Origin of the sequence: Marisediminicola senii (assembly GCF_011057645.1) — a bacterium.
GTDB classification, from domain to species: domain Bacteria; phylum Actinomycetota; class Actinomycetes; order Actinomycetales; family Microbacteriaceae; genus Marisediminicola; species Marisediminicola senii.
Genome location: NZ_JAALGE010000018.1, coordinates 1 through 52,005 on the forward strand (window position 1 = coordinate 1; position 52,005 = coordinate 52,005).

Annotated in this window: 52 protein-coding genes; 47 read left to right on the top strand and 5 right to left on the bottom strand. The window is 68.7% G+C overall.

Annotated features, from left to right (window positions below; all coding sequences use genetic code 11):
* Nucleotides 1–160 precede the first annotated feature (160 nt).
* Together G5S38_RS07805 and G5S38_RS07810 are read left to right on the top strand one after the other, a co-directional pair.
* The gene (locus G5S38_RS07805) at nucleotides 161–1,507 is read left to right on the top strand and encodes a M16 family metallopeptidase (protein WP_165066880.1); all 1,347 of its coding nucleotides are present in this window, start codon (nucleotides 161–163) and stop codon (nucleotides 1,505–1,507) included.
* Nucleotides 1,508–1,511: 4 nt separating this feature from the next.
* Nucleotides 1,512–2,114, top strand: a complete 603-nt coding sequence (locus G5S38_RS07810; RefSeq protein ID WP_165066883.1) for a histidine phosphatase family protein — start codon at nucleotides 1,512–1,514, stop codon at nucleotides 2,112–2,114.
* A gap of 83 nt (nucleotides 2,115–2,197) precedes the next feature.
* Here the strand turns inward: G5S38_RS07810 and G5S38_RS07815 are convergent, their stop codons facing one another.
* Nucleotides 2,198–2,737 carry a GNAT family N-acetyltransferase gene (locus G5S38_RS07815; RefSeq protein ID WP_165066886.1) on the bottom strand — a complete coding sequence of 180 codons (540 nt, stop codon included), beginning with the start codon at nucleotides 2,735–2,737 and terminating at the stop codon, nucleotides 2,198–2,200.
* Between the two features lie 87 nt (nucleotides 2,738–2,824).
* Here G5S38_RS07815 and dapB point away from each other — a divergent pair, with 87 nt between their 5' ends.
* Both dapB and G5S38_RS07825 read left to right on the top strand, forming a co-directional pair.
* Complete coding sequence (gene dapB / locus G5S38_RS07820) at nucleotides 2,825–3,562, top strand: 4-hydroxy-tetrahydrodipicolinate reductase (RefSeq protein WP_165066888.1); 738 nt, start codon at nucleotides 2,825–2,827, stop codon at nucleotides 3,560–3,562.
* Nucleotides 3,559–4,005, top strand: a complete 447-nt coding sequence (locus tag G5S38_RS07825) for a tetratricopeptide repeat protein (protein ID WP_165066891.1) — start codon at nucleotides 3,559–3,561, stop codon at nucleotides 4,003–4,005. Before dapB ends, G5S38_RS07825 begins: the two co-directional genes overlap by 4 nt.
* Nucleotides 4,006–4,022: 17 nt before the next feature.
* On the opposite strand, the gene G5S38_RS07830 is transcribed toward G5S38_RS07825, so the two are convergent.
* Nucleotides 4,023–4,970 carry a TIGR01777 family oxidoreductase gene (locus G5S38_RS07830; protein ID WP_165066894.1) on the bottom strand — a complete coding sequence of 316 codons (948 nt, stop codon included), beginning with the start codon at nucleotides 4,968–4,970 and terminating at the stop codon, nucleotides 4,023–4,025.
* Between the two features lie 210 nt (nucleotides 4,971–5,180).
* Here G5S38_RS07830 and thyX point away from each other — a divergent pair, with 210 nt between their 5' ends.
* The 15 genes from thyX to dapF all read left to right on the top strand — a co-directional run bounded on the left by thyX (nucleotide 5,181) and on the right by dapF (nucleotide 20,780).
* On the top strand, nucleotides 5,181–5,939 hold the full coding sequence (gene thyX, locus G5S38_RS07835) for an FAD-dependent thymidylate synthase (protein ID WP_235928960.1): 759 nt from the start codon (nucleotides 5,181–5,183) through the stop codon (nucleotides 5,937–5,939).
* A gap of 25 nt (nucleotides 5,940–5,964) precedes the next feature.
* Nucleotides 5,965–6,942, top strand: coding sequence for a 4-hydroxy-tetrahydrodipicolinate synthase (dapA, locus tag G5S38_RS07840; RefSeq protein ID WP_165066900.1), 978 nt, complete (start codon nucleotides 5,965–5,967; stop codon nucleotides 6,940–6,942).
* A gap of 115 nt (nucleotides 6,943–7,057) precedes the next feature.
* On the top strand, nucleotides 7,058–8,074 hold the full coding sequence (locus tag G5S38_RS07845; protein WP_201276620.1) for an efflux RND transporter periplasmic adaptor subunit: 1,017 nt from the start codon (nucleotides 7,058–7,060) through the stop codon (nucleotides 8,072–8,074).
* Between the two features lie 3 nt (nucleotides 8,075–8,077).
* On the top strand, nucleotides 8,078–8,800 hold the full coding sequence (locus G5S38_RS07850) for an ABC transporter ATP-binding protein (protein WP_165066904.1): 723 nt from the start codon (nucleotides 8,078–8,080) through the stop codon (nucleotides 8,798–8,800).
* Nucleotides 8,797–10,014 carry an ABC transporter permease gene (locus G5S38_RS07855; RefSeq protein ID WP_235928961.1) on the top strand — a complete coding sequence of 406 codons (1,218 nt, stop codon included), beginning with the start codon at nucleotides 8,797–8,799 and terminating at the stop codon, nucleotides 10,012–10,014. Before G5S38_RS07850 ends, G5S38_RS07855 begins: the two co-directional genes overlap by 4 nt.
* Nucleotides 10,015–10,130: 116 nt before the next feature.
* Entirely contained in the window at nucleotides 10,131–12,947 is a 2,817-nt protein-coding gene (locus G5S38_RS07860) for an FtsK/SpoIIIE family DNA translocase (RefSeq protein WP_165066907.1), read from the top strand.
* 64 nt (nucleotides 12,948–13,011) lie between these two features.
* Nucleotides 13,012–13,632, top strand: coding sequence for a CDP-diacylglycerol--glycerol-3-phosphate 3-phosphatidyltransferase (pgsA, locus tag G5S38_RS07865; RefSeq protein WP_165067005.1), 621 nt, complete (start codon nucleotides 13,012–13,014; stop codon nucleotides 13,630–13,632).
* Entirely contained in the window at nucleotides 13,629–14,129 is a 501-nt protein-coding gene (locus G5S38_RS07870) for a CinA family protein (protein ID WP_165066910.1), read from the top strand. The genes pgsA and G5S38_RS07870 overlap by 4 nt, the downstream gene beginning before the upstream one ends.
* Before the next feature lie 187 nt (nucleotides 14,130–14,316).
* Nucleotides 14,317–14,625 carry a helix-turn-helix domain-containing protein gene (locus G5S38_RS07875; RefSeq protein WP_165066914.1) on the top strand — a complete coding sequence of 103 codons (309 nt, stop codon included), beginning with the start codon at nucleotides 14,317–14,319 and terminating at the stop codon, nucleotides 14,623–14,625.
* Nucleotides 14,626–14,754: 129 nt separating this feature from the next.
* Nucleotides 14,755–14,976 (top strand): DUF3046 domain-containing protein, encoded by a 222-nt coding sequence (locus G5S38_RS07880; RefSeq protein WP_165066916.1) that lies wholly within the window; start codon nucleotides 14,755–14,757, stop codon nucleotides 14,974–14,976.
* A gap of 310 nt (nucleotides 14,977–15,286) precedes the next feature.
* Entirely contained in the window at nucleotides 15,287–16,378 is a 1,092-nt protein-coding gene (recA, locus tag G5S38_RS07885) for a recombinase RecA (RefSeq protein ID WP_165067008.1), read from the top strand.
* A 3-nt stretch (nucleotides 16,379–16,381) separates the two neighbouring features.
* Nucleotides 16,382–17,251 (top strand): regulatory protein RecX, encoded by an 870-nt coding sequence (locus G5S38_RS07890; RefSeq protein ID WP_235928962.1) that lies wholly within the window; start codon nucleotides 16,382–16,384, stop codon nucleotides 17,249–17,251.
* 26 nt (nucleotides 17,252–17,277) lie between these two features.
* Nucleotides 17,278–18,861, top strand: coding sequence for a tRNA (N6-isopentenyl adenosine(37)-C2)-methylthiotransferase MiaB (gene miaB / locus G5S38_RS07895; RefSeq protein WP_165066919.1), 1,584 nt, complete (start codon nucleotides 17,278–17,280; stop codon nucleotides 18,859–18,861).
* Nucleotides 18,862–18,863: 2 nt separating this feature from the next.
* A complete protein-coding gene (gene miaA / locus G5S38_RS07900; protein WP_165066921.1) occupies nucleotides 18,864–19,889 on the top strand; it encodes a tRNA (adenosine(37)-N6)-dimethylallyltransferase MiaA in 1,026 nt (341 codons plus the stop codon).
* Between the two features lie 9 nt (nucleotides 19,890–19,898).
* Nucleotides 19,899–20,780, top strand: a complete 882-nt coding sequence (gene dapF, locus G5S38_RS07905) for a diaminopimelate epimerase (RefSeq protein WP_165066924.1) — start codon at nucleotides 19,899–19,901, stop codon at nucleotides 20,778–20,780.
* Here the strand turns inward: dapF and G5S38_RS07910 are convergent.
* The gene (locus G5S38_RS07910; RefSeq protein WP_165066926.1) at nucleotides 20,753–21,394 is read right to left on the bottom strand and encodes a class I SAM-dependent methyltransferase; all 642 of its coding nucleotides are present in this window, start codon (nucleotides 21,392–21,394) and stop codon (nucleotides 20,753–20,755) included. The two genes, dapF and G5S38_RS07910, sit on opposite strands and share 28 nt — an antisense overlap.
* A gap of 41 nt (nucleotides 21,395–21,435) precedes the next feature.
* Here G5S38_RS07910 and hflX point away from each other — a divergent pair, with 41 nt between their 5' ends.
* From hflX to metE, 3 genes are all read left to right on the top strand, one after another.
* Nucleotides 21,436–22,980, top strand: coding sequence for a GTPase HflX (hflX, locus tag G5S38_RS07915; RefSeq protein WP_165066928.1), 1,545 nt, complete (start codon nucleotides 21,436–21,438; stop codon nucleotides 22,978–22,980).
* An 88-nt stretch (nucleotides 22,981–23,068) separates the two neighbouring features.
* Nucleotides 23,069–24,049: a methylenetetrahydrofolate reductase gene (locus G5S38_RS07920; protein ID WP_165066931.1), complete on the top strand. Its 981-nt coding sequence runs from the start codon at nucleotides 23,069–23,071 to the stop codon at nucleotides 24,047–24,049.
* On the top strand, nucleotides 24,042–26,354 hold the full coding sequence (metE, locus tag G5S38_RS07925; RefSeq protein ID WP_165066933.1) for a 5-methyltetrahydropteroyltriglutamate--homocysteine S-methyltransferase: 2,313 nt from the start codon (nucleotides 24,042–24,044) through the stop codon (nucleotides 26,352–26,354). Before G5S38_RS07920 ends, metE begins: the two co-directional genes overlap by 8 nt.
* Nucleotides 26,355–26,453: 99 nt before the next feature.
* On the opposite strand, the gene lexA is transcribed toward metE, so the two are convergent.
* Nucleotides 26,454–27,179 (bottom strand): transcriptional repressor LexA, encoded by a 726-nt coding sequence (gene lexA / locus G5S38_RS07930; protein ID WP_165066935.1) that lies wholly within the window; start codon nucleotides 27,177–27,179, stop codon nucleotides 26,454–26,456.
* Nucleotides 27,180–27,671: 492 nt separating this feature from the next.
* Between lexA and G5S38_RS07935 the strand changes: the two genes are divergently transcribed.
* The 6 genes from G5S38_RS07935 to G5S38_RS07960 all read left to right on the top strand — a co-directional run bounded on the left by G5S38_RS07935 (nucleotide 27,672) and on the right by G5S38_RS07960 (nucleotide 32,116).
* Nucleotides 27,672–28,091, top strand: a complete 420-nt coding sequence (locus tag G5S38_RS07935) for a LysM peptidoglycan-binding domain-containing protein (protein WP_165066938.1) — start codon at nucleotides 27,672–27,674, stop codon at nucleotides 28,089–28,091.
* Nucleotides 28,092–28,218: 127 nt separating this feature from the next.
* Nucleotides 28,219–29,298 carry a histidinol-phosphate transaminase gene (locus tag G5S38_RS07940; RefSeq protein ID WP_165066940.1) on the top strand — a complete coding sequence of 360 codons (1,080 nt, stop codon included), beginning with the start codon at nucleotides 28,219–28,221 and terminating at the stop codon, nucleotides 29,296–29,298.
* A gap of 9 nt (nucleotides 29,299–29,307) precedes the next feature.
* Nucleotides 29,308–29,913, top strand: a complete 606-nt coding sequence (gene hisB, locus G5S38_RS07945) for an imidazoleglycerol-phosphate dehydratase HisB (RefSeq protein WP_165066942.1) — start codon at nucleotides 29,308–29,310, stop codon at nucleotides 29,911–29,913.
* Between the two features lies 1 nt (nucleotide 29,914).
* Nucleotides 29,915–30,556, top strand: a complete 642-nt coding sequence (gene hisH / locus G5S38_RS07950) for an imidazole glycerol phosphate synthase subunit HisH (protein ID WP_165066945.1) — start codon at nucleotides 29,915–29,917, stop codon at nucleotides 30,554–30,556.
* 55 nt (nucleotides 30,557–30,611) lie between these two features.
* A complete protein-coding gene (gene priA, locus G5S38_RS07955) occupies nucleotides 30,612–31,355 on the top strand; it encodes a bifunctional 1-(5-phosphoribosyl)-5-((5-phosphoribosylamino)methylideneamino)imidazole-4-carboxamide isomerase/phosphoribosylanthranilate isomerase PriA (RefSeq protein WP_165066947.1) in 744 nt (247 codons plus the stop codon).
* Nucleotides 31,352–32,116, top strand: coding sequence for an SseB family protein (locus tag G5S38_RS07960; protein WP_165066951.1), 765 nt, complete (start codon nucleotides 31,352–31,354; stop codon nucleotides 32,114–32,116). Before priA ends, G5S38_RS07960 begins: the two co-directional genes overlap by 4 nt.
* Before the next feature lie 106 nt (nucleotides 32,117–32,222).
* Here G5S38_RS07960 and G5S38_RS07965 read toward each other — a convergent pair whose 3' ends face one another.
* Nucleotides 32,223–32,597 (bottom strand): DUF1844 domain-containing protein, encoded by a 375-nt coding sequence (locus G5S38_RS07965; RefSeq protein WP_235928964.1) that lies wholly within the window; start codon nucleotides 32,595–32,597, stop codon nucleotides 32,223–32,225.
* 232 nt (nucleotides 32,598–32,829) lie between these two features.
* Between G5S38_RS07965 and infC the strand changes: the two genes are divergently transcribed.
* The 19 genes from infC (at nucleotide 32,830) to G5S38_RS08060 (ending at nucleotide 51,467) form a co-directional block, all read left to right on the top strand.
* Nucleotides 32,830–33,954, top strand: coding sequence for a translation initiation factor IF-3 (gene infC / locus G5S38_RS07970; RefSeq protein WP_407943832.1), 1,125 nt, complete (start codon nucleotides 32,830–32,832; stop codon nucleotides 33,952–33,954).
* 22 nt (nucleotides 33,955–33,976) lie between these two features.
* A complete protein-coding gene (gene rpmI / locus G5S38_RS07975) occupies nucleotides 33,977–34,171 on the top strand; it encodes a 50S ribosomal protein L35 (protein ID WP_165066956.1) in 195 nt (64 codons plus the stop codon).
* A gap of 31 nt (nucleotides 34,172–34,202) precedes the next feature.
* Entirely contained in the window at nucleotides 34,203–34,589 is a 387-nt protein-coding gene (rplT, locus tag G5S38_RS07980; protein WP_165066958.1) for a 50S ribosomal protein L20, read from the top strand.
* Nucleotides 34,590–34,611: 22 nt separating this feature from the next.
* Nucleotides 34,612–35,433, top strand: a complete 822-nt coding sequence (locus G5S38_RS07985; RefSeq protein ID WP_165066961.1) for a TrmH family RNA methyltransferase — start codon at nucleotides 34,612–34,614, stop codon at nucleotides 35,431–35,433.
* Between the two features lie 87 nt (nucleotides 35,434–35,520).
* Nucleotides 35,521–36,276 (top strand): amino acid ABC transporter ATP-binding protein, encoded by a 756-nt coding sequence (locus G5S38_RS07990; protein WP_165066963.1) that lies wholly within the window; start codon nucleotides 35,521–35,523, stop codon nucleotides 36,274–36,276.
* A gap of 41 nt (nucleotides 36,277–36,317) precedes the next feature.
* Nucleotides 36,318–37,193 (top strand): glutamate ABC transporter substrate-binding protein, encoded by an 876-nt coding sequence (locus G5S38_RS07995; protein WP_165066966.1) that lies wholly within the window; start codon nucleotides 36,318–36,320, stop codon nucleotides 37,191–37,193.
* A gap of 114 nt (nucleotides 37,194–37,307) precedes the next feature.
* Nucleotides 37,308–37,955 (top strand): amino acid ABC transporter permease, encoded by a 648-nt coding sequence (locus G5S38_RS08000; RefSeq protein ID WP_165066969.1) that lies wholly within the window; start codon nucleotides 37,308–37,310, stop codon nucleotides 37,953–37,955.
* The gene (locus tag G5S38_RS08005; protein WP_165066972.1) at nucleotides 37,952–38,869 is read left to right on the top strand and encodes an amino acid ABC transporter permease; all 918 of its coding nucleotides are present in this window, start codon (nucleotides 37,952–37,954) and stop codon (nucleotides 38,867–38,869) included. Before G5S38_RS08000 ends, G5S38_RS08005 begins: the two co-directional genes overlap by 4 nt.
* Before the next feature lie 11 nt (nucleotides 38,870–38,880).
* Nucleotides 38,881–39,921 carry a phenylalanine--tRNA ligase subunit alpha gene (gene pheS / locus G5S38_RS08010; protein WP_407943833.1) on the top strand — a complete coding sequence of 347 codons (1,041 nt, stop codon included), beginning with the start codon at nucleotides 38,881–38,883 and terminating at the stop codon, nucleotides 39,919–39,921.
* Entirely contained in the window at nucleotides 39,921–42,425 is a 2,505-nt protein-coding gene (gene pheT / locus G5S38_RS08015; RefSeq protein ID WP_165066978.1) for a phenylalanine--tRNA ligase subunit beta, read from the top strand. Before pheS ends, pheT begins: the two co-directional genes overlap by 1 nt.
* Before the next feature lie 270 nt (nucleotides 42,426–42,695).
* Nucleotides 42,696–43,742: an N-acetyl-gamma-glutamyl-phosphate reductase gene (gene argC, locus G5S38_RS08020; protein WP_165066981.1), complete on the top strand. Its 1,047-nt coding sequence runs from the start codon at nucleotides 42,696–42,698 to the stop codon at nucleotides 43,740–43,742.
* Entirely contained in the window at nucleotides 43,739–44,884 is a 1,146-nt protein-coding gene (gene argJ / locus G5S38_RS08025) for a bifunctional glutamate N-acetyltransferase/amino-acid acetyltransferase ArgJ (RefSeq protein ID WP_165066984.1), read from the top strand. Before argC ends, argJ begins: the two co-directional genes overlap by 4 nt.
* Nucleotides 44,884–45,804, top strand: coding sequence for an acetylglutamate kinase (argB, locus tag G5S38_RS08030; protein ID WP_165066987.1), 921 nt, complete (start codon nucleotides 44,884–44,886; stop codon nucleotides 45,802–45,804). The genes argJ and argB overlap by 1 nt, the downstream gene beginning before the upstream one ends.
* Nucleotides 45,801–47,036 (top strand): acetylornithine transaminase, encoded by a 1,236-nt coding sequence (locus tag G5S38_RS08035; RefSeq protein WP_268921055.1) that lies wholly within the window; start codon nucleotides 45,801–45,803, stop codon nucleotides 47,034–47,036. Before argB ends, G5S38_RS08035 begins: the two co-directional genes overlap by 4 nt.
* On the top strand, nucleotides 47,033–47,953 hold the full coding sequence (argF, locus tag G5S38_RS08040; protein WP_165066990.1) for an ornithine carbamoyltransferase: 921 nt from the start codon (nucleotides 47,033–47,035) through the stop codon (nucleotides 47,951–47,953). Before G5S38_RS08035 ends, argF begins: the two co-directional genes overlap by 4 nt.
* 103 nt (nucleotides 47,954–48,056) lie before the next feature.
* A complete protein-coding gene (locus G5S38_RS08045; protein ID WP_165066993.1) occupies nucleotides 48,057–49,256 on the top strand; it encodes an argininosuccinate synthase in 1,200 nt (399 codons plus the stop codon).
* Between the two features lie 8 nt (nucleotides 49,257–49,264).
* Complete coding sequence (gene argH, locus G5S38_RS08050) at nucleotides 49,265–50,725, top strand: argininosuccinate lyase (RefSeq protein WP_165066996.1); 1,461 nt, start codon at nucleotides 49,265–49,267, stop codon at nucleotides 50,723–50,725.
* Nucleotides 50,722–50,862, top strand: coding sequence for a hypothetical protein (locus G5S38_RS08055; protein WP_165066999.1), 141 nt, complete (start codon nucleotides 50,722–50,724; stop codon nucleotides 50,860–50,862). Before argH ends, G5S38_RS08055 begins: the two co-directional genes overlap by 4 nt.
* Nucleotides 50,863–50,870: 8 nt before the next feature.
* Nucleotides 50,871–51,467, top strand: coding sequence for a DNA-3-methyladenine glycosylase (locus G5S38_RS08060; RefSeq protein WP_235928963.1), 597 nt, complete (start codon nucleotides 50,871–50,873; stop codon nucleotides 51,465–51,467).
* Nucleotides 51,468–52,005: the final 538 nt, after the last annotated feature.

Sequence of the window (52,005 nt, forward strand, 5' to 3'; positions counted from 1 at the left end):
CGCCAGATCCCGCCTCACCCTCGTCCCCGACACCGGAACCGAGGTGACCACCGAACCCGCCCTCGGACTCAGCGCCTAACCCCCAAACCGAAGGACACCGCTACACCACCACCGGGGACTTGACCGGCACATGTCCCACCCCTGACGTAGGCTCGGCACAATGAATGGCGCAGTGCAACTACCCCTCGACCTCGCCGAACTCACGTTCGCGGCATCCGGCGATTCCCTGGTGCGTCGCACCGTTCTGCCGAGCGGGGTGAGAATCCTGTCCGAGCGCGTGCCCGGTGCGCGCAGCGCCACGATCGGCTACTGGGTCGCCGTGGGTTCGCGCGACGAGTCGGCCGGAACCTTCGGGTCCACCCACTTTCTCGAGCACCTGCTGTTCAAGGGCACCACCACGCGAACCGCCCTCGACATCGCGATCAGCTTCGACGCGGTCGGCGGCGAGCACAACGCGGCGACGGCCAAGGAGTACACCTGCTACTACGCCAAGGTGCAGGACCGCGACCTCCCGATGGCCGTCGAGGTGCTCGCCGACATGTTCACGTCGTCTCTGCTCGACGCCGAGGAGTTCGAGAACGAACGCGAGGTGATCCTCGAAGAACTGGCCATGGCCGAAGACGACCCGGGCGACGTCGCCAGCGAGCGCCTGTTCGAAGCGGTCTTCGGCGATCACCCGCTGGCCAGGCCGATCGGTGGCAGCCCGCAGACCATCGCCGACGCCACCCGGGAATCGGTGTGGAACCACTACGGGGCCAATTACCGGGCCCAAGACCTCGTGATCACCGTCGCGGGAGCCGTCGACCACGACGAGCTCGTCAACGGCGTCGTGCGGTCACTCGAGGCAGCGGGATGGAACCTGGGCGCCGAGGCGGCACCGGTCGCGCGTCGCGACGGGTCGGGAGTCGTCATCGACCGCGGATCCCCCCTGGTCGTCGTGCAGCGCCCCGTCGAGCAGGCGAACGTGCTCTTCGGCATGGCGGGGCTGCCGGCATCCGATCCCCGCCGCTCCACCCTCGCGGTGCTCAACTCGATCTTCGGCGGCGGCATGTCGTCACGGCTGTTCCAAGAGGTCCGGGAGAAGCGCGGACTCGCTTACTCGGTCTACTCGTTCTCGCCCAGCTACTCCGATGCCGGCCTGTTCGGCATCTACGCCGGGTGCTCGCCGGCGAAACTCGAGCAGGTGTCGGAACTCGTGCTCGGCGAGTTCAGCCGGCTCGCTCGCGACGGGGTATCGGTCGAAGAACTCGACAGGGCAGTGGGGCAGTTGAGCGGGGCATCCGCCCTCGCCCTCGAAGACTCCGACACCCGCATGTCGCGGCTCGGCCGGGCAGAACTGACGCTGGGCGAATTCGCCGACCTCGACGAAGCGCTCCGACGCCTCGCCCTGGTCACCCCGGACGGCGTGCAGCAGCTGGCCGCCGACCTGTTGGCCCAGCCGCTCTCGGTCGCCGCCGTCGGCACCATCGACGAGGCGACCCTCACCGGGCTCACGGCGGCGGTGTAGCGCGATGTCGCACTTTCTCTACCTGGTCAGGCACGGCGAGCAGCAGGACGCCGAGCACGGCCTGCCGGACGGCCCGCTCTCCGAACGCGGAAAGCGCCAGGCCAAGGCCATCGCCGACCGGCTCAGCGGAGTGCCGTTCGACGGGGCGTGGCACTCACCGCTGCAGCGCGCGGAAGAGACCGCGCAGATCATGACGGCGAGCATGCCGAGCCTCAAGCCCGTGCCGTCGGCGCTGCTGTTCGACTGCATCCCGTCCGGCCCGACCCCCGACATGCCGCAGGCGTTCCTGCCGTTCTTCGGATCGGTCACCGAGGCCGAGATCGACGCGGGGCGCGCCCAGATGACCGATGCCGGCGCGGAATGGCTCACCCCGTCGCGACAGGACCGCCACGACCTGCTGATCACCCATAACTTCGTCATCGCGTGGTTCGTGCGGGAGGTTTTCGACGCCCCGGCCTGGCGCTGGATGGGCACCAACCAGGCGAACTGCGGGCTCACCATCATCCGGGTCCGCTCGGTCAAGTCGCCGGAGCTGATCGCGCACAACGACCTCGCGCACCTCCCGGTCGAGTTGCGCACCGGCCTGCCGGTCGCCCAGCCGCTGTAGCACCGCTCGCCGCGTGCCGAGCGCGGCTCGGCGAACGAGGCGGGTGCGCCTGTGTGGGGCGGGCAGCCGCCCGCTGACCTTCGCTACTCGAGTTCGGTCGTCAGGTTCTTCGCGAACCAGTGCGTCGCGTTGGGGTTGTCGTTGTAGGCGGCGATCTCGACGTACCCGGCGTTGCGGTAGAGGCCGGCCGCAGCCTCCTGCGCGACATTGGTGTCGAGCACGACCTCGCTCGCGCCGAATGCTCGTGCGCGTGACTCGAGCTCCTCGAGCAGCAGTCGCCCGAACCCGCGTCCCCTGAGGTGTGGCTGCAGCCAGAGGTGCTTGACCTCGAAGCGCGTCACCCCGGCCGAGTGGTCGAGCAGTCGGATGCCGCCGCACCCGACATCGGCCGGAGCGCTCGCGGCGGCATCCACACCGTTCTCATCGCCGGCTCCGGGGCGGGGCGTGTCGTCCTGCACGATCAGGAAAACGCCGCGGGGCGGCACGAACTGGGTGGGGGAGGGGAACGCGGTGCGGTATTCGCCCATGCCGGCGGGAAAGGATTGCGCCCGACTGGCGAAGTACTCGGTGAGGAGGGTGACGGAGGAATCCTCCGTCACCGCCGCGGTGCGAAACGTGACCATTCGCCCAGCCTAGGACGCGGGGGACGGTGCCCGGCGCTGGGTGCTCCCGCACGTCTGGTGCCCGGCGTGCCCGGGTAGATTGGACGCATGATCACCAAGGTCGCCGTCGTCGGCGCAACCGGCCGGCTGGGCTCCCTCGTCTGCGACATCGTCGAGCAGTCCAGCGACTACGACCTCGTCGCCCGGCTCGACTCGAAGGGCCCGCTCGAGGACATGCTCGGGGCGCAGATCGCCGTCGACGTGACCCTGCCCGGCGTGAGCCAGCGCGTCGTCGACTTCGCCGTGTCGCACGGCATCTCGGTCGTGGTCGGCACCAGCGGCTGGTCGGCCGACCGCATCACGTCGCTCGAGAACCACCTCGCCGGATCCGAGGTCGGCGTGCTCGTCATCCCGAACTTCTCCCTCGGGTCGGCCCTCGCCACGAGCTTCGCGACCATCGCCGCGCGCTACTTCGAATCCATCGAGATCGTCGAGACCCACGCCGCCACGAAGGTGGACTCCCCATCGGGTACCGCCGTGCGCACGGCCGAGCTGATGGGTGTCGCCAGGGCGACGCTCGGGCCGGTCATCGCCCCGCACACCGACCAGCGTGCCCGCGGGCAGCAGGTGGCCAGCATCCCGATCCACAGCCTCCGCCTCGACGGCGTGCTCGCGCGGCAGGACGTCGTGTTCAGCGGGAACGGCGAGACGGTGACCGTCAGCCACCAGACGCTGTCGAACGAGTCGTATCGCGCCGGCATCCACCTCGCCCTCGACGCCGCCCGCACCGCGACCGGCGTCACCGTCGGGCTCGACAAGCTGATCGACCTCGGCGGCGCCGGATGACCACGCGCATCCTCGTCATCGTGATGACGGCGCTGCTCGCCCTGTACCTCGCGGTCGTCGGCGTTCTGGCCGTTCGGCTGCTCACCGTCGACGACACCGTCGTGCGCATCATGGGCGTGGCCCTGATCGTGCTGCCCTTGATCGGGCTGTGGGCCCTCGTCGCCGAGCTCCTGTTCGGGTTGCGCACGCAGAAGCTCGGTGCCATCGTGCAGGCGGACGGCGACCTGCCGGCCGACACCCTGCCGCTCCGGCCGAGCGGCCGACCGGTGCGCAGTGCGGCAGACGCGGACTTTCCGCGCTACCGATCGGCCGTCGAGAGCGACCCAGGCAACTGGAAGGCGTGGTTCCGCCTCGGGCTCGCCTACGACGCGTGCGGAGACCGCCGTCGGGCGCGCTCGTCGGTGCGCAGGGCCATCGCGCTGCACCGCGACGCGGTCGCCTGAGGCACGGCGCGGCCCCGCTACTTCTTCGCGGCGCCGTCGCCCTCGAACACGGCGTCGATCGCCTGCTCGACGGTCTCGTGGCGGAAGGTGAACCCGTCGGCGAGCAGCGTTGTCGGCACCATCTTCTGGCTCGACAGCAGAAGCTCGCGCCCGGCCTCACCCATCACGAGCGACACGATCCGCTCGGGGAACACGAAGTTGTACGGGCGGTGCAGCTTCTTCGCGAGGTAGGCGGTTGCCCGGTCGGATGTCGCGGGATCGGGTCCGGCGAGGTTCACGGGGCCCTCGACCCGGGAGGCCACGAGGTGGCGGATCGCGGCGGCCTCGTCGTGGAGGCTGATCCACGGCCAGTACTGCCCGCCCGTGCCCACCCGCACCGCGAGGCCGAGCTTGGTCGGCAGTATGAGCTGCTTCAGCGCCCCGCCGTTCGCGATCACCAATCCGGTGCGGAGGGTGACCAGGCGGGTCGCGGCCGGACGCTCGGCCGCGGCCGCCTCCCACTGCCGCACGACGTCGGCAAGAAAACCGGTGCCCTCCGGTGCGCCGTCCGCGAGGCGTGCCGACGGCTGGTCGCCGTAGATGCCCACCGCCGAGCCACTGAGGAACGCGGTGGGGGGCGTCGCGGCGCGGTTCATGGCACCGACCAGGGCACTGGTCACCTGCAGGCGCGAATCGAGGATGGTCTGCTTGTACTTCTTCGTCCAGGGGATGCGCGCGATGGACGCCCCGGAGAGGTTGATGACCGCGTCGACCCCATCCATCACCGACGGGTCGAGGGTGCCGCTCGCTGGATCCCACTGGCGCTCGTCTGCACCGCGCGGGGTTCGGCGCACGAGGCGGGTCACGGCGAAGCCGTTCGCGGTGAGCTGCTTCACCAGCTCGCCGCCGATGAGGCCGGACGCCCCGGCAATGAGAACCGAGGTCGGTGCCGCCCCGTTGGCTGATGAATCGCTGGTCACAGGCATGATGGCCCCTCCGTTCCGCACAGCATATGGCACCTCGCCCGGCGCGCGCCTGAGCGCTCACACTGCCGCCGCCGTGACCCGCGACACCGCGCGCCATGACCCGCCACTGCCGCCGCCGTGACCCGCAACACCGCGCGCCGCCATCCGCCACGCCGCGCGCCACGGGCCGGCACGCCGGGCGCCCAGCGCTTCCGGGCTATCGTGATGACCGTGCCAGAACAGACCGAGAACGACGTTCCCCGTCACGCCGACGCCCAGTTCCGCTCCGATATCGCCGTCGAGCTCGTGCGCCACAGCGCCAGCGACTCCGACGTGCTGTTCGCCGCCCGGGTGTCGACCCAGGGGGAGCAGACCCTCGAGTCCGCGCAGAACGACGATGTCGACGCATCCCGCAGCAAGGGGCTCATCAACTACCTGATGCGCGACCGCCACGGGTCGCCGTTCGAGCACAACTCGATGACGTTCTACGTGCAGGCGCCGATCTTCGTGTTCCGCGAGTTCATGCGGCACCGCATTGCCTCGTACAACGAGGAGTCTGGCCGCTATCGCGAGCTCAACCCGGTCTTCTACGTGCCAGGGCCCGACCGCAACCTCGTGCAGGTGGGCAAGCCTGGCGCATACGACTTTCTGCCAGGCACGCCAGAGCAGACCGACCTCGTGGCCGACGAGACGCGCCGCATCTCGACCGAGGCATTCGCCTCGTATCAACGGATGCTGGATGCCGGCGTCGCCCGCGAGGTGGCCCGCATCGTGCTGCCGCTCAACATCTACTCCTCGATGTACGTCACGATGAACGCGCGGTCGCTGATGAACTTCCTCTCGCTGCGCACCAAGCGGGAGGGCACGCACTTTCCGTCGTTCCCGCAGCGCGAGATCGAGATGGCCGCCGAGAAGATGGAGGGCTTCTTCGAGGAGCTCATGCCGATCACCTACGAGACGTTCAACCAGAACGGGCGCGTCGCTCCATAGCCCGACCGACGTTAAGCTGGGGTACGTGTCTACGACGTCGAACCCATTTGGCCAGGTGCTTGTCGCACTCGTCACCCCCTTCACCGCCGACGGCGAGGTCGACTGGGCGGGTGTCGAGAAGCACATCGACGACGTCATCACCGACGGGGCAGACGGCATCGTCGTCACCGGCACCACGGGCGAGACCAGCACCCTGACTGACCCGGAGAAGCTACGCCTCGTCGAGGTCGGCAAGTCCGTCGCGAACGGCCGCGCCAAGATCATCACCGGGGGCGGATCCAACGAGACCGCGCACGCCATCGAGCTCTACAAGGCCAGCGAGAAGGCCGGCGCCGACGGCGTCATGATCGTCACCCCGTACTACAACAAGCCCACCCAGGCCGGCATCCTCACGCACTTCCGCATGATCGCCGACGCCACCGACCTGCCGGTCATCCTCTATGACATCCCCGGCCGCACCGGCGTCCCGATCCGCTACGAGACCATCCTCCGGGCCGCGAAGCACCCCAACATCCTCGCGATCAAGGATGCAAAGGGCGACTTCAGCGAGGTCAGCCGCGTGCTGAACCAGACCGACCTGCTCTACTTCTCCGGTGACGACGCCAACGCGCTCCCACACCTCGCGATCGGCGCCTCCGGACTCATCGGCGTGACCGCCAACATCGCCGCCGCGCCCTACCGCGTGATCGTCGACGCGGTCAACGCCGGCGACCTCACCGCTGCCACCGCCGCCCACATGGCCCTCGAGCCCCTCGTGCGCGCCGTGATGACCCACGTGCCTGGCACCGTCGCGGCGAAGTACATCCTGCACGGCCTCGGCCGCATCGCGAGCCCCCGGGTTCGCCTGCCGCTCGTCGGCCCCGAGGACTTCGAAGCCGCCATGATCGAAGACGAGATTGCCCTGGTCGGCGAGATCCCCGGACTCGACCTGACGAACTTCCGTCCCGACCGCAACGCGGCCGCCGGTGGCGCCCTGCCCAAGGTGGCCGGCACCACCCGCTAGTACTCCTGAGGTTTTATAAAATTCATCCTGCGGGATGACCCCACGGCGCCCAACCGTCGGTAGGTTGAGCGAAGCGCAGCCTCCGGAGGGCAGTGCACCGTCTCCTGGAGTCATCGTGGGCATCGTTCGCACCTGGATCTTTCCGATCATCCGCCTCCTGATCTTCGCGGCCATCGCCGCGGCGCTCGTCAAGCTCGCCTTCTTCGGCGAGACCACCCAGGCGGCGTCGCCCGAGTTCCCGACCGCCGAGATCGTCGAGCCGGAGGTTCCGGTGGTCATCGGTACCATCCAGAACGACGTGACCGTCACCGGTTCGGTGGCGCAGGATGCCGCGGTGCCCGTCAAGGCGACCATGGCGGGTGACGTCGTCAGGGTGATCGCCGCCGTCGGCGCCACCGTCGCCGCGGACACCCCCGTCGCCACCATCCGGTCGACGACCCCCGGCGCCATCGCGGCCGACGGCACCGTCGCTCCCGACGTGGTCAAGACCGTGACCGTGGTCGCCGGCTCGCCCGGCATCCTGTCGTCGGTGTCCGTCATCGCCGCACAGACGGTCACGGTCGGCGAGGCCATCGCGCAGGTCGCCCCGACCACGTTCAGCGTCAGCGGCGCCCTCGCGCCCGAGCAGCAGTACCGCCTGATCACCCGCCCGTCCGAGGCCACCGTGAGCATCACGGGCGGCCCGGCGCCGTTCACCTGCACGGGACTCACCATCAGCAGCGCGCTGCCGGGGGCGACCTCGGTATCGGGCGCCGGCGACGGCGCAGAACCGGCGCCCGCGACCGGGGCCACCGTGCGGTGCGCCGTGCCAGCCGAGGTCACCGTCTTCGCCGGGCTCGCGGCCGAACTCACGATGGCCGGGGGAGTCGCCGAGAACGTGCTCACCGTTCCGGTGACCGCCGTCGAGGGATCCGCCGGCACCGGCAACGTCTACGTGCTGGCCGACGACGGCTCGAGCGAACCCAAGCCGGTCACCCTCGGGCTCACCGACGGCACCTCGGTGGAGATCACCGGCGGGCTGGCTGAGAACGAGATGGTCATGCAGTACGTGCCGGGGGCGCCGCAACAGGGCGTCGACATGGGAGACGGCTGCATGTCGTTCCCCGACGGCAGCATCACCTGCGAGGGCTGATCCGTGGCACTGCTCGAGTTGCAGGGCGTCACCCGCTCCGTGCGGCTGCCCGATTCGTCGGTCCTCGACATCCTCCGCGGCGTCGACCTCGAGGTCGACGTGGGCGACCATGTCTCCGTGGTCGGCCGGTCCGGGTCGGGCAAGACCACGCTGCTCAACCTCCTCGGGCTGCTCGACGCCCCGTCATCCGGAACCATCCACTTCGACGGCAGGCTCGTCTCCCGCCTCAGGTCCGGGCAGCGCGACCGCGCCAGGGGAGCCGACATCGGCTTCATATTCCAGCAGTTCAACCTCCTGCCGGGGCGCACCGCGCTCGAGAACGTGCAGACCCCTCTGCTCTACGCCACGGGTCGCCAGTTCTGGCAGCGGCGCCGGCTGGCCGCCGAGATGCTCGACCGCGTCGGGCTCTCCGGGCGCATGCAGTCCATGCCCGAGAAGCTCTCCGGCGGCGAACAGCAGCGCGTCGCCATCGCGAGGGCCCTGGTGCGCGGGCCGCGCCTGATCCTGGCCGACGAACCGACCGGCGCACTGGACATCGAGACGGGCACTACCGTGATGGCCCTGCTCGACGACGTCGCCGAAGCCTCGGGGGCCGCCCTCATCACCATCACCCATGACACCAACGTCGCCGCCCTCGCGCGACGGCACTACCGGCTCGACACCGGCGTGCTCACCCCGCTCGACATCACCCGCGCGCTCGCCGCAGCGCTGGACGTGCCACGGTGAGGCGCCTGGCCGCCAGTGTGGTCGGCGCGATGGTCGAGGCGGCAGCCGAGTTGCGCATCCACCGCACCCGCGTGCTGCTCAGCCTCATCGGTGTCGCCGTCGCCGTCGCCGCCCTGACCACGGTGGTCGGGCTCGGAACCGTCGCGCAGCAGTCGTCACTCGAGTCGTACGAGCGCAGCGGCGGTCGCGCCGCGACGATCGGCGCGTACTTCTACAGCCAGTCGGGTGAGCCGATGGATGCCGCGTCCCTCGCGTCATCGGTCGACACCGTGGTCGACAAGTACCGGATCTCGCACCACACGTCGAACGGATACGCCAACCAGCGCGTGCAGCTGCCCGAGGGCGTCGCTGACATCCCGTTCCAGCTGGTCGACGTCGACTACGCCGTGATCCACCGCCTGACCGTGCTGCACGGGGACTGGTTCACCGACCGCGACGCCGGCCGCTTCGCACCGGCGATCATCATCAACGAGGGCTTCTGGAACCGCATCGGGTCGCCCGACCCGCGAACCCACCCGACGGTCGAGCTGACCGGTGCCGATGCCGCGACAGCCGTGGTCATCGGCGTCGTGGAGTCCTTCCCCGGCGACACCACGAGCTCTGGCATGATGCTCACCGACGCGTTCGCCGCGATCGTCGACCCCGCCGTACTCGCGCAGCAGCCGCCGAGCTACGAGTTCTGGGTGCCGGAAGAGACCTCGGACCAGCTGACCACCCTGCTGTCGCGCGACCTCGAGGCGATGGCCGGCGAGGGCGTGCAGGTCGACGTCAACCGGCAGGACTTCGGGGCGAGCGGAGAGGACCCCTTCGCCCCCATCCGCATGGTCGTGACCGGGGTCGCGGTGCTGATCCTCTTCCTCGGCGCCCTCAGCCTGGTGAACATCTCCCTCGTCACCGTGCGCCAGCGCATCCGCGAGATCGGCATCCGCCGCAGCTTCGGGGCGACCGCCCCGCGCATCTTCTTCGCGGTCATGATGGAGAGCGTCGTCGGCACCGTGGTGGCCGGGGTCATCGGGGTCGGGGTCGCCATCGCGATCGTGCAGAGCCCCATCGTGCAGGGCTACATCGCCCCCGGCGTCATCGACATCCCGCCGTTCCCCGTCGACGCGGCCCTGATCGGACTCGCCGCGTCGGTCGCGGTCGGTGCGCTCGCCGGGCTGCTCCCCGCGCTGGTCGCCGTGCGGGTCAGGGTCATCGACGCCATCCGCTACTGATGCCTCCCGATTCGTCGGGAGTGACGGGCAGTCCCGTGCCGTCGAGGCGATGCATGGATGCCGCGTGGCGGGTGTCGCACCTGCCGCCCGGGCGCCCCCGCCGGTAGTTTGGAACCATGGCTACGACCACCCGCCCGTCACCGCGCGCCAAATCCACCTCCGGGCAGACCCGCGCAAAGAACGGCACGACCGCAGCCAAGGGCTCGACGCGCAAGCTCCCCGTCACCCCCGTGCCCGACGAGGGCCCCGGACTGCTCGCCCGCGGCTGGATCGGCATGTCACACCTGGTCGGCGGTGCGGCCCGCGTGCTCGGCAAGGAGACGCTGGCCAAGGACGAGCGCCGCGACGGAGTACCGTTCTTCCTCTTCGTGCTCGCCGTGCTCGGCGCCGCGGTGGAGTGGTTCAACCCGTCCGACCCCGTCGCGATCGCCCTCGACGCGTACACCTTCGGTGGCCTGTTCGGTCGGGTCGCGTTCGCGCTGCCGGTGATCATGCTGCTCTTCGCGATCTGGCTGTTCCGGCATCCATCCTCGGTCCACGACAACGGACGCATCGGCATCGGCCTCGCCATCGGTTTGACGAGCATCAGCGCGCTGTGCCACATCTTCCTCGGGCAACCGCTCCCCGCCGAGGGCATGCCCGGCCTCGCCGTCGCGGGCGGCGTCCTCGGGTGGGTGCTCGCCGCACCCCTCATCGCCATCATCACCGACGCCGGCGCGACGGCGGTCGTCGTCGTGCTGCTCATCCTCTCGATCTTCATCATCACCAAGACCCCGCCGAACAAGACCGTCCGGCGCCTCCACGAGCTCTACGCCTACCTGTTCGGGGCGACCATCCCCGACGAGGAGGCCGTGGCGGAGGCCAAGGCGGCCAAGCGCAACGCGGCCACCCTCGAGCGCGTCGACGCCGCCAGCGACGACGACGAGGTCGACCCGTCACAGCTGCCGTGGTGGCGTCGCAACAAGACCCAGCGCGAAGAGGACCCCGCGTTCGACAGCCCTGTACTCAGCCCGGCGCTCGCAACAAGCGAGACCGAGGTCATCGATCGCACGCTCCCCGCCGAGACCGCGTACTCCGACGACCTCATCGACGAGCTCGACAATGCCGAGCGGGCCGTCGTGCGGTTCACCGGCGAGGTCGACCAGCACCCGACGGGCATCCGCGACGACTCGGGTCCGATCGGCCCCGTCGAGCTGCTCCCCGGCTTCTCCGACCGGGCATCGGTCAAGGGCCAGGCGGGCGAGTTCGACGACCCGGCGCAGGGTGCCCCCAGCACGCCGTACCGCCTGCCCGCCGTCTCGGCGCTGAGCCTCGGCACCCCGGCGAAGTCCCGCTCCGAGGCGAACGACGAGATCGTGCGCGCCATCACCGAGGTGCTCGACCAGTTCTCCGTCGACGCGAAGGTCACCGGCTTCAGCCGCGGGCCGACCGTGACCCGATACGAGATCGAACTCGGCCCGAGCGTCAAGGTCGAGAGGGTCACCGCCCTCAGCAAGAACCTCAGCTACGCGGTCAAGAGCAACGAGGTGCGCATCCTCTCGCCGATCCCCGGCAAGAGCGCTATCGGCGTCGAGATCCCCAACACCGACCGTGAGATCGTCTCGCTCGGCGACGTGCTGCGCTCCAAGGCGGCCACGAGCAACACGCACCCGCTCACCATGGGCCTCGGCAAGGACGTCGAGGGGGGATTCGTCGTCGCGAACCTCTCGAAGATGCCCCACCTCCTCGTCGCCGGCGCCACCGGCTCCGGCAAGTCGAGCTTCGTGAACTCGATGATCACCTCGATCCTCATGCGGGCGACGCCGGCCGAGGTCCGCATGGTGCTGATCGACCCGAAGCGCGTCGAGCTCACGCCGTATGCCGGCATCCCGCACCTCATCACCCCGGTGATCACGAGCCCCAAGAAGGCCGCCGAGGCGCTGAGCTGGGTCGTCAAAGAGATGGACATGCGCTACGACGACCTCGAGAGCTTCGGGTTCCGTCACATCGACGACTTCAACCGGGCGGTGCTCGCGAACGAGATCGTGCTGCCGGTGGGCAGCGAACGCCGTCTTAAGCCATACCCGTACCTGCTCATCGTCGTCGACGAGCTCGCCGACCTGATGATGGTCGCGCCGCGCGACGTCGAGGACTCGATCGTGCGGATCACCCAGCTGGCCCGCGCATCCGGCATCCACCTCGTGCTCGCCACGCAGCGCCCGAGCGTCGACGTCGTGACCGGACTCATCAAGGCCAACGTGCCGTCGCGCCTCGCGTTCGCCGTGAGCAGCATGACCGACAGCCGCGTCATCCTCGACCAGCCGGGCGCCGACAAGCTGATCGGCCAGGGCGATGCGCTGTTCCTGCCGATGGGCACGTCGAAGTCGATCCGCGTGCAGGGCGCGTGGGTCAGTGAGAGCGAAGTCAACGCCGTCGTGCAGCACGTCACCCGGCAGGCGCAGCCCGAGTACCGCAACGACGTCGCCGTCACCGCCGAGAAGAAGGCCATCGACGGAGACATCGGAGACGACCTCGAGGTGCTGCTCGCCGCGGCCGAGCTGGTCGTCAGCACCCAGTTCGGGTCGACGTCGATGCTGCAGCGCAAGCTGCGCGTCGGCTTCGCGAAGGCCGGCCGCCTGATGGACCTCCTCGAGTCCCGCGAGATCGTCGGGGCATCCGAGGGATCCAAGGCCCGCGACGTGCTCGTGGCGCCGGAGCAGCTGGCCGGGGTGCTCGCACGCCTGCGCGGCGACGACGCTCCGGACGAGCCGGCGGCACGGTCGTCGGTACCCGGTGCGACGGCCGCTGGGGCCGGTCCTGCCGGAGTCGGTGCTGCGGGGGTTGGGGCGACGGACCAGTACGGGGTCGACCCCGTGGGCGACATGACGCGAGGCTACGATGAGGTCGATGACACCTCGGACGAGGATGCCTGGGGACTGACGGGCAGGGAGTAGCGACGTGGCCGCCGAGAGTGCAACGACACCGGGGCCCGGCGACCCGGGTCGCCGACCCAACCCCATGCGCGGCAGGGTCGCGAGTTTCGGGGACAGCCAGGCGAGCTCGGCGAACATCGCCAACATCATCACGGTGGTGCGCATCCTCATGGCGCCGGTGTTCGTGTGGCTGCTGCTCGCCGACGCGGGAGAGCTCGGCGCGTTGCGCTGGGTCGCCGCCATCGTGTTCATCGTCGCGATCGTCACCGACAGCGTCGACGGGTTCCTGGCCAGGAGGCTGAACCTGGTCACCGACCTCGGCAAGATCCTCGACCCGATCGCCGACAAGGTGCTCATCGGCGGGGCCCTGGTCTCGCTCTCGATCCTGGGCGAGCTGTGGTGGTGGGTCACAATCGTCGTGCTGGTGCGCGAGCTCGGCATCACGGTGTACCGGTTCGTCGCACTGCGCACACGCGTGATCCCGGCATCCAGCGGGGGGAAAATCAAGACCGTGCTGCAGTCGGTGGCGATCTCGCTGTACCTCGCTCCGATCCAGCTCATCGTCGGCGACTGGGTGCTCTGGGTATCCGCCGTGGTGATGGCGCTGGCCCTCATCGCGACCGTGGTCACCGGAATCGACTACCTCGTCAAGGACTACAAGCTCAACCGCCCGAACGGTGCGGGCCGGCAGGGCACGGCAGCGTGACCGGCACCGCGGGCCCCGATGCCCGCGCCGTCATCGAGCAGCTCGCCGAGGCGGGTTTCACCATCGCGGTTGCGGAGTCGCTCACCGGCGGGCTCGTGGCTGCCGCCCTGACGGCGGTGCCCGGCGCATCCGCCGTCGTCAGCGGGGGTGTCGTCTCCTACTCCACGGCGATCAAGCATTCAGTGCTCGGCGTATCCAGGGAGCTCCTCGACATCAGGGGACCGGTGGATCCGGATGTCGCGGCCCAGATGGCATCGGGAGTGCGGCGGGTGCTCGCGATCGACGGGACCCCCGCCGATGTGGGCGTCGCCACCACCGGCGTCGCGGGCCCCGGCGCGCACGACGGGCATCCGGCGGGCACCGCATTCGTCGCCGTCGACGTCAGGGGCGAGCTGAAAGTCATCCATCTCTCGCTCACCGGCGACCGGGATGCAATCCGCGCGGGCGTCGTCTCCGAATCACTGGCAGCCATCGTGAATGCGGTGGCTGCGGGCTGACAGTACCGGCGAGGCCCCCGGGAATGTTTCCCGTTTCGATCTCGTTACATGTCTGTGATTCACAACCGTCATACAGTGGCCTCTGGCTAGAGTTCGACGAAACGGATGTGATCATAGACACCCGCTTCAGCATCCCGCACAGAAGCCGATTCACGTCGAGGGTACGTCACTAAGGAGGAGGGTCCACATGGTTCTGGTACGCCAAGAAATCGGAGATGTTCTCCGGGACTTCCGCCTGCAGAAGGGTCGCACCCTTCGTCAGGTAGCGAGCAAGGCGAGCGTTGCTCTCGGTTACCTGAGCGAGGTTGAGCGAGGCCAGAAAGAGGCCAGCTCAGAGATTCTCGCTTCGGTCGCGGATGCTCTCGAAACACCCATTTCCGTCATCATGCGCGAGGTCGGTGACCGCATGGCAGTGATCGAGGGATTGAACCCGATCCCCGACACCGTTCCCGACGACCTCGTCGCCAACTTCGACGCGGACCTCGCCGTCCGCTGACTCCCCAGAACGCCCCGGTGCTCGAGCACCGGGGCGTTCTGCATGCCCGGGCACCCGTGTGACGGTACGCCGTGCGTCACGATGTCGACGCGTCACGGCGACCACGCACAGGTTGCTACCGTGGGAAGCGTGAGAGAGAGCGAGTTCTGGGTGGCCGTCGCCGCGGAGTTCGGCGACACCTACGGCAATACCGTCACTCGCGACCTGGTGCTCATCGAGTTCGGCGACCTGACCGCCGTGCAGGCAATGGCCGCGGGCCACGGGCCCCGCGCGGTCTGGCTCGCCCTGTGCGCTGCGACCGACGTCCCGCCCAGCCGCCGGCACGGCGTCGGGCAATTGCCCAAGAACTAGCCCTCAACACGCCGCCCGCCTCTCGAACATCCGTTCGGGTGTGGCTAGGCTCCTTCACAGGCGCAATCGAAGCGATTTGTGCACTGTAGGCCGTTTCCATCGAGCAATGTCGGTGCCCACGCGTACAGTCGCAATCGTCGACACGGCGTCTCGTGACACCGAATCGACAGGCAACACCTGCACCACCAGCACTACCCGCACCACCTGCAACAACTGCCTTGTCGCGGACTACCGGGCCCTGCAACATCGGCTCGGTACCTCAGCGGCAGCCTATAGGCGCACCATCGACTACGAAGAAAGAGCCCTCACCATGGCATCAGCAGCAGATCGCGAAAAGTCACTCGAAACCGCACTCGCCCAGATCGACCGCCAGTTCGGCAAGGGCTCCGTCATGCGCCTGGGCAGCGACGAACGCGCCCCCGTCGCCATTATCCCCACCGGGTCCATCGCGCTCGACGTCGCGCTGGGTATCGGGGGGCTCCCGCGCGGCCGCATCGTAGAGATCTACGGCCCCGAGTCGTCGGGTAAGACCACGCTCACCCTGCACGCGATCGCGAACGCGCAGCGCGCAGGCGGCATCGCCGCATTCATCGACGCCGAGCACGCGCTCGACCCCGAATACGCCAAGAAGCTCGGCGTCGACATCGACGCACTGCTCGTCTCCCAGCCCGACACCGGTGAGCAGGCCCTCGAGATCGCCGACATGCTGGTGCGCTCCGGCTCCATCGACCTCATCGTCATCGACTCGGTCGCGGCCCTGGTGCCGCGTGCAGAGATCGAGGGCGAGATGGGCGATACCCACGTCGGCCTCCAGGCGCGACTCATGTCACAGGCGCTCCGCAAGCTGACCGGTGGCCTGAGCCAGACCAACACCACCATGATCTTCATCAACCAGCTGCGCGAGAAGATCGGGGTGTTCTTCGGCAGCCCCGAGACCACCGCGGGAGGAAAGGCACTCAAGTTCTACGCCTCCGTGCGCCTCGACATCCGCCGCATCGAGACCCTGAAAGACGGCACCGATGCCGTCGGAAACCGCACTCGTGTCAAGGTCGTCAAGAACAAGATGGCACCGCCGTTCAAGCAGGCGGAGTTCGACATCCTCTACGGCGTCGGTATCTCGCGTGAGGGCAGCCTGATCGACTTCGGTGTCGAGCACGAGATCGTGCGCAAGTCCGGCGCCTGGTACACCTACGACGGTGACCAGCTCGGGCAGGGCAAGGAGAACTCGCGCAACCACCTGCTGAAGAACCCGGAGATCGCGAACGAGATCGAGCACAAGATCAAGGTCAAGCTCGGCATCATCCCCGACCCCGACGCTGTCGCAGGGGCGCCCGTAGTTGAGGCGCCGCCCGTCGAGTCCATCCAGAAGAAGCTGGCCTCCCGCAAGGCTGTCGGCGCCTGATCCATGGTGTTCCGACAGGGCCGGCCGCCGGGCAGCGACGACAGCTCATCCTCCGACGGGAATGACGGCCCGCTCGCGAGGGTGACCTACCTGCCCGGCGCCGAGCCCCCGACGAAGCCCGAACCAGCCGCAGCACCGGCGGCACCCGCGGCAACTGGGCAGGCGGAGCAGTACACCACCGCCACCGCGTGGGCGCCGTCTCCGATGGGCGCTGACCGTTCCGCAACGGCAACGGCAACGGCAGCGGCCGCCGCCGCATGGGAGACCGGTCCCACCGAGGCGGAGCTCCTCGAGGCGGAACGCGTCGACGCCGAGCTCGCCGAGCAGGAGGCTGTGAATGCCCGTACCCGCAAAGAGGTGTTCACTGCGGCCCGTGACGCGGCCGAAGCCAAGAAGGCGCGGCGGGCGGAGAACGTGAGCATGCATGCCCTCACCCGTCGCGGCATGTCCCGCTGGGAGCTGCACAAGACCCTCACCGCCCGCGAGTTCGACCCAGACGACATCGAGGCCGAGCTCGACCGCCTCGAAGGCGTCGGGCTCATCGACGACGCCGCCCTGGCCGAGACCATCGTGCGTACGCAGCACGATCGCAAGGGCCTCGGGCGCAGCGCGCTGACCGCCGAGCTGCGTCGTCGCCATATCGACCAGCAGCACATCGAGAAAGCGCTCGAGCAGATCGCCGACGACGACGAGATCGCCCGCGCGAGCGAGCTCGCCGAGCGACGGGCGCCCCAGCTGCGCTCGTACGACCGCGAGACTGCGGCCAGGCGCCTGTCGGGATTCCTGATGCGCAAGGGCTATTCGGGGTCGGTCACGCGTGCCGCCGTCGACGCTGCACTCGAGCAGACCCACGGCGGCGTGCGGTTCCGCTGACACGCGTCGTTAGGCTGGAACCCATCATGACCCTCACTGCCCCCGCCCCGTCCAGCTCCGCACCCGACAGCGCCGGGTCGGCGGTGCGCACCTACGAGGTGCGCACTTTCGGCTGCCAGATGAACGTCCACGACTCCGAGCGGCTCAGCGGATCCCTGGAGGCGGCGGGCTACCGGCCGTCGGTGTCGGGCGAGCGGGCCGATGTCGTCGTCATCAACACCTGCGCCGTGCGTGAGAACGCCGACAACAAGCTCTATGGCAACCTCGGCATGCTCGCTGCGGTCAAGCGAGAGCATGACGGAATGCAGATCGCCGTCGGCGGATGCCTGGCCCAGAAAGACAAGAACGTCATCCTCGAGAAGGCGCCCTGGGTCGACGTCGTCTTCGGAACCCACAACATGGGATCGCTCCCGACGTTGCTCGAGCGCGCACGGCACAACGACGAGGCACAGATCGAGATACTCGAGGCGCTCGAGGTCTTCCCGTCGACCCTGCCCACGAAGCGCGAATCGACGCACAGCGGGTGGGTCTCCATCTCGGTCGGCTGCAACAACACCTGCACGTTCTGCATCGTCCCGTCGCTGCGCGGCAAGGAGAAAGACCGGGCCCCGGCCGACATCCTCGCCGAGGTGCAGGCCCTGGTCGACGACGGCGCGATCGAGGTGACCCTGCTCGGGCAGAACGTCAACTCCTACGGCGTCGAGTTCGGCGACCGGCTCGCCTTCGGCAAGCTGCTGCGCGCGGCGGGCCAGATCGAAGGGCTCGAGCGCATCAGGTTCACCAGCCCGCACCCCGCGGCATTCACCGACGACGTGATCGACGCGATGGCCGAGACGCCCGCCGTCATGCCCCAGCTGCACATGCCGCTCCAGTCCGGCTCCGACAAGGTGCTTAAGGACATGCGGCGCAGCTACCGCTCGAAGAAGTTCCTCGGTATTCTCGACCGGGTTCGCGCCAAGATCCCGAACGCGTCCATCACCACCGACATCATCGTGGGCTTCCCCGGCGAGACCGAGGAGGACTTCCAGGAGACCCTCCGCGTCGTCGAGCTGGCCCGGTTCTCGTCGGCGTTCACCTTCCAGTACTCCATCCGCGCCGGCACCCCGGCGGCCACCATGCCCGACCAGGTGCCCAAGGCGGTCGTGCAGGAGCGATACGAACGCCTCACCGCCCTGCAGGATCGCATCTCGTGGGAGGAGAACCAGGCGCAGGTCGGGACCTGGGTCGCCGTCGTCGTGGGGGCGGAAGGCAAGAAGGATGCCGCGACCCATCGACTCTCGGGGCGGGCAGAAGACGGCCGCCTCGTGCACTTCGAGATCCCCCCGCACAGCGACGTACCGCGCCCCGGAGACGTCGTATCGGTGCGCATCACCGACGCCAAGCCATTCCACTTGATCGCCGACTCGGTCGACTCGAGCCCGCTCATCATCCGACGCACGTCGGCCGGGGACGCCTGGGACCGCTCGGAGGCGGAGTCGTGCGGAGTACCCGCGCCTGCGGCATCCACCGAGAACGGACGCATCTCGCTCGGGTTGCCCACGCTGCGCCTCAGTGCCCGCACGCCAGGCCCCGCCGTGGCCGCATCCGAAACCCCGTCGCCGCGCGGCTAGCGGTGACCAGGCTCATCGCCATCGTCGGGGCGACCGGAACGGGCAAGTCGTCCCTGGCCCTCGACCTGGCGGAGACCATTACGGCCTCCGGCGGCCATGCGGAGATCGTCAACGCCGACGCCATGCAGCAGTACCGCGGCATGGACATCGGCACCGCCAAGGTGCCCCAGGCCGAACGGCGGGGCATTCCGCATCACCTGTTCGATGAACTCGACGTCACGGAAGAGGCCAGCGTCGCGCGTTACCAGGCGGCGGCGCGAGCGGCCATCAGCGACATCTCCCGGCGGGGAGCGACGCCGATCCTCGTCGGCGGGTCCGGCCTGTATGTCTCGTCGGTCGTCTACGACTACGCATTCCCGGGAACCGACCCGGTCATCCGGCAGCGCCTTGAAGGTGAACTGACGGCGGAGGGCCCCGGCATGATGCACCGCAGGCTCGATGCCGTCGACCCCGGCGCCGCCGCAGCAATCGGTCCGCACAACGGACGCCGACTGGTACGCGCCCTCGAGGTCGTCGAGATGACGGGGGAGTCGTTCGGATCGGGCCTGCCCGACGAGTCCGACTACTGGATGCCCACCGTGACCGTCGGCCTCACCGCCGAACGGCCGACCCTCGTGGAGCGGCTCGACGAGCGGGTAGTCGGCATGTGGCGCGACGGACTGCTCGACGAGGTGGGGCAGCTGCTCGAGCGCGGGCTCGCCAGCGGGGTCACCGCGAGCCGGGCCATCGGCTACGCGCAGGCCGCGGCCGAACTGCGCGGCGAGCTGCGCCGCGACGAGGCCATCGCCGCCACCCAGGCGCTCACGCGCCGCTACGCGCGTCGCCAGGTCGGCTGGTTCCGGCGATACCCCGCCACGCGCTGGCTCGACCACGACCGCCCCGACCTCGCCGACACGGTCATGGCCATGCTGCGCCCTGACGATCACTCGCACGGGAGCCCAGACAAGCGTGCGGGTGGGCCCACGGGCACGCGCACGGGGGAGCCCACGGCTGGAGGATCTGCGGATGCCGCGGCCGACGGCCCGTAGCATTGACGGGTGACCACCACTCTGAACTTCACCAAGGGCCACGGCACCGGAAACGACTTCGTGCTGTACTCCGACCCCGACGGTGACCTCGACCTCAGCGCATCGCAGATCGCCTTCATCGCCGACCGGCACTTCGGCGTCGGTGCCGACGGGGTCATCAGGGCCGTTCGGTCACGCAACCTCCCCGCGGGAGAAGCCGCATTGGCCGAGGATCCGGCCGCCGAGTGGTTCATGGACTACCACAACGCCGACGGTTCCCCGTCGGAGATGTGCGGCAACGGCATCCGCGTCTACGTGAAGTACCTGGTCGAGAACGGTCTCCTGCCGCTCGGCAGCGGCGAGACCGCCGTGATCGGCACGCGCGCCGGAGTGCGTGACGTGCTCTCGAGTGCGCGGGGCTACCAGGTCGACCTCGGTCGCTGGGCGCTCGACGGAGGCGAGCCGCTGGTCAGCACGAGCAACGTCAAGGTGCCACGCCCCGGGCTCGGTATCAACGTCGGCAACCCGCACGTGGTCGTCGCACTGTCGAGCGACGACGAGCTCGACGGAGCAGACCTCGCCGTCGCGCCGGAGCTCGTCCCCCCGGCATCGGCCGGCGCCAACGTGGAATTCGTCGTCCCAGGCGACCCGCTGGTGATCGACGCCGTCGGCCACATCCGCATGCGCGTGCACGAGCGGGGGAGCGGCGAGACCCTGTCGTGCGGAACCGGCGCAGCGGCAGCGGCACTCGCGGTGCGGCACTGGGCGGGAGCCGGGGCGCCGAGCCAGTGGCGCGTGCAGGTGCCGGGAGGAATCCTGGGCGTACGCATGTTCCCCGCGGAAGACGGCGAGCACGTCGCCCTGAGCGGCCCCGCCGAACTCGTCTACGCGGGAGCGCTGACGATCGACTGATCGGCGCCGCGGTTGCGGACCCGCAACACGCGGTAGCCCTTGCTCGTCGCCGACCGCAGGACCGAGAACGTGGCGGGCAGCGCCTGGTCGAGCCATCTATGCAGCGAATCCGACCCGAGGTTGCGCTGCACGACGAGCCACGCGTCGGCCCCTGCGTCGAGACGACCGAGCCAGCGGTCGAGCAGCTGGTGCAGCTCGCTCTTTCCCACTCGGATCGGCGGGTTCGACCAGATGGTCATGAACCGGATGTCGTCGGGAACATCCTGGGGCAGGCAGGCGTTGAGGTTAGTAATGCCCATGACCTCTGCATTCCGCCTGACCAGATCGAGCGCACGCTCGTTCACATCCACCGCCCACACCGTAGACCGCGGGGATTCTAGGGCGAGCGTGAGGGCGATCGGGCCCCAGCCGCATCCTAGGTCGAGGAGATGGCCACCGGGGGGCGGGGCCGGAGTGTTGCCGAGGAGTACGGCGGTGCCGGCATCCACCCGTTCCGGACTGAAGATGCCCCCTGCGGTGAAGAGTTCCCATTCCCGACCAGCCAGAGTCGCCGTGAACCGGCGGAGGTTGAGCTCACTCTCGGGCTTGGCGGAGAAGTAGTGCTCTTGCGTCATCCAGAAAACCTACCTAACAACGAGAAGCTAGGGTTAACCCAATGACTGAAGTAAATGTGAACGTGAACGACGACGACGACGTCATCGCACGCGTGCTCGGCAAAGCGACGTCCGGAACCGCCGGATACACGCTGTTCGGAGCGGGGTCTGCGCAGGCGATCACGGTGTCGAACACCGGGGCGCCGCAGACTGACGAGCGCGATGGATACGACGGCGACCAGTTCGATCGTGAAGACCGCCAGGCGCTGCGCCGCGTCGCCGGGCTCTCGACCGAGCTCGAAGACGTCACCGAGGTCGAGTACCGGCAGCTGCGCATCGAGCGCGTGGTGCTGATCGGCATCTACACGCAGGGCAACGTCGCCGAGGCCGAGAACTCGATGCGCGAGCTGTTCGCCCTCGCCGAGACCGCCGGCGCGGTCGTGCTCGACGGGCTGCTGCAGCGCCGTGCGCACCCCGACCCCAGCACCTACTTCGGCAAGGGCAAGGCCCAGGAGCTGCGCGACGTCGTCGCCGCGACCGGCGCCGACACCGTGATCGTCGACGGCGAACTGGCCCCCAGCCAGCGTCGCTCACTCGAAGACGTGGTCAAGGTCAAGGTCATCGACCGCACCGCCGTCATCCTCGACATCTTCAGCCAGCACGCGAAGAGCCGCGAGGGCAAGGCGCAGGTCGAACTCGCCCAGCTCGAGTACCTCCTCCCGCGACTGCGTGGATGGGGTGAATCGATGTCGCGCCAGGCCGGTGGCCAGGTCGGCGCCGGAAACGGTATGGGCTCGCGCGGACCGGGTGAGACGAAGATCGAACTCGACCGTCGCCGCATCCACACCCGCATGTCACGGCTGCGCAAGCAGATCCTGGGCTTCGCGCCCTCGCGGGAGGCCAAGCGTGCCAACCGGGTACGCAACTCGGTACCCTCGGTCGCCATCACCGGGTACACCAACGCCGGAAAGTCGTCGCTGTTGAACCGCGTCACGCACGCCGGCGCACTGGTCGAGAACGCGCTGTTCGCGACCCTCGACACCGCAGTGCGCAAGAGCGAGACCGCCGACGGCCAGGAATACACCCTGGTCGACACGGTCGGGTTCGTGCGCAACCTGCCTCACCAGCTGGTCGAGGCATTCCGCTCGACCCTCGAAGAAGTGGCTGATGCCGACGTGATCGTGCACGTGGTCGACGGATCGCACCCCGACCCCGGCGGTCAGCTCGCCACCGTTCGCGACGTGATCGGCGAGATCGGCGCCCGCGACATCGCCGAGATCGTGGTCATCAACAAGGCCGACCTGCTCGACGACAGCCAGCGCCTGGTGCTGCGCGGTATCGAGCCGCGCGCCGTGTTCGCCTCGGCCAGGTCGGGGGAGGGCGTCGAAGAATTGCTCGCCCGCATCGCGGAGGAGCTCCCGGCTCCATCGATCGAGCTCGACCTGCTCATCCCGTTCGACCGCGGAGACGTCGTCGCCCGGCTGCACGACCACGCCAGGGTGCTCGACACCTCGTACGACGAGCGCGGCACCCGGCTGCGAGTGATGGTCACCGAAGAGCTCGAGTCGGTTCTCGGCGAATTCGTGATGGAGCCCAGCGCGCCGTAGCGCGACGTAACAGGCCTTCGGCGTCGAACGCGACGTGGCTAGTCTGATCGGGTCGCCGGAGCACCGGCGCCCGATCGGAGGGCTGGCCATGACATCGACGGAGCCCGCCTGTTCGACAGCGCCGCACGTGTCATTCGAGCTGTTCCCCCCGCGGTCGCCGCAGGCGGAAGACGACCTCCGCGTCACCATCCGTGAACTCGCAGCAGTCTGCCCGGACTTCATCTCCGTCACCTATGGGGCGGGCGGGTCGTCGCGCGCCGCGTCGCTCGAGGTGCTGCGTTACATCCTGCACGAGACATCCATCAGTCCCATGGCGCACCTGACCTGCGTCGGATCGTCGCACGCGGAGTCGAGCCGGCTGGTGCGCGAGTTCCTCGACGCCGGCGTCTCGAGCTTCCTCGCGCTGCGTGGAGACCCGCCAGCGGGCGCCGTCGAGGGCGATGACTTCCTCGGCGACCTGCGCACCTCGTCCGAGCTCGTACAGCTCATCGATCGCGTGCAGGCGGAACGCTCGCAGTACGCGACCGTGGCGTCGCCGTCATCCCCGGGCCTCGGGTACATCCCGCAGACCCGTGACCACGTGCGCGTCGCCGTCGCGACCTTTCCGAACGGCCACAGCAACGACCGGCGCGACAATCAGGACATTGACGCCCTCGTCGCCAAGCAGACCGCGGGAGCAACCGTGGCCATCACCCAGCTGTTCTTCGACCAGGACGACTACCTCGGCTTCGTCGAGCGGGCCACGGCAGGCGGCGTGACCATCCCGATCCTCCCCGGGATAATGCCCGTGGTCACACCGGAGCGCCTTCACCGCATGGTGACGTTGACCCGCAACCGACAGCCCGATGAGCTCATGCGCCGCCTCGCGTCGTCCGACGACCCCGACGCGCGCTTCGCCGCCGGCGTGCAGTACGCGGCCGACCTCGCGACCGCCGTGCTCGCCGGTGGCGCCCCGGGGCTCCACCTCTACACGTACAACCAGCACCGCCCCGTGCTGGCCATGCTCGAGCGGCTCGGCGTGACGGCAGGGCCACGCATCCATCCCACGCAAAGGACCCCGAATGACTGACCCGCAGTTTCCCGTCGGCACCATCCTCGGCTACCCCCGCATCGGGCGACGACGCGAATTGAAGCGCGCCGTCGAGGCATTCTGGGCTGGCACCATCACCGAAGGCGAGCTCGAGACGCGAGCCGCCGAACTGCGGGGCGAGATGCGTGCCCGGCTGGCCGCCCTGGGGTTGGATGCCACGAACTCGGCCATCCCCGAGGCATTCTCGTTCTACGACCAGGTGCTCGACGCCGCCGTCACCGTGGGCGCCGTCCCCGAGCGCTTCGCCGACCTCGTCGCCGCCGACGGCTCCCTCGACCTCGCCGGCTACTTCACCCTGGCCAGGGGCGACAGCGACCGCGCACCGCTCGAGATGACGAAGTGGTTCGACTCCAACTACCACTACCTCGTTCCCGAGATCGCCCCGGATACCCAGTTCGACCTCGCCAGTGTGCGGTTGCTGCGCGAGGTGGCAGAGGCCACGGTGTCGGGCTATCGCACGCGTCCGGTCATCGTCGGGCCCGTCACCCTGCTGCTGCTGAGCAAGGCCAGCGAATCCGCCCCCGACGGATTCCGTCCCCTCGACCGGCTCGACGACCTGCTGCCCGTGTATGCGGAGCTCCTCGCCGCGCTCACGGCCGTCGGCGCCGAATGGGTGCAGCTCGACGAGCCCGCCCTCGTCAGCGAGAGCATCGACATCCCGCGCACCGACGTGCTCGGGGCCGTGGATCGCGCGTATTCCCTGCTCGCGGCATCCGAGGTGCGGCCCCGCATCTTCGTCTCGGCGGCGTATGGAGACCTCGGCGACGCCCTCCCCGTGCTCGACGCCACCGGTGTCGACGCCATCGGCCTCGACCTCGCCAGGGGATCCCTGCCCGAGGGGTTCCGCACCGAGACCATCCTGGTCGGCGGGGTCGTCGACGGTCGCAACATCTGGCGCGGTGACCTTGCTGCCGCATTCGGCACACTCGAGGTGCTGCGCGAGCACAGCCCGTCGGTCGCCGTGAGCACCTCGACCTCACTTTTCCACGTTCCGCACGACGTCGATGACGAGCAGCAGTTGCCGCAGCGCATGCGCGGGTGGCTGGCGTTCGCCGACCAGAAGGTCGCGCAGGTGGCCACCCTGGCCAGGGGCCTCGCCGAGGGCCGCGCGGCGATTACGACAGAGGTGGATGCCGCGACCGCCGCGCTCGCGGACCGGGCGAGCGCCGACGGCGTCAGGGTCGACGCGGTACGCCAGCGCGCGGCGACCCTCGGCCCCGCCGACTTCGCCCGCGGCGACTACGCGGTGCGCGCCGACCTGCAGGCGGCCGCCCTCGGCCTTCCGCTGCTGCCGACGACGACGATCGGGTCGTTCCCCCAGACCGGCGACATCCGTCGTACCCGCGCCAGCTTCGCCCGCGGCGACCTCAGCGAGGCCGGGTACACCGAGGCCATGCGCGACGAGATCCGTCGCGTCGTCGCGCTGCAGGAGGAGCTCGGCCTCGACGTCATCGTGCACGGGGAGCCGGAACGCAACGACATGGTGCAGTACTTCGCCGAGAACCTCGACGGGTTCGCCGCGACGCAGCACGGCTGGGTGCAGTCCTACGGGTCCAGGTGCACGCGACCGTCGATCCTCTGGGGCGACGTCTCCCGTCCGGCGCCGATCACCGTCGACTGGTCGACCTTCACCCAAGGGCTCACCGACAAGCCCGTCAAGGGCATGCTCACGGGCCCCGTCACGATCCTCGCCTGGTCGTTCGTGCGCGACGACCAGCCACTGCGCGACACTGCCAACCAGGTCGCCCTGGCACTGCGCGACGAGATCGCCGATCTGGAGGGTGCAGGCATCCGCATCATCCAGGTCGACGAACCGGCCCTGCGCGAACTGCTGCCGCTGAGAAGGCAGGACCAGCCCGACTACCTCGACTGGTCGGTGGGGGCGTTCCGCCTGGCGACAGCGGGCGTCGACGACCGCACCCAGATCCATACCCACCTCTGCTACTCGGAGTTCGGTGTGGTCCTCGACGCCATCGACCGCCTCGACGCCGACGTCACGTCGATCGAGGCGGCCCGCTCGCGCATGGAGGTGGTTCCGGATGTTGCGGCGGCAGGTTTCCCCCGGGGGATCGGGCCCGGCGTCTACGATATCCACTCCCCGCGGGTTCCCGGTGTCGACGAGGTCGTCTCCCTCATCGACATCGCCATCGGGGCGATCCCGGAGCGACAGGTGTGGGTCAACCCGGACTGCGGGCTCAAGACCCGCGGGTACGACGAGACCGTGCAGTCGCTGCGCAACATCGTCGCCGCGACGGCGGCCGTGCGGGAGCGCATCTCCGGCTGAGCGCACGGCCACACGGGATCAGCGCAGTGCCGGTTTGCCGGGCGCAACGGGATCAGCGCAGCGCCGATTCGCCGGGCGCACTGCCGGTCGAGGGTATCGCTAGACCGAGCGCATCACCGCGACGACCTTGCCGAGCAGCTCTGCGTGGTCGCCCATGATCGGGGCGAACGCGGAGTTGCGGGGGAGCAGCCAGGTGTGCCCGTCACGCTGCTGGAATACCTTGACGGTTGCTTCGTCGTCGATCATCGCGGCGACGATGTCGCCGTTCTCGGCGGTCTTCTGCTGCCGTACGACGATCCAGTCCCCGTCGCAGATCGCGGCATCGATCATGGAGTCGCCGACGACGCCGAGCATGAACAGGTCGCCCTTCCCCACGAGCTGGCGAGGGATAGGAAAGACCTCGTCGATCTGCTCCTCCGCGGTGATGGGAATTCCCGCGGCGATGCGTCCGACCATCGGCACCATGGCGGCGTCACCGACCGGGGTGGGGTTGTCCGACGGCGTCGACATGCCCGCGAGGGGGAGGTCGATGAGCAGTTCGAGCGCCCGGGGACGGTTCGGATCACGCCGGAGGTAGCCGCTGAGCTCGAGCTGGTTCAGCTGGTGCGTCACGCTCGACAGTGAGGAGAGCCCGACTGCATCGCCGATCTCACGCATGCTCGGCGGGTAGCCCCGGTTCAGCACGGACCGCTGGATCGCGTCGAGGATTGCCAGCTGCTTGTCGCTCAGGCTCTTGCGTCGCCGCGTTCCCGCCTTGTCCTGAGACGCTCCGGCGCCGCGCACCGCCGCCTGCCCCTGGCTCGCTGCCTCGCTACTGACGTCCATTGGAGTCTCCTGCCCGCGTGCCCGCGAAAGTCGAATGTCGGTGGTGCCTGATGAAGTGGTCCTCAGACACTCGAAACTGTATCCACCCGAGTCGCGCAATCCAAACATTTGTTCTAGTGTGTCGCGATAAAAGTGGCTGCAATGTCGAAGATCCCCTTGGCGAAGCGACCTATCGAATGTATGTTCGGAACACAGCTTCGCATTCGGCTCTCCCGGCCGAGAGTCGAATGCGAAGTCTTCCTCGCATTCCTTCGTCTGACGAAAGGCATGGCAATGACCGCAGCAATGGTTTATCGCACCAGCTCTTCCCTCACCGCACTTTTCAACACCCCCCGCGTTTCCCGCCTGACCAACTCCAGCTTGGGCAACTCCGGCTTGGGCAACTCCCGCGTGCGCATGGACGACTACCGCCTGCCCACGACGGCCGCCGCTTCGGTTACGCCCGCGCTGGTGAGGCCTGCTGCGTCACGCGCCGCGACGTCCGTGCGCCCCATGCCCACGCGCAGCGTGACCGCCCGAACCCACGCGAGCCGGCCCACGGCGTCGACGCCGATCGCGGTCACCCGTCCCGTCGCCGTCGCCGCGCCCACCGCCGCACCGCTCCCGCGGCTGCACATCACGAAGCGCGGTCGCCGCGCCGTCCTCGTTGCCATCGCTCTGCCGCTGATCGTCGGGGCGAGCATGCTCACCGCCAACATGGGGTCGGCCACCGCGTCCATCCAGGTCAGCAACAGCTCCTTCGAGTACGTGCAGGTCAAGAGCGGCCAGTCGCTCTGGCAGCTCGCCGAGTCGATCGCCCCCGAGGCCGACCCGCGCGACGTCGTCGCCGACGTGGTGCACCTCAACGGGCTTGCGAGCGCCGACGTGCACCCGGGCCAGCGCCTCGCCCTTCCCGCTGCCTACGCGGACTGAACTAGCGCGGCAGGCAGAGGGCCGGTGCTGGTCGCTCTGTGCTTGCTGGTCAGCGCTGGCTGTGTGTGCTGCCCCGCAGACATCGCCGCCCGCCGTCACTCGCTCGCCACTCGCCTAGCATTGATCGGTGACTTCACTCAGCGACCTGCCCATCCGCGATGACCTCCGCGGCCTGACGCCATATGGCGCACCCGAATCGCGGGTCCCCATCGCGCTCAACGTCAACGAGAACACCCACGCCATCCCCGAGGCCGTTGCACACGACATCGTGACGTCCATCGCCCGGGCCATCCTCACGGTCAACCGGTATCCCGAGCGCGAGTTCCCCGTGCTGCGAGACAGCCTCGCCGCTTACCTCGGCCATGGGCTCACCCGCGACAGCATCTGGGCCGCCAACGGCTCGAACGAGGTGCTCCAGCAGATCCTGCAGGCGTTCGGCGGCCAGGGGCGCTCCGTACTCGGCTTCCCGCCCACCTATTCGATGCACTCGATCATCGCGCGAGGCACCGGCACCCGGTGGATCTCCGCCGATCGGGACGACGACTTCCTCATCTCCCCGGCGACTGCCGTGCGCCAGGTCGAGGAGCACTCGCCCGACGTCGTGTTCCTGTGTTCACCCAACAACCCCACCGGCACGCCCCTCGACCCTGACACCATCGTGGCGGTCTACGACGCCACTGACGGGATCGTCGTCGTCGACGAGGCGTACGCCGAGTTTGCGCCAGCGGGTGCACCGACCGCGCTCGACCTGCTCCCGGGCAGGGAGCGGCTCATCGTCAGTCGCACCATGAGCAAGGCGTTCGCATTCGCCGGCGCTCGCGTCGGCTACCTCGCCGCCGATCCCGCCATCACCGACGCACTCAGACTGGTACGCCTGCCGTACCACCTCTCGGCGCTCACCCAGGCGGCCGCTATCGCCGCCCTCGACCACGCGCCCGAGATGCTCGCCATGGTCGACGACATCCGCCAGCAGCGAGACCGTCTGCTCGTCGAGCTGCCCAAGCTCGGCTACCACGCGTGGGACAGCTGGGCGAACTTCGTACTGTTCGGAGGAGTCGACGACCCAGCGTCGGTGTTCGAGCAGCTGCTCGCAGAGGGCATCATCATTCGCGACGTCGGCATGCCGGGCCACCTGCGTGTCACGGCAGGCACCGAGGCAGAGACCACCGCGTTCCTCGACGCGCTGGCGCGCATCACCGCTCGGTAGGATTGACGGATGACCAGTTCCCGCACCGCCCACCTGCAGCGCGAGACCAGCGAATCGACCATCGACCTCTCCCTCGACCTCGATGGCACGGGCATGACCGACATCCAGACCTCGGTGCCGTTCTTCGACCACATGCTCACCGCATTCGCCAAGCACTCCCTCATCGACCTCGCCGTGCGCGCGACGGGCGACACCCACATCGACGTACACCACACTGTCGAAGACATCGGCATTGTGCTGGGCAAGGCGATCGGCCAGGCACTCGGCGACAAGTCGGGGATCGCCCGGTTCGGTGACGCCCTCGTGCCCCTCGACGACGCACTCGTGCAGGCCGTCGTCGACGTCTCGGGGCGCCCCTACCTCGTGCACACCGGCGAACCGGCCGGTTTCGAGATGCACCTCATCGGCGGCCACTTCACCGGTTCCATGGTGCGCCACGTCTTCGAGGCGATCACCTTCCACGCGGCACTCACCGTACACATCACAGTTCTCGCCGGCCGCGACCCGCACCACATCGCCGAAGCCGAGTTCAAGGCCTTCGCCCGCGCCATGCGCACCGCCGTGGCACCCGACCCGCGCGTCACCGGCATCCCGTCCACCAAGGGAGCGCTCTAGCATGGCGAAGCCAACCGTCGTTGTGCTCGACTACGGCTCGGGCAACGTCCACTCCGCCGTCAAGGCCCTCGAGGTGGCCGGGGCCGACGTCGAACTCACCGCAGACCGCACCGCGGTGCTCGAAGCCGACGGGCTCCTCGTTCCGGGTGTCGGAGCGTTCGACGCGGTCATGACCGCGCTTCGCGACGCCCGAGGCGGCGAGCTGATCGACCGCAGGCTCGCCGGCGGCCGCCCCGTGCTCGGTATCTGCGTCGGGATGCAGGTGCTGTTCGACTCCGGGGTCGAGCGCGACGCGCCCGCCGAGGGCCTGTCCGCATGGCCAGGTGCCGTGACCCAGCTGACCGCCGACGTACTCCCGCACATGGGCTGGAACACCGTCGAGGCCCCAGGGGACTCGGTGCTGTTCGACGGCATCGAAAACGAACGCTTCTATTTCGTGCACTCCTACGCCGCACAGGAGTGGACGCTCGACTCCCAGCCGCCGTACCCCGACCCGAAGCTGACCTGGGCCAGGCACGGCACACGGTTCCTCGCGGCCGTCGAGAACGGTCCACTGTCTGCTACCCAGTTCCACCCGGAGAAGTCCGGCGCCGCCGGCATCCGACTCCTCGCCAACTGGATCGGCAGCCTCCGCGCGTCCTAGGCTCCGCCACCCCGGACTTCCCGCCACCACTTCTCACGAGAGACGAATCACGCCAGTGTTCACAGAGACCCCGCCCCTCATCCTGCTGCCCGCCGTCGACGTCGCCGACGGTAAGGCCGTTCGCCTCACCCGTGGCGAGGCCGGAAGCGAGACCAGCTACGGCGACCCCGTCGACGCCGCCCACGACTGGGCGGAACAGGGTGCGGAGTGGATCCACCTGGTCGACCTCGACGCCGCATTCGGGCGAGGCAACAACCACGACGTCATCAACGAGGTCATCCGCAAGGTCGGCCGCTCTGTTCAGGTCGAGCTGTCCGGCGGCATTCGCGACGACGCCAGCCTGGAATCCGCGCTCGCCACCGGCGCGAAGCGCATCAACCTCGGTACCGCAGCGCTGGAGCACCCCGAGTGGGCCGCCCGCGTGATCGCCGAGTACGGGGAGGCCATCGCGGTGGGGCTCGACGTGCGCGGTACCACCCTGGCCGCCCGTGGCTGGACCGAGGACGGCGGCGACCTCTGGGAGGTCTTCGAGCGACTCGAGGAGGCAGGCTGCGCTCGCTACGTCGTGACCGACGTCACCAAGGACGGCACCCTGCAGGGCCCCAACCTCGACCTGCTCCGCGAACTCGCGTCGCGCACCGACCAGCCGGTCATCGCCTCGGGCGGCATCTCCAACCTGCAGGACATCGCCGACCTGCGTGAACTCGTGCCGACCGGCGTCGAAGGTGCCATCGTGGGCAAGGCGCTCTACGCCAAGGCATTCACGCTGCGGGAGGCGCTGGACGTCGCAAGCGATTGAGCGCCCACCACTCCCACCCCGGGGCAGACTCGGCCGGCACGCCGTGGGCCGGCCGCGCGTTCGAGCAGAACGCCTTCTCCGGCGACGATGGGTCCGCCTCCACGGAGCTCATTGCCGCGATCGCCCGATTTCACACCGGTGACGGGGGAGAGCGCGAGGTCGTCGACGCACTGCGCGGCGCGCGGCTGCTGATCCCGCTGGTCGCGTCGCTGGGGGAGTCCGCGATGGGCGAGCACGGCATCCAGGTCGACAAGAAGGCAGAACTCGCCATCGTCACCGTGTCGGGCCCCGACGGCCGCGCCGTCATGCCCGTGTTCAGCGACGTCGCGGCTATGGCGCGGTGGAACCCGAAGGCCCGCCCCGTGCCCGCCGACGGCATCCGGGTGGCGCTGGCCGCGGCGAACGAGGGCACCGACCTCGTCGTGCTCGACCCGCTGTCGCCGACGGAGTTCGCCGTGCGACGCCCCGCGCTATGGGCGATCGCGCAGTCGCAGCCGTGGGTGCCGAGCTACCGTAATCCGCGGGTGAACGCGGCGTTCGCGGCATCCATCGACGCCATCGACGACATCGCCGACGTTTCCCTCGCGGCCGGCGACCCCCGTGCCAAGCTCACCGCACCAGAACTCGTCGTCGAACTGCGCCTACGCCCCGGCCTCGACCGCGAGGCCCTCACCGGGCTGCTCGGGCGGGTGCAGGCGCTGTGGAGCACGAACGAGACCATCGCCACCCAGGTCGACAGCATGACGGTGCGCCTGAGCTGATCGCAGGGCGAGACGGTGGATGCTGCGGCGGGACGCTAGCTGACCGCACCCGTCGGATTCACCGCTTCTCGGCTTCGATGCCGTCAAGTGGATGCTGCGGCGCTGGCTAGCTGACGGCGCCCGTGTATTTCTCGCCCGCGCCCTTGCCCGGCGGGTCCTGGATGGGCGACGCCTCGCGGAACGCGAGCTGCACCGAGCGCAGTCCGTCGCGCAGGGCCCGCGCGTGCTGGTCGCCGAGATCCGGGGCGGACGCGGTCACGAGTCCCGCCAGCGCGTTGATCAACTTGCGTGCCTCGTCGAGGTCGAGCTGCGACTCCGGGTCGTCGGCGAGGCCGCACTTCACGGCTGCCGCGCTGAGCAGGTGCACTGCCACGGTGTTGATGACCTCGATGGCGGGAACGTCCGCGATGTCGCGAGCCGCGGCATCCGTCGTCGCGTCGTCGTGTTCCGCGTGCGTGTGGGTGCCGTCTTCGGCGTGGATGTGCTGGCTATCGCTCACGAGTCGTTCCTCTGCTAGACTTCTGTCGGCTCCGCGCCCCTTCTGGGGTGTGGAACGAAAGTGGAGCTTCTCCCACCCGCGCTTACCGCATCTTCAGGTTACCGGGTTGTTGGTACCCCGCCGTCGGCCGAGCAATCAGCCGAAGGTAGCCAGGGCGCCAAGCCATGTACGCACGGCAGGCAGTGATCGAATGCTGCACTCGCGCGGAACGGCTGTGAAACTTCTCCTTCGGTCTGACGCCGGTACACACCGACACCAGCAGCCACAGACTCACATTCCCAAGGAGAAACAGATCAGCGATCCCCGAACCAATGACCGAATCCGCGTACCGGAGGTCCGACTCGTAGGCCCAGCCGGCGAGCAGGTCGGCGTCGTGCGCATTGAAGACGCACTTCGTCTGGCCCAAGAGGCAGACCTGGATTTGGTCGAGGTAGCTCCCAATTCCAAGCCCCCCGTCGCCAAGATCATGGATTTCGGCAAGTTCAAGTACGAAACCGCGCAGAAGGCGAAAGAAGCCAAGCGCAACCAGTCGAACACGATCCTCAAAGAGGTGCGCTTTCGCCTCAAGATCGACGTGCACGACTACGAGACCAAGCGCAAGCGCGCCGAGGGGTTCCTCAAGACCGGCGACAAGGTCAAGGCCATGATTCTGTTCCGCGGTCGCGAGCAGTCGCGCCCCGAGCAGGGAGTTCGCCTGCTGCAGCGCTTCGCCGAAGACGTGGCCGAGTTCGGCACCGTCGAGTCGACCCCGATGATCGATGGCCGCAACATGGTCATGGTCATCGGTCCGCTGAAGACCAAGGCCGAGGTCAAGGGCGAGGTCGACGCCAAGCGCGCCGCCTCGAAGCCGCCCCGCGCCGAGCGTCCGGCCCAGCCGGAACGCCAGGCCGACGACGAGGCGCCGGTGCGCCGCCAGGCCCCCGCGGCCGCAGCACCCGCCGCAGCCCCGGCCGCCGCAGCACCCGTCGCGGAGAAGAAGGCCGCCCCGGCCTCGAAGCCCGCCACTGCTGCACCCACCACTGCTGCACCCGCGACTACTGCGCCCGCAGCTTCCACGGCGAAGCCCGCCACGGCGACCAGGCCGGCAACGTCGGCCACGTCAGCGAGACCCGCGCCCACCAGCGCGACACCCGCCGCGAAGCCCGCGTCGGAGACACCCGCTGCGAAGCCCGCAACGGCGACGCCGGCTGCGAAGCCCGCAACGGCGACACCCGCCGCGAAGCCCGCAGCCGCAGCCAAGCCCGCGACGCCCAAGGCGCCCGCGGTACCGCGCGCACCGGGTACCCCGCAGCCCCCCAAGCCCACGAGTTCTGCACCGGCCAAGCCCGGCGCGAAGTAGCACGACCACAACGAGGAGAGACATGCCCAAGCAGAAGACCCATTCGGGTACGAAGAAGCGCTTCAAGGTCACCGGAAGCGGAAAGATCATGAAGCAGCAGGCCGGAATGCGACACAACCTGGAAGTCAAGTCCAGCGTCGTCACCCGCCGCCTGAACCAGGACAAGGTGCTGGCCCCGGCCGACGCCAAGGTCGTCAAGCGTCTGCTCGGCAAGTAGCCCTCACTTCTAACCTCAAGGAACTAAGCACATGGCAAGAGTAAAAAGGGCAGTAAACGCCCATAAGAAGCGTCGCGTCATCCTCGAGCGCGCCAAGGGTTACCGCGGACAGCGTTCACGCCTGTACCGCAAGGCCAAAGAGCAGCTCATCCACTCGTTCGTCTACTCGTACCGCGACCGTCGCACCCGCAAGGGGGACTTCCGCCGCCTGTGGATCCAGCGCATCAACGCCGCGTCGCGCGCGAACGGCCTGACCTACAACCGCCTCATCCAGGGACTCAACCTGGCCGGCGTGCAGGTCGACCGTCGTATGCTCGCCGACCTCGCGGTCACCGAGCCCGCCACGTTCGCCGCCATCGTCGCAACCGCGAAGGCAGCACTCCCCGCCGACACAAGCGCGCCTCGGGTATCCGCCTGACCAACGCCCATACACTGTCAGCATGATTGACAACCCACGTTCACCTCGAGTGCGCGCGGTGGCCAAACTGGCCAAGAGAGACGCCCGGTCTGAGACCGGGCTCTTTCTTTTGGAGGGGCCTCAGGCAGTAGCCGAGGCCCTCTCCTTCCGCCCCGAACTCGTCGTCGAACTCTTCGCCACCCCGACCGCCGCCGACCGCTACGGAGACATCACCCGCGCCGCGGACGACGCCGGAATCGAGGTGGAATTCGTCACTGAGCAGGTGCTCGCGTCGATGGCCGACACCGTCACGCCGCAGGGCATCGCGGCGGTCTGCCGCCAGTTCCCGACGTCGATCAAGGACATCCTCCGCGACGGCACCGACGGCGAGGCGCCCCGGCTGATCGCGATCCTCGAGGAGGTGCGCGACCCCGGCAACGCCGGAACCATCGTGCGTGCCGCCGACGCCGCGGGTGCCGATGGAGTCATCTTCACCGGCCGCAGCGTCGACCTGTACAACCCGAAGGTGGTTCGGGCGTCGACGGGGTCGATCTTCCACGTGCCCGTCGCCGTCGGCATCGATCTCGAGGTCGCCCTGCAGCGCGCCCGCCTCGCGGGACTCCAGATCCTCGCCGCCGACGTGAAGGGCGACGACCTCCTGCAGGCGCGCGAAGACGGCACGCTCGCGAAGCCCACGGCCTGGCTCTTCGGCAATGAGGCCAGGGGCCTCCTCGACGAACAGCTCGACCAGGTAGACCGAGTGCTGACCGTTCCGATCTACGGGCGTGCGGAATCCATGAACCTCGCGACCGCGGCATCCGTCTGCCTGTATGAGTCCGCGTTCTCCCAGAGGGCTCAGGGTTGACAATTCTGCAGTGATCAGGAGTTAAGACTGTGTTACGACTCCGCGTGGGGTTTGCCCCCGAATGAGGGCGTGTGGTTGGGTAATCACATGGCCCAAGCACACGGTAGTGATTCGTTGGTCGTCATCGACCATGTCAACAAGCACTACGGTGAGCTCCACGTTCTGAAGGACATCACCACCACCGTCGCCAGGGGCGAGGTAGTCGTGGTCATCGGGCCCAGTGGCTCGGGCAAATCCACCCTCTGCCGCGCCATCAACCGGCTCGAGACCATCGACGACGGCACCATCACCATCGACGGTGTACAGCTGCCCGAAGAGGGACCTGGCCTCGCGAAGCTGCGTGCCGATGTCGGCATGGTGTTCCAGTCGTTCAACCTCTTCGCGCACAAGACCGTGCTCGAGAACGTGACGCTCGGGCCGATCAAGGTACGCGGACTCAGCAAGAAAGACGCCGACGCGCGCGGCATGAAGCTGCTCAACCGCGTCGGCGTCGGCAACCAGGCGCAGAAGATGCCGTCCCAACTCTCCGGCGGACAGCAGCAGCGCGTCGCCATTGCTCGCACCCTCGCGATGGAACCCAAGCTCATCCTGCTCGACGAGCCGACGTCGGCACTCGACCCCGAGATGATCAACGAGGTCCTCGACGTCATGGTCGACCTCGCGAAAGACGGCATGACCATGCTCGTCGTCACCCACGAGATGGGCTTCGCCCGCAAGGCGGCGAACCGCGTGCTCTTCATGGCCGAGGGCTCCATCGTCGAAGAGGCGGCCCCTGAGCAGTTCTTCACCAACCCGCAGACACCGAGAGCGAAGGACTTCCTCTCGAAGATACTTACCCACTAACCGGTGGATAGGCACACAGCACACAGCAAGAGGAGGAAACCATGAGGCTCAAAAAAGGTCTGATGATTTCAGCGATGGCATCGGTGGCGGTGCTCGGATTGAGCGCCTGCAGCGACTCGGAGGCAGCAGCACCAGAACCCGAGGTGCAGGAAGAGGTCGAGTTCGAAGCCGGCACCACGATGGCGGAACTCAACGAAGCGGGAAGCATCACCATCGGCACCAAGTTCGACCAGCCGCTGTTCGGCCTCGTCGGACCCGACGGTGACCCGGTCGGCTTCGACGTCGAAATCGGCAAGCTCATCGCGGCCGAGCTCGGTATCCCGGCCGACGGCATCCAATGGCGCGAAGCCATCTCCGCCAACCGCGAGCCCTTCATCGAGAGCGGCGAGGTCGACCTCGTCATCGCGACCTACACCATCAACGACGCCCGCAAGGAGGTCATCTCCTTCGCGGGTCCCTACTACACCGCAGGACAGGACCTCCTGGTGAGCGCCAACAACGAGGAAATCGAAGGACCGGAGTACTTCACGGAGAACCCCGACGCCGTCGTCTGCACCGTCAGCGGATCCACCTCGGAGGCAAACATCTCGGAGTACACCAGCAACGTGATCACCGCCGCCGGGTACTCCGACTGCCTCGAGCCGCTGCGTACCGGAGCGGCCGTCGCCGTCACCACCGACAACGTCATCCTGGCCGGCCTCGCCGACCAGAGCGACGGCGAATTCGTCGTGGTCGGCAACCCGTTCACCGAGGAGCCCTACGGCATCGGCCTCGCGAAGGACGACACCGAGTTCCGTAACTTCATCAACGACACCCTCGAGGCGTCGTACGAAGACGGCACATGGGCCGAGGCCTGGGAAGCGACCGCTGGCGTCGTTCTCGAGACACCGGAACCCCCGGCCGTCGACCGTTACTAGCAGCGAATGACCGTCGGCCCGCCCGCCTCGCGGGCGGGCCGACGCCATGACACAGCGCCACCCGGTACCGCCGGCCACCGACTATGCACGAACTAACGAAAGGGAGGGAGAGCCGTGGATGCCGTCATAGAGAACTTCCCCACCTTCCTGGCGGGGTTCGGGCAGACCCTGAGCCTCTTCGCGATCGCCGGACTCGGAGCGTTCGTGCTCGGTGTGATCGTCGCAACGCTGCGCATCTCCCCGATCGCGTCGTTCCGCACCATTGCCACCATCTATACCGAGGTAGTACGCAACACCCCGCTGACCCTCGTGCTGTTCGGATGCGCCTTCATCCTTCCCTACCTCGACGTGCGGCTCGACTTCTTCGTGCTCGCGGCCATCGGGCTCACCGTCTACACCTCTCCCTTCGTCGCTGAAGCAATCCGCTCCGGTGTCAACGGGGTTCCGATCGGGCAGGCCGAAGCCGCCCGCAGCATCGGCCTCACCTTCGGCCAGTCGCTGAGCACCGTTGTGATGCCACAAGCGATCCGGATGGTCATCCCGCCGCTCATCAACGTGTTCATCGCCTTGGTCAAGAACACCTCCGTCGCCGGCGCATTCTTCGTCGTCGAACTGTTCGCCGCCGCCCGCATCGTCATCAACGTGCGCGGTGACCAGGTCATCGCCATCCTCCTCGCGGTTGCCGCGTTCTACCTCGTCGTCACCATTCCGCTCGGCCAGCTCGCGGCGGCCCTCGAAAAGAGAGTGGCGGTACTCCGATGAGCCAGTCCGTTCTCTACGACGCCCCCGGCCCCAAGGCCCGCCGTCGCTCCAGGATTATCTCGATCGTTGCCGGCGTCCTCGTGATCGCCGGACTCGCCTGGCTCATCATCACGCTCGGTGCCGAGCGCGTGACCGCGGGCGGCGTCACCCAGCCCGGCCTGTGGGACGCGAGCCGGTGGGACATCTTCCTCGACCTCGCGGTCTGGCGTGCGATCGGCCGCGGAGTGCTCGCCACCCTGCAGATGGCCGCTGTCGCCGCGGTGCTCGCGATCGTCATCGGCATTCTGTTCTCCTTCGGCCGCACCGCGAAGGCACGCTGGATCCGCATCCCCACCGCCGTCGTGCTCGAATTCTTCCGTGGCATGCCTGTGCTGCTGATGATGCTCTTCGTGCTGCTGGTGTTCTCCACCGGGTCATATTGGGCTGGCGTCGCCGGGCTCGCCGTCTACAACGGGGCGATCATCGGTGAGATCCTTCGCGCCGGTATCGTCGCCCTGCCCAAGGGGCAGCGCGAAGCGGGGCTCTCGATCGGCCTCACCCCGATCGCGACCCGCTTCCTCATCGAGTTCCCGCAGGCATTCCGCCAGATGCTGCCGATCATCATCGCGCAGCTCGTCGTCCTGCTCAAGGACACCGCACTGGCCTACATCGTCGGCTACACCGAACTGCTGCGCCAGGTGGTCAACCGGCTCTCCAACTTCTACGGCAACGAATACTTCTTCTCGCTGTTCTTCGTCGTGCTCCTCATCTACCTGGCGATCAACCTCACCCTGTCGTGGATCGCACGGTTCGTCGCCCGCAAGACCGGATCGCACGCCGGGGCTGCAGCCGCCAAGGTGCCGGGCGTCGAAGGAACCCAGGCCATCACGATGCAGCGCCCCGCCGACACCGGACTGGATCAAACGCCCCGCTAAACTCGTTGACTGTGCCAGAAACCCCAGCCATCACCGAGACCAGCGTCGCAGGCGCCGTCGACGCCGCCCTGACCGCCATCGCGGCCGCCACCGACTCCGCCGAACTGAAGGTGGTGCGCGCGCGGCACACCGGTGAGAACTCCGCGCTGGCCGGCTTCAACGCGGCGATCAAGTCGCTGCCCGGTACCGAGAAAGCCGCCGCGGGCAAGCTCGTCGGCGCAGCGCGCGGGCGCCTCACCCAGGCGATTGCCGCCCGGGACGCGGAGCTCGTCGAGGCCGAAGAGTCCGCGCGGCTCGCTGCGGAGTCCGTGGATGTCACGGCCCTCGCTTCGCGCCAGGCCGCGGGGGCGCGGCATCCACTCTCACTGCTCATGGAGCAGATCGGCGACATCTTCACCGGCATGGGCTGGGAGGTCGCGGAGGGCCCGGAGCTCGAGAACGAGTGGTTCAACTTCGACTCGATGAACTTCGATGAAGACCACCCCGCGCGTGCCATGCAGGACACGTTCTTCGTCGACCCCGTCGAGTCGCACCTCGTGCTGCGCACGCACACCAGCCCGGTGCAGACCCGCTCGATGCTCGACCGCACGCCGCCCATCTACGTCGTCGCGCCTGGCAAGACGTTCCGCACCGACGAACTCGACGCCACCCACACGCCCGTGTTCCACCAGGTCGAGGGCCTAGCCGTCGACAAGGGCCTCACCATGGCGAACCTGCGCGGAACCCTCGAGCACTTCGCCCGCCTGGTCTTCGGAGAGGAAGCCAAGATCCGCCTGCGCCCCAACTACTTTCCGTTCACCGAGCCCAGCGCCGAGATGGACGTCTGGCAGCCCCACGCGAAGGGCGGCGCCCGCTGGGTGGAGTGGGGAGGCTGCGGCATGATCAACCCCAACGTGCTGCGTGCATCCGGCATCGACCCCGAGGAGTACCAGGGCTTCGCCTTCGGCATGGGCATCGAGCGCACCCTGCAGTTCCGCCACGACCTGAACGACATGCGCGACATGGTCGAAGGCGACGTGCGGTTCAGCCAGCAGTTCGGGATGGTCGTCTGATGCGCGTTCCCCTGAGCTGGCTGGGCGAATTCGTCGAGCTCGAAACCGGCACCACCCCCGACGCCGTGCATGCCGCCCTGGTCAAGGTCGGCCTCGAAGAGGAGGGCGTGCACGAGTTCGAGCTCAGCGGCCCGATCGTCGTCGGGCAGGTGCTCGAGTACGTCGACGAGCCGCAGAAGAACGGCAAGACCATCCGCTGGTGCCAGGTCGAGGTCGGAGAAGCCGAACCCCGCGGCATCGTCTGCGGCGCCCACAACTTCGCCGTCGGCGACAAGGTCGTGGTGTCGCTCCCCGGGGCGGTGCTGCCCGGCCCGTTCCCCATCGCCGCCCGCACCACCTACGGCCACGTCTCCGACGGCATGATCGCGTCGGCGCGCGAACTCGGCCTCGGCGAGGAGCACGACGGCATCCTGGTGCTGTCGACGCTCGGGCTCGACCCGGCGCCCGGCACCGACGCCGTGTCGCTGTTGTCACTCGACGACTCCGCCGTCGAGGTCAACGTCACGCCCGACCGCGGCTACGCGTTCTCCATTCGCGGAATCGCCCGGGAGTACAGCCACGCCACCGGCGCGGTGTTCCACGACCCCGCGGCATCCGTCCCCCTCCTCGAACGGGCACTGGACGCCCCGGAGTTCCCGGTCGCCATCGACGACCGCGACCCCGTGCGCGGTCGCGTCGGCGCCACCGTATTCATCACCCGCGCCGTGCGCGGCATCGACCCCACCCGGCCGACCCCGCCGTGGATGATCGCGCGCCTCACCCTCGCGGGGGTCCGCTCCATCTCGCTCACCGTCGACATCACCAACTACGTGATGCTCGAGCTCGGCCAGCCGCTGCACGCCTACGACCTCCAGGCCCTCGACGGCGGCATCACCGTGCGCCGGGCGAAGAAGGGCGAGAAGATCACGACGCTCGACGGTCGCGATCGCACCCTCGACGCGCAGGACCTGCTCATCACCGACGGGTCGGGCCCGATCGGGATCGCCGGCGTCATGGGCGGTGCCCGCACCGAGGTGACGGATGCCACCACCGACGTTCTCGTCGAGGCCGCGAACTTCGACCCGGTCTCCATCGCGCGCAGCGCCCGCCGGCACAAGCTGCCCAGCGAGGCGTCCCGCCGGTTCGAACGCGGCGTCGACCCCGCTGTCGCGGTCGCCGCGGCATCCCGTGCCGTGCAGTTGCTCGAGCAGCTCGCCGGGGGAGTCGCCGACGCGGTCGGATCCGACCACAGCACCCACCGGGCGCCCAGCGCGATCGAGCTGCCGACCGGCTACGTCGCCGCGCTCGTCGGCGTCGAGTACACCGCAGACGAGATCGAGCGCGCGCTCGCCGAGATCGGCGCGCGCATCGAGATGGTGGATGCCGGCCTGCTCGTCACCCCGCCGAGCTGGCGTCCCGACCTGACCGACAAGTCCACCCTCGCCGAGGAGGTGGCGCGCATCGACGGGTACCACCGCATCCCGTCGATCCTCCCCACCGCTCCTCCCGGGCGGGGACTCACGCGCGCCCAGCGCCTCCGCCGCAGCGTCTCCGCCCAGCTCGCGGCCGGGGGAGCGACCGAGGTGCTGTCGTACCCGTTCCTGTCGCAGCGCTCCAACGACCTGTTCGGCGCCGCCGCACCTGGGCCGGTCACGGCCATGCGCCTGGCGAACCCGCTCGACAGCGAGGCGCCGCTCCTGCGCACCTCGGTGCTGCCCGGGCTCATCGACATCGCCCGCCGCAACCTGTCGCGCGGCCTCACCGACCTCCGTCTCTACGAGGTCGGCACGGTGTTCCGCCCGGAAGCCGGCACGTCGTACGGCAGTGGTCCGCTGCCCGTGGGCAACGCGCGTCCGAGTGCCGAGGTACTCGCGGAGTTGAACGCCGGCATCCCGCCACAGCCGCGCCACGTCGGCGGGGTGATCCTCGGCAACGCGGTCGCCCGCCAGGTCGGGCAGCCCGCCGTCGCGGCATCCATCGCCGACGCCATCGCCGCCGCGCGCCAGGTCGGCGCGGCCGTCGCGGTGCAGGTCGACGTTCGACAGGGCTCGCACCAGGCCATGCACCCCGGGCGCACCGCCGAGCTGCTCGTGAACGGCACCCCCGTCGGCTACGCCGGCGAACTGCTGCCATCGCTCGCGCACGACCTCGACCTGCCGCGCGTCGTTGCCGTCTGGGAGGTCGACCTCGACCGGGTCATCGCGCTGGCACCGCTCGAGCCGTCGCCCTCGCCCATCGCCAGCTACCCCGCGGCGACCCAGGACCTCTCGCTGGTGGTCCCGGTCGATGTCGCCGCGGGAGAGGTGCTCGCAGCCGTGGTCGACGGATCGGGCGCCCTGCTCGAAGACGCCAGGCTCGTCGACGACTACCGCGGTGCCGGCCTGCCGGAGAACAGTAAGTCGCTGACATTCGCGTTGCGGTTCCGGGCACCCGATCGCACCCTGACAGCGGGGGAGGCGTCCGACTCGAAGCTGGCCGGCGCCGCCGTCGCCGCTGAGCGGTTCGGCGCGACCATCCGCGAATAACGGATATGCACGAAAAACAGAGATGAAATGGGTGGATGCCCGGCGCGACGCCCCACAAGGGCATCGATTCGGCATCCGCCCGATCACGCGCTACCCTCATATCGTGGTCGACAACAACCGGTTCCCGCTGAGCTTCGTTCAGCAGAGCCCTGCCCTGCGACGTCGCATCGTCGGCGAGCGATTCCGGGCGCCACTCTTCCGCTGAGCGCAGGCTCGCCATGGAGTGTCGCCGGATCCTTTCCTCGTCCACTCCTCTCCGAAGGTTGAGCAATGTCCCTCACAGTCGCCGTCGCAGGCGCAAGCGGGTACGCCGGTGGTGAGCTGCTGAGGCTCCTCGCAGCGCACCCCGAATTCGAGGTCACCACGGTGACCGCCCACAGCAACGCCGGTCAGAAGCTCGGCACCGTACAGCCCCACCTCCGGTCGATGGCCGACCTCACCCTGGTCGAGACCACGCCCGAGACCCTCGCCGGCCACGACATCGTGTTCCTCGCCCTGCCGCACGGCGCGTCCGGCCCGGTCACCGCCGGCCTCGGCGACGACGCCCTCGTGGTCGACTGCGGAGCCGACCACCGGCTCGAGGACGAAGCCGACTGGGCCGCCTACTACGGGGGCGACTACGCCGGCGCGTGGACCTACGGCCTGCCGGAGCTCGTGCTCGACGGCGGTTCCACCCAGCGCGACAAGCTCGTCGGGGCTCGCCGCATCGCGGTTCCCGGCTGCAACGCGACCGCGGTCACGCTCGCGCTCGCCCCCGGGATCCGCGCGGGAGTGATCGATGCCGACGACATCGTGGCCGTGCTCGCGGTCGGAACCTCCGGCGCGGGAAAGAGCCTGCGCGCCGACCTCCTCTACAGCGAGCAGACCGGCTCCGCCGTGCCGTACGCGGTCGGCGGCAGCCACCGGCACAACCCCGAGATCCGCCAGAACCTCGGCGCCGCGGGAGGAACCGACGTCACCATGTCGTTCACCCCGGTGCTCGTTCCCATGTCGCGGGGCATCCTCGCCACCGCGACGGCGAAGCTCGCCGGCGGCATCCGGCCCGCGGACGTCAGATCGGCTTGGGAGCTGGCCTACGCCAACGAACCCTTCGTGCACCTGCTCCCCGAGGGGACCTCCCCGCGCTCTGGCGACACCACGGGCGCCAACACGGCCCTGATCGGCGTGGCAGTCGACGAGGCATCCGGCCGGGTCGTCACCGTCACCGCGATTGACAACCTCGTCAAGGGCACCGCCGGCGCCGCCATCCAGTCGGCCAACATCGCCCTCGGCCTCCCCGAGGCCATGGGCCTCCCCGTCGACGGAGTCGCACCATGAGCGTCACGCAGCCGCGGGGTTTCACCGCCGCCGGGCTCGAGATCGGCCTCAAGGCCAGCGGCGGCAAGGACCTCGCCATCGTGCAGAACCTCGGCCCGCGCGACTCCGCGGCCGTGGTGTTCACCTCCAACCGCGCCAAGGCCAACCCGATCATCTGGTCGCAGCAGGTGATCGCCGACGGTCGCGTCTCCGCGATCGTGCTCAACTCCGGCGGCGCGAACTGTTACACCGGTTCGCAGGGATTCCAGGTCACGCACGCCACCGCCGAAGCAGTCGCCACGAAGCTCGATGTCTCCGCCGGCGACGTGCTCGTCTGCTCGACCGGCCTCATCGGTGACCAGCTGCCCGTCGACACCCTCCTCAGGGGTGTGGATGCCGCCCGCCTCAGCGACGACGGGGGAGCCGATGCCGCCCTCGCCATCATGACCACCGACAGCCGCCCCAAGACCGGTGTCGTGCAGCGCGACGGCTGGTCGCTCGGCGGTATGGCCAAGGGGGCAGGCATGCTCGCACCGGGGCTCGCCACGATGCTCGTCGTCATCACCACCGATGCCGACCTGTCGTCCGCCGACCTCGACAGCGCGCTTCGCGCTGCCACCCGGGTCAGCTTCGACCGGCTCGACTCCGACGGCTGCATGTCGACCAACGACCAGGTGTCCCTTCTCGCCAGCGGCGCGTCCGGCATCACCCCCGACACGGCCGAGTTCGCTGACGCCGTCACCGAGCTGTGCCTCGACCTCGCCCAGCAGCTGCAGGGTGACGCCGAGGGATCCAGCCACGACATCTCCATCGAGACCATCAACGCCGCCGCCGAAAGCGACGCGGTCGAGGTCGGTCGCTCGGTCGCCCGCAACAACCTGTTCAAGGCGGCGATGTTCGGCAACGACCCGAACTGGGGCCGCGTGCTCGCCGCGATCGGCACCACCGGCGCGGAGTTCGACCCGTATGACGTCGACGTGTCGATGAACGGCGTCATGGTCTGCCGGTCGGGCGAGCCAGGCGAATCGAGGGACGCCGTCGACCTCACGCCGCGCGCCGTGCACGTGCTCATCGACCTCAAGGTCGGCTCGGCCACCGCGACCATCCGCACCAACGACCTCACGCACGACTACGTGCACGAGAACAGCGCGTACTCCAGCTGATGGACACCGAACAGGACATCGCCGCCGTCAAGGCCGCCACCCTCATCGAGTCCCTCCCGTGGCTCAAGCGCTTCGCGGGCAAGGTGGTCGTCGTCAAGTTCGGCGGCAACGCCATGGTCGACGACGACCTCAAGCGGGCGTTCGCCGAAGACATGGTCTACCTCCGCCACGTGGGGCTCCACCCCGTCGTCGTGCACGGCGGGGGACCGCAGATCTCCGCGGTACTCGCGGCAAGCGGCATCCAGAGTGAATTCCGGGGCGGCTACCGGGTCACCAGCACCGAGGCGATCGCCGTCGTGCGCCGCGTGCTCGCCGACGAGGTCAACCGCGAGATCGTCGACCTGATCAACGAACACGCCGACCGCCGGCACGGCGACTACGGCGTCGGGGTATTCGGCGACGGGCAGTCCCTATTCGCCGGCGTGCGCCGCAGCGTCGTCGTCGACGGCGAGACCTTCGACCTCGGGCACGTCGGCGACATCACCGCGGTCGACCCCAGCGGGGTACTCGAGGTGATCGAGCGCGGCCTGATCCCCGTCGTGTCGTCCATCGCCGCGAGCACCGCAGACCCCGAGCAGGCGCTCAACGTCAACGCCGATGCCGCAGCCGCGGCACTCGCGATCGCCCTCGACGCCCGCAAGCTGATCGTGCTCACCGACGTGGCCGGCCTGTACAGCGACTGGCCCAACCGCGACTCCCTGGTCGAGGAGATCGGTGTCAGCGAGCTGCGCGAGATGCTCCCGCGCCTTGAATCCGGCATGATCCCCAAGGTCACGGCCTGCCTCGACGCCGTCCTGGCCGGCGTCGGTGGCGCCACCATCATCGACGGCCGCATCCCCCACGCCATCCTCCTCGAGGTCTTCACCCAGCGCGGTGCCGGCACTGAGGTCGTCTCCGACTCCCGAAGGACCACACAGTGAACACCAGCCCGAGCACGACGACCGGCAGCATCACCGGCACGGAGTGGAAGCCCCGGTTCGGTGTGGCGATGATGTCATCGCTCACCACGCCGAAGCTCATGCTCGAGCGCGGGGAGGGCTGCGCGGTCTGGGACGTCGACGGCAACCGCTATCTCGACTTTCTCGCCGGCATCGCGGTCAACGCCCTCGGCCACGCCCACCCCGCGCTCGTCGCGGCGGTCAGCAGCCAGGTCGCGACGCTCGCCCATGTGTCGAACTTCTTCGCCACCCCCCAGCAACTCGAACTCGCCGAACGGCTGTGCCGCATCTCCGGTGCGGGGGAGCGCGGCAAGGTGCTGTTCGGCAACTCCGGCGCCGAGGCCATCGAGGCGGCGATCAAGCTCGCCCGCCTCAACAAGGGCGACGGCTCGCGCAAGCGCATCATCGCCCTCACCAATTCGTTCCACGGGCGCACCATGGGGTCGCTGTCGCTCACCGGCAAGCCGGCACTGCGGGAGGACTTCCTGCCGCTCCTCGGCGGCATCGAGCACATCCCCACCACCATCGAGGCACTCGAGCACACCATCGACGGCACCGTCGCGGCCCTCGTGCTCGAACCCATCAAGGGCGAGGCCGGGGTCATCGACCTGCCGGAGGGCTACCTCAAACGCGCGCGAGAGCTGACCACCCAGCACGGCGCGCTGCTGATCCTCGACGAGATCCAGACCGGCATAGGCCGCACCGGCGCATGGTTCGAGTACCAGAACCAGGGGGTCGTGCCCGACGCGATCGCCGTCGCCAAGGGCATCGCCGGCGGGGTGCCCATCGGGGCACTCATCACGTTCGGCGACGCATCCGACCTGTTCCGCGCTGGCCAGCACGGCAGCACCTTCGGCGGCAACCCGCTCGCCGCCGCCGCGGGCAACGCGGTACTCGAGGAGATCGAGTCTGCGGGTCTCATCCAGAACGCGACGCTGCGGGGAGACCAGCTACGCGACGCCATCCGGGCGATCGATTCGCCGCTCATCGGCGAGGTCCGCGGCCGCGGACTGCTCATCGGGGTCGGACTCACCGAACCGGTCGCCGCCGCAGTGGTCGACCGCGCCCTCGGCCTTGGGCTGATCATCAATGCGCCCAACGAATCCAGCATCCGCATCGCCCCACCGCTCATCGTCGGCGACTCCGAAGTCGCCGAGTTCACCGACGTATTCACGCGAGCGATCCTCGCCCAGCCCACGGAGGCACACTCGTGACCCGGCACTTCCTTCGCGACGACGACGTAACCCAGCAGGAACAGCAGGCCATCCTCGACCTGGCCGTGCAGCTCAAGAAGGACCGCTTCTCGGCCCGGCCCCTCGAGGGCCCGCAGACCGTCGCGGTGATCTTCGACAAGTCGTCGACCCGCACCCGCGTCTCGTTCGCCGTCGGCATCGCCGACCTCGGTGGCTCCCCGCTCATCATCAGCACGGCCAACAGCCAGCTCGGCGGCAAGGAGACCGCGGGCGACACAGCCAGGGTGCTCGAACGCCAGGTTGCCGCGATCGTCTGGCGCACCTTCGCGCAGTCCGGGCTCGAAGAGATGGCCGACGGCACCACCGTGCCGGTCATCAACGGCCTCTCCGACGAATTCCACCCCTGCCAGCTGCTCGCCGACCTGCTCACCATCCGCGAGCACCGCGGTGAACTCGCCGGACTCACCGTCGTGTTCCTCGGCGACGGTTCGTGCAACATGGCGCAGTCCTATCTGCTCGCCGGGGCGACCGCGGGCATGCACGTGCGCATTGCGTCGCCCGCGGAATTCTCGCCGTCGGCCGATGTGGTCGCGCAGGCCGCCCGCATCGCCCAGACCACCGGCGGCTCCGTCACCGTGCTCACCGACCCGGCCGAGGCCGTCGCCGGGGCCGATGTCGTCGTCACCGACACCTGGGTGTCGATGGGCACTGAGGGCGACAAGGCGCGCCGGCTCGAACACCTCGAGCCCTATCGAGTGGATGCCGCGCTGCTCGCCACCGCGAAGCCCGACGCGCACTTCCTGCACTGCCTCCCCGCAGACCGTGGCTACGAGGTGACGGCAGGCGTCATCGACGGGCCACAGAGCCTGGTCTGGGACGAGGCGGAGAACCGCCTGCACGCCCAGAAGGCCCTGATGGTCTGGCTGCTCGAGCACTGACCGTCGCACTGGCGGAAGCACTGGCCGAAGCAATGACCCCCGCACGAATCCGCGCCCCCCGGCGCACCATACACTGACTCACAACACCCAAGGAGAAACACACATGGCGGAACGCGTTGTCCTCGCATACTCGGGCGGACTCGACACCTCGGTCGGCATCGGCTGGCTGAAGGACGCAACCGGCAAGGAGGTCGTCGCGCTCGCCGTCGACGTGGGCCAGGGCGGCGAAGACATGGACGACATCCGCCAGCGCGCCCTCGACTGCGGTGCCGTCGAATCGATCGTCGTCGACGCGAAAGACGAGTTCGCCGCCGACTACCTGATGCCCGCGCTCAAGGCCAACGCGATGTACCAGAAGAAGTACCCGCTCGTCTCCGCGCTCAGCCGCCCGGTCATCGCCCGCCACCTCGCCATCACCGCCCGCAACCTCGGCGCCGACTCGGTCGCCCACGGCTGCACCGGCAAGGGCAATGACCAGGTGCGCTTCGAGGCCGCCATCGCCGCCCTCGCGCCCGAGCTCACGAGCGTCGCCCCCGTGCGCGACCTCGCGCTCACCCGCGACAAGGCGATCATCTACGCGGAGGAGCACAACCTGCCCATCCGCCAGAGCGCCAAGAACCCGTACTCCATCGACAAGAACGTCTGGGGCCGCGCGGTCGAGACCGGCTTCCTCGAAGACCCGTGGAACCCGCCGATCGAGGACCTCTACGAGTACACCGACAACCCCGACGTGCTGCGCGACGCCGACGAGGTCGTCATCACGTTCACCGAGGGCATCCCCACTGCCATCGACGGACGTGCGCTCTCGCCGCTCGCCATCATCGAGGAGCTCAACATCCTCGCCGGGCGCCAGGGCGTCGGACGCATCGACGTCGTCGAAGACCGCCTGGTCGGCATCAAGAGCCGCGAGGTCTACGAAGCCCCGGCGGCGACCGCGCTCATCGAGGCGCACGAGGCGCTCGAGGCACTGACCCTCGAGCGCGACCTCGCCCGCTACAAGCGCGGCGTCGAAGCCGAATGGTCCAACCTGGTCTACGACGGCCTCTGGTACTCCGGCCTCAAGCGCTCGCTCGACGTGTTCATCGACGACACCCAGCGCTACGTGAGCGGCGACATCCGCCTGCGCATGCACGGCGGCCGCGCGGTGGTCACCGGTCAGAAGAGCGAGCAGAGCCTCTACGACTTCGACCTCGCCACCTACGACACCGGCGACACGTTCGACCAGTCGCTGTCGAAGGGCTTCATCGAGCTGTGGTCGCTGCCGAGCCGCATCTCCGCCCGTCGCGACGCGGCGAGCAAGTAACTCCCGCGATGGAGACGACCGGAACGGACACGACCGGCACGACCAACCAGGGGGCGCTCTGGGGCGGCCGATTCAGTTCCGGTCCGTCCCCGGAGCTGGCCGCGCTGAGCAAGTCGACGCACTTCGACTGGCAGCTCGCGCCCTACGATCTCGCCGGGTCGCGTGCACACGCGATCGCACTCGCCGACGCCGGGTACCTCACCGGTGATGAGCTCGAACGGATGCTGCAGGCCATCGTCACCCTCGGTGACGCGGTGGCCGACGGCTCGGTGACCGCGCTCGAGAGTGACGAGGACGTGCACGGTGCCCTGGAACGCGCGCTGATCGATATCGCCGGACCCGAGCTCGGCGGCAAGCTCCGCGCCGGGCGCAGCCGCAACGACCAGGTCGCCACCCTGGTGCGGTTGTACCTGCTCGACCACGGGCGGGCCATCGCGCACCTCGTGATACAGCTGATCGACGCGATCGCGGCACAGGCAGAGCGGCACCCGACCGATCCGATGCCGGGCCGAACCCACCTGCAGCACGCCCAGCCGGTGCTGCTCGCGCATCACCTGCTGGCGCACGCCTGGCCGCTGGTGCGGGACCTCGAACGGTTGCGCGACTGGACGGTGCGGGCGTCTGTCTCTCCCTACGGATCGGGTGCCCTGGCCGGAAGCTCGCTCGGCCTCGACCCACAACTCGTGGCCACCGAGCTCGGGCTGAGCGGGCCGGCCGAGAACTCCATCGACGCCACCGCCAGCCGCGACGTCGTCGCCGAGTTCGCCTTCATCGCATCGCTCATCGGCATCAACCTGTCGCGGTTCGCCGAGGAGATCATCCTCTGGAACACCCGCGAGTTCGGCTTCGTGCGCCTGCACGACGGGTACTCCACCGGGTCGTCCATCATGCCGCAGAAGAAGAACCCCGACATCGCCGAGCTCGCGAGGGGCAAGTCGGGCAGGCTGATCGGCAACCTGTCCGGGCTGCTCGCGACCCTCAAGGGACTACCGCTTGCCTACAACCGCGACCTGCAGGAAGACAAGGAGCCCGTCTTCGACTCGGTGACCACCCTCGAGGTGGTGCTTCCCGCGTTCACCGGAATGGTCGCGACGATGCGCTTCGATACCGACCGCATGCGCGAGCTCGCCCCGCAGGGGTTCAGCCTCGCCACCGACGTGGCCGAGTGGCTGGTGCGCGAGGGCGTGCCGTTCCGCGACGCCCACGAGATCAGCGGCGCGCTGGTCAGTCACTGCGAGAAGCTCGGCATCGACCTGCACGATCCGAGCGACGCCGAACTCGCCGGCATCTCGCCGCACCTGACCCCCGCGGTTCGGGACGTGCTCACGCTGGGCGGGTCCATTGCCAGTCGTGATGGCGTGGGGGGAACCTCTGCCGACCGAGTGACCGAGCAACGGATGCTGCTGGGCACCCGCGTACGCGACATCGCCGTAGCCCTCACCCCCGACTCCGCACTGGAGCACCCGTGACCCTGCGCAAAGACAGCGGACCACGGCGCCAACCACCCCGCCAGAAGTGGGTCATCCCGGTGATCGTCGCCGGCGCTGTCGCGGTGCTCGTGTTCGTCGGCGTCGTGCTGGTCGTCTCCGGCCAGAGCCTGTTCTGACCGGCACCGTGCCGAGCGACGTGCGGGAGCTGCTGTCGAGGTCCGCCCTCGAGGTGGCGCCGCTGCTGCTCGGCGCGGTGATCCGGCACGGCGACGTCGCCGTGCGGCTCACCGAGGTGGAGGCCTACCTCGGTGAGGGAGACCCGGGCTCCCATGCCTACCGGGGCCGAACTCCCCGCACCGCCGTGATGTTCGGCGAGCCGGGTCACCTCTACACGTACTTCAGTTACGGCATGCACGTGTGTGCGAACATCGTCTGCTCGCCCGAGGGAACGGCATCGGCCGTGCTGCTGCGCGGGGGCGAGGTCACCGAGGGTCTCGACATCGCCCGCGATCGCCGAACCACTTCGAAGTCCGATACCGACCTGGCCCGCGGGCCGGCGCGGCTCACCCTGGCCCTCGGCATCACCCTCGAGCACGGGGGAGTAGACCTGATGACCGGGCCCGTTCGCCTCGAGTTGACGACGACCGGGGTGGATGCTGCCGCCAGCGCCCGCACCGGGGTGTCGGGTCTTGGCGGGGGAGACGACTACCCCTGGCGTTTCTACATCGCCGGCGACTCCACCGTTTCGCCGTATCGGCGTTCGGTGCCGCGGACGAAGTAGTGCCTTCCGCACCAGCGCAACCGTCCGCTGGGAACTGGATGGGACCCTCGCGACACGCCCGGGATGTCCCAAAAAGGGCGGTGATTTGCACCGCTGCCAATCGCACCGTAATGTTCTTTCTTGTCACCCCAAAGGTGCGGGAAGCGGAAGAGCTTCCCGGCCTCACGCGGGACCGAACCCACGGCTTCGGCCTCCGGCAGTTGGCCACATCTCGTATGTGCGTCACACCGGACTGGGAGTACGACCCACTTGTTGCCTCACCGCAGCGGAGTCGAGCAAAAGCTCGCCGAAGCTGGAGAGTACGAGCAACACGTGATAATTTGGAGCAGTTGCCCTAGTTGTGAAGTCACTTTTTTGGTGGTGGAGGCTGGGTGCGTCCGATCCTTGAGAACTCAACAGCGTGCACAATGCCAAATGCCAAATACCTCGTGCAGATGGTCCGTTTCTAGCGGGTTGTTTGTAGGAGATTCCTTTGGAAAACATTTAACACAAACAAAGCAAGTCAGTAATGATTTGTTCTGTCAGTTTCAAACTTGTC

Bases quoted from the DNA above. Each gene is read 5' to 3' on its own strand.
- metE (WP_165066933.1), top strand. From the start codon at position 24,042: ATGACTGACCCGCAGTTTCCCGTCGGCACCATCCTCGGCTACCCCCGC.
- dapB (WP_165066888.1), top strand. From the start codon at position 2,825: ATGATCACCAAGGTCGCCGTCGTCGGCGCAACCGGCCGGCTGGGCTCC.
- G5S38_RS07910 (WP_165066926.1), bottom strand. From the start codon at position 21,394: ATGACGCAAGAGCACTACTTCTCCGCCAAGCCCGAGAGTGAGCTCAAC.
- argB (WP_165066987.1), top strand. From the start codon at position 44,884: ATGGACACCGAACAGGACATCGCCGCCGTCAAGGCCGCCACCCTCATC.
- hisB (WP_165066942.1), top strand. From the start codon at position 29,308: ATGACCAGTTCCCGCACCGCCCACCTGCAGCGCGAGACCAGCGAATCG.
- G5S38_RS07810 (WP_165066883.1), top strand. From the start codon at position 1,512: ATGTCGCACTTTCTCTACCTGGTCAGGCACGGCGAGCAGCAGGACGCC.
- pheT (WP_165066978.1), top strand. From the start codon at position 39,921: ATGCGCGTTCCCCTGAGCTGGCTGGGCGAATTCGTCGAGCTCGAAACC.
- G5S38_RS07995 (WP_165066966.1), top strand. From the start codon at position 36,318: ATGAGGCTCAAAAAAGGTCTGATGATTTCAGCGATGGCATCGGTGGCG.
- argH (WP_165066996.1), top strand. From the start codon at position 49,265: ATGGAGACGACCGGAACGGACACGACCGGCACGACCAACCAGGGGGCG.
- pgsA (WP_165067005.1), top strand. From the start codon at position 13,012: ATGCGCGGCAGGGTCGCGAGTTTCGGGGACAGCCAGGCGAGCTCGGCG.
- rpmI (WP_165066956.1), top strand. From the start codon at position 33,977: ATGCCCAAGCAGAAGACCCATTCGGGTACGAAGAAGCGCTTCAAGGTC.
- argC (WP_165066981.1), top strand. From the start codon at position 42,696: ATGTCCCTCACAGTCGCCGTCGCAGGCGCAAGCGGGTACGCCGGTGGT.
- G5S38_RS08005 (WP_165066972.1), top strand. From the start codon at position 37,952: ATGAGCCAGTCCGTTCTCTACGACGCCCCCGGCCCCAAGGCCCGCCGT.
- rplT (WP_165066958.1), top strand. From the start codon at position 34,203: ATGGCAAGAGTAAAAAGGGCAGTAAACGCCCATAAGAAGCGTCGCGTC.
- lexA (WP_165066935.1), bottom strand. From the start codon at position 27,179: ATGGACGTCAGTAGCGAGGCAGCGAGCCAGGGGCAGGCGGCGGTGCGC.
- G5S38_RS07985 (WP_165066961.1), top strand. From the start codon at position 34,612: ATGATTGACAACCCACGTTCACCTCGAGTGCGCGCGGTGGCCAAACTG.
- hisH (WP_165066945.1), top strand. From the start codon at position 29,915: ATGGCGAAGCCAACCGTCGTTGTGCTCGACTACGGCTCGGGCAACGTC.
- argJ (WP_165066984.1), top strand. From the start codon at position 43,739: ATGAGCGTCACGCAGCCGCGGGGTTTCACCGCCGCCGGGCTCGAGATC.
- G5S38_RS07805 (WP_165066880.1), top strand. From the start codon at position 161: ATGAATGGCGCAGTGCAACTACCCCTCGACCTCGCCGAACTCACGTTC.
- G5S38_RS07935 (WP_165066938.1), top strand. From the start codon at position 27,672: ATGCCCACGCGCAGCGTGACCGCCCGAACCCACGCGAGCCGGCCCACG.
- G5S38_RS07830 (WP_165066894.1), bottom strand. From the start codon at position 4,970: ATGCCTGTGACCAGCGATTCATCAGCCAACGGGGCGGCACCGACCTCG.
- G5S38_RS07875 (WP_165066914.1), top strand. From the start codon at position 14,317: ATGGTTCTGGTACGCCAAGAAATCGGAGATGTTCTCCGGGACTTCCGC.
- G5S38_RS07990 (WP_165066963.1), top strand. From the start codon at position 35,521: ATGGCCCAAGCACACGGTAGTGATTCGTTGGTCGTCATCGACCATGTC.
- recA (WP_165067008.1), top strand. From the start codon at position 15,287: ATGGCATCAGCAGCAGATCGCGAAAAGTCACTCGAAACCGCACTCGCC.
- G5S38_RS07815 (WP_165066886.1), bottom strand. From the start codon at position 2,737: ATGGTCACGTTTCGCACCGCGGCGGTGACGGAGGATTCCTCCGTCACC.
- miaB (WP_165066919.1), top strand. From the start codon at position 17,278: ATGACCCTCACTGCCCCCGCCCCGTCCAGCTCCGCACCCGACAGCGCC.
- G5S38_RS07860 (WP_165066907.1), top strand. From the start codon at position 10,131: ATGGCTACGACCACCCGCCCGTCACCGCGCGCCAAATCCACCTCCGGG.
- G5S38_RS08045 (WP_165066993.1), top strand. From the start codon at position 48,057: ATGGCGGAACGCGTTGTCCTCGCATACTCGGGCGGACTCGACACCTCG.
- G5S38_RS07890 (WP_235928962.1), top strand. From the start codon at position 16,382: ATGGTGTTCCGACAGGGCCGGCCGCCGGGCAGCGACGACAGCTCATCC.
- G5S38_RS07920 (WP_165066931.1), top strand. From the start codon at position 23,069: ATGACATCGACGGAGCCCGCCTGTTCGACAGCGCCGCACGTGTCATTC.
- hflX (WP_165066928.1), top strand. From the start codon at position 21,436: ATGACTGAAGTAAATGTGAACGTGAACGACGACGACGACGTCATCGCA.
- G5S38_RS07825 (WP_165066891.1), top strand. From the start codon at position 3,559: ATGACCACGCGCATCCTCGTCATCGTGATGACGGCGCTGCTCGCCCTG.